The organism is Coprococcus sp. AF99-45, from assembly GCF_027663865.1.
GTDB lineage: Bacteria > Bacillota > Clostridia > Lachnospirales > Lachnospiraceae > Allocoprococcus > Allocoprococcus comes.
On sequence record NZ_JAQDGZ010000014.1, the window covers coordinates 1 to 57,671 of the forward strand.

A 57,671-nucleotide genomic window follows, 5' to 3' on the forward strand; every position below is an offset into this window, starting at 1 on the left:
TATTCTTTTTTCACAGCCCCTTTTTTGTGTAAAAGTACTGAAAAGTCAAAAAGTTATTGCCAAACTTAGAAAAATATGTATAATGAAAGTATACATAAAACGTTTCATGAGACAATAAAACAAAGAAAAGGAGAAATGAAAATGATTGATTTTAATGACAAAAAACAGGTGGCAAAGGCAATTCAGTATACAAATGTTAACCCGAACTTAACAAGAGAAGGATTATTAAAACATCTTGATGTATGTATGAAATATGACTTCCAGGCAGCAATGATTGCACCGTGCTATATCAGCCTGGCAAAGGATGTTTTAAAAGGAACCGGAATCCAGGTTGCATCAACATTGAATTTCCCACAGGCAAATGATACTCTGGATATGAAACTGGCAGCATTAAAAGAAATGATTAAAACAGGTGTTGATCAGTTTGATTTCCCTCCGAACCCAGGTCTTCTGATTGGTGGAGAAGAAAAAGCTTACTTTGAAGAAATGAAACAGATTGTTGAGGTTGCTCATGCAAGCGGTGTAATTGTAAAATCTATGCTTGAATTTGGTTTCCTGAATGAAGAACAGAAAAAGAAAGCGGCACAGCTTGCTTGCGAAGCTGGAATTGACTGGGTAAAACAGTCAAGTGGATGGGGCGTAGGCGGATGTGCAGCAACAGTAGAAGATGTTAAGATTCTGAAAGAGAATATTTCACTTCCATGCCGTGTTAAAGTTTCTGGTAAAGTTAATTCTTTGGAAAAGATGAAGATGATGTTTGAAGCAGGAGCAGAACTGGTTGGAACAAGTTCTGGACCGGAAATTATTGAAGGACTTATTGGAGATCCGAACGCATATTAAGATCGGATCTGCTAGAATGGAGGGTATGGAATGAAGGTATGTATTATAGGAAGTTACGCAAAAGCACTGGTTATGACAGCTGACAGAATTCCAGTTGCGGGTGAGACGTTGATGGGACGTGACTATCGAGGCGAATTTGGAGGAAAAGGTTCCGATATGGCAGTTCAGTCAAGCCGTCTGGGAGCAGAAGTTTCTTATATTGGTGTTATCGGGGACGATACATTTGGAAAAGAATTTGTTGATCTGATGAAAGATGAAAAGATTGATATCAGCGGTTTACGTATTACAAAAGAAAAATCGACGGGAACGGGATTTATTATTAAAGATATTGAAGCGCGGAATGTCATCGTGGTAGATTCAGGAGCAAATGATCTTTTTTCAAAAGAAGATATTGACAATGCGGAGAAGCTTATTGAAGAGGCAGATGTAGTGTTAGCGCAGCTCGAAATTCCACTTGATACAGCGCTTTATGCAATGAAAGTTGCCAAGAAGTATGGAAAGACTACGATTTTGAATCCGGCACCGGCTGTTAATCTGAAGGAATGCGACCTTTCAGATGTAGATATCCTGACTCCAAATGAGACAGAAGCAAGAGTAGCAGTAGGTGTTCCAACTGATTCAGAATTAACAAATTCAGAAATTGCCGAGATGTTATTTAAGACTGGATGCAAGAAGATAATTATGACGCTTGGAGATAAAGGATCCGGAATCTTTGAGCCAGGTGTGGCAAGACAGGTACAGCCATATAAGATCGAAGTAGTGGATTCTAATGGAGCAGGTGATTGCTTTAATGCATCATTAGCAACAGCGCTTGCAGCAGGAAAAGAAATTGACGAGAGTGTATTATATGCAAATGCAGTTTCTGCTCTTTGCTGTACGAAGTGGGAGACCGTACCATCTTATCATACCGCAGCAGAAGTTAAAGAATTTATGAAAAAACATGGAAAGAAGGAGATTGTATAATGAGACCAGGAAGAATATTACATCCAGAACTTGCAAAAGCACTTGCAACATGTGGACATACAGATATTATACTTGTGACAGATGCCGGATTCCCGATTCCGAAAGATGCAAATAGAATTGATTTGGGATACTATGCAGGTCAGGCAGATTTACTTGATATCTTAAGAATGCTCCGTAAAGAGATTTTTGTAGAGGAAGTTGCGTTTGCACCAGAAGTTAAGACGCATCATCCGGCTTTATATAAAGATCTCCAGGAAATTTATACTGGATCAGGTGCAGTATTTAAGGGGATTCCGCATGAAGAACTCGTTGCTGAGATTGCACCGAAGGCGAAAGTAATTATCCGTTCAGGATCATTAAATGCATGGGGTAATATCGCACTTACATGCAGTACAGATCCGTTTGCGTGGTTTACTGAAGACGATGTTACGATCTTAGATGGATATGTGGAAAGAAGAAAGAGAATTGAAGAGAATGAGGTGCCTGAATTGTAAAAGCAAATGAGAGGAGGCCATTTATGAAGAAGATTATTGGTATGGCATTGTGTTTAAGCATGACTGCGATGTTATTTACAGGATGTAGTTCGTCAGGATCGGGCGGTGCAGATAAAAAAGACAGCTCGGGGAATAACAAAGTAGGAGTTGCTCTTCCAACGAAAGAATTACAGAGATGGAATCAGGATGGAGCTAACATTAAAAAAGAACTGGAAGCTGCAGGATATGAAGTTGATCTTCAGTATGCAGGAAACGACAATGCACAGATGGTATCTATTGTTGAGAATATGATTAGTGGAGGCTGCAAAGTCCTTGTTATTACGCCAATCGATGGTGATGCATTGGGAAGTGTATTAAAGACGGCGAAAGAGGACGGTGTAGAAGTCATCAATTATGACCGTATGATCACAAATACAGATGCGGTCAGCTATCTTGCAACGTTTGACAATACAGTGGTTGGTGAAAAACAGGGCGAATATATTGTAGACAAGCTTGATCTTGAAAATACGGATCAGACATTTAATCTGGAGATAGTAAGTGGGGATCCAGGGGACAATAATGCAACATATTTCTATAATGGCGCGATGAGTATTCTGCAACCGTACATTGATTCTGGAAAACTGGTAGTAAAATCCGGACAGGTATCAAAAGACGATACGGCTACAGCAAACTGGGATACAGAGAAAGCACAGTCCAGAATGGATGCAATCATAGCATCTTACTATGCGGACGGAACAAATCTGGATGCAGTGCTTTGCTCAAATGATTCGACAGCTCTCGGAACCGCGAATGCACTGGAATCATCTTATACTGGAAGTTGGCCGATTATAACCGGTCAGGACTGTGATATTGCGAATGTAAAGAATATCGTAAAAGGAAAACAGACGATGTCTGTCTTCAAAGACACTCGTAAGCTTGCGAAAGTAACAGTAAAAATGGTAAATTCTATTATGAAGGGTGAAGAAGTAGAAGTAAATGACACTATAACTTATGATAACGGAGCTAAGGTTATACCAACGTATGTAGTAGATCCAATTGCTGTTGATCAGGATAATTATAAAGAGATTCTGATAGAAGGCGGATATTATACAGAAGCTGAGCTTCAGTAATGAAGGTTCAAATAACAGGCGGAGAATGACTCCGCCTGTTTTCAAAAGAAGGGAGGATTGTCATTGGCTAAGATATTGTTGGAGATGAAACAGATTACCAAGACGTTCCCGGGGGTAAAAGCACTGGATAATGTAAATCTTAAGGTAGAGGAAGGAGAAATCCATGCACTTGTTGGAGAAAATGGTGCGGGAAAATCTACACTTATGAATGTATTGAGCGGTATTTATCCATATGGGACATATGAGGGCGATATTATCTACGATGGAGAAGTGTGTAAATTCTCGAAAATTAAAGACAGTGAGGAAAAAGGAATCGTTATTATTCATCAGGAACTGGCGCTGGTACCGGAGATGACAATTGGTGAAAATATGTATCTTGGAAATGAGCGCGGAAGCAAATACGCTATTGACTGGGACAAAACGTATGGTGAAGCTGAAAAATATCTGAAACAAGTCGGACTTAAAGAGTCATCCCATGTTCTGATCAAAGATATAGGCGTAGGAAAGCAGCAACTGGTAGAAATTGCCAAAGCACTTGCAAAGAAAGCAAAACTTCTGATTTTGGATGAACCAACGGCATCATTAAATGAAGAAGATTCAAAAGCGTTACTTGATTTGATGCTTGCATTCAAAAAACAGGGAATGACGATGATCATTATTACTCATAAATTGAATGAAGTTTCCTATGTGGCAGATAAAATTACGATTATAAGAGATGGTTCAACAATAGAAACCCTGGATAAAAAGACGGACAATATTACAGAAGAAAGAATCATCAAAGGTATGGTTGGACGTGAACTTACCAGTCGTTTTCCTAAGAGGGAACCGCATATCGGGGATGTGGAACTTGAGGTCAAAGATTGGACTGTTTATCATAATGTCTATGCGGAACGTAAAGTTGTTGATAATGTATCAATACATGTATGTAAGGGAGAAGTGGTTGGAATTTCCGGACTTATGGGAGCAGGGCGTACAGAACTGGCTATGAGTATTTTCGGAAAGAGTTATGGAAAGAACATATCAGGAAAATTGTTTATTGAAGGAAAAGAAGTAAAAAATGATTCTGTACAGGAAGCAATAGAGCATAAGATTGCTTATGTAACCGAGGACAGAAAAGGAAATGGTTTGATTTTGAGTAATCCGATCAGAGTAAATACGACGCTGGCAAATTTACAGGGAGTCAGTAGACATGGCGTGATTGATAAAGATAAAGAGATTGCTGTGTCAGAAGAGTATCGTAAGAAGTTAAAAACAAAATGTCCGTCGGTAGAGCAGAATGTAGGAAATTTAAGCGGTGGAAATCAGCAGAAGGTTCTTCTGGCAAAATGGATGTATGCAGGACCGGATGTTTTAATATTGGATGAACCGACGAGAGGAATCGATGTAGGAGCAAAATACGAAATTTATTGTATCATCAATGATCTTGTGGAGGCCGGAAAATCAGTAATTATGATTTCATCAGAGCTTCCAGAGGTTTTAGGAATGTCTGATCGTATCTATGTAATGAATGCCGGAAAAATAGTCGGGGAATTAGATGCAAAAGAAGCGACACAGGAGAAAATCATGTCGCACATTCTAAAATCAGGAGAAGGAGAATAAGTTATGGGAAGAGAGAAGACTTTAGTATTTTTGAGAAAATATACGATGGTTATTGTGCTGATTCTGGTAACTTTGTTTTTTACATGGAAAACAGGGGGAAGAATGTTACTTCCACAGAATGTTAATAACTTAATTGCACAGAATGCATATGTATTTATTCTTGCAACAGGTATGTTATTGTGTATCCTTACAGGTGGTAATATTGACCTGAGTGTAGGTTCAATTGTTTGTTTTGTAGGAGCAATCGGAGCTACCTTTATGGTAAATAAGGGATTTAATGTATATGTAAGTATCATTATCATGCTTTTAGCCGGATTACTTATCGGAGCATGGCAGGGATTCTGGATTGCGTATAGAAGAATTCCTCCATTTATAGTAACGCTTGCGGGAATGTTGATGTTCCGTGGATTATCAAATATTGTACTCGATGGATTTACGATTGCACCGCTTCCGGATAAATATCTTGAACTTTTTAACAGCTATATTATTGATTTTTTCCATGGCGATGGATTCAATATCACAAGCCTGGTAGTTGGAATTATTGTAGCCTGCATTTTTGTTGTTGTGACTTTTAAAGGCCGGATATCCAAGATACAGAAGGGATATTCTGTGGCAAGTATGGGAAGTGATGTTGGGAAATGCATTGTTGTCAGTCTGGTTGTAGTTGTATTTATGTGGAGACTGGGACAGTATAAAGGAATTCCAAATATTCTGATCTGGATTGCAGTGATTGTACTGATTTACTGGTATATTACTTCTAAAACTGTGATTGGAAGACATTTATATGCAATCGGTGGAAATGAAAAGGCGGCACAGCTTTCCGGTATTAATACAAATAAGGTTTATTTTTTCGCATATGCTAATATGGGGTTACTTGCAGCTTTTGCAGCAATGGTGACGATTGCAAGATTAAATTCAGCAAACCCAACGGCTGGAGATGGATATGAAATGGATGCAATTGGTTCTTGCTTTATTGGTGGAGCATCTGCTTATGGTGGAAGCGGAACGATTCCTGGGGTTATCATAGGTGCTACTCTGATGGGAGTTATCAACCTAGGTATGTCAATCATGGGAGTAGATGCAAACTGGCAGAAAGTGGTAAAAGGTGCAGTACTTCTGGCAGCAGTTATTTTCGATGTTGAAACGAAAAAGAATAAAAGCTAAATATTTATTAGTGAAAAAGGTCTTGGTTGCAAGACCTTTTTTGCGTATGAGAATTCTTAAAATTTTCTAACCTTTGTAGTAGAGCTTTGAATTGGATTTTTGTATATGATATGATAAAGGAAAAAGCAGAAAATTTTACAGATAAGGGGAAAGATGATGAAAGAATTTGTTGAAATGCGGGATGTCCGTAAGATTTACCGTATGGGTGAAGTTGAGATTGCCGCAGCAGATGGAATTGATTTTCAGATAAAAAAAGGTGAATTTGCAGTTGTGGTAGGCCCAAGTGGTGCAGGAAAAACGACAGTGCTCAATATTCTGGGGGGAATGGATACGGCAACAAGTGGAGAGGTCTGGATCGATGGAAAGAATATTGTAAAGTATTCGCCGAGGCAGCTTACTTCCTATAGAAGGGATGATATTGGATTTGTATTCCAGTTTTACAACCTGATTCCGAATCTGACAGCACTTGAGAATGTAGAACTGGCACTGCAGATCTGCAAGGATCCACTGGATGCAGAGATGGTTTTAAAAGAAGTCGGGCTTGCAGACCGTATGAAGAATTTTCCGGCACAGCTTTCCGGTGGGGAGCAGCAGAGGGTATCGATTGCGCGTGCACTGGCAAAGAACCCGAAGCTTCTTTTGTGTGATGAGCCGACAGGGGCGCTGGATTATAATACCGGTAAGGCAATATTGAAGCTTTTACAGGATATGTGTCGTGAACGAGGGATGACAGTGATCCTGATCACACACAATTCAGCGATCACACCGATGGCAGATCGTGTAATTAAAATGAAGAATGGAAAAGTCGGAAGCATGAAGCTGAATGAAAGACCGGTTCCGGTAGAGACGATTGAATGGTAGGTGGACGTAAAGACCGATGAAGAAAAATGTTTTACGCAAAGATTTTATAATAGAAATAAAAAAGACGATGGGACGGTTTGTATCAATCTTTTTTATCGTAGCATTGGGTGTCGCATTTTATTCGGGAATCCGTGCATCAGAGCCAAGTATGCGGTTTACTGCAGATCAGTATTTCGATGATTCAAAGCTGATGGATCTGAAGGTAATGGGAACCATGGGACTTACCAAAGCGGATATCAAAGCAATTGGAAAGGTATCGGGAATTGAAGCTGTAGAAGGCGGATACAGCAAAGACGTGCTTTGCCCGGTTGGAGACAATGAAAAGGTTGTCCATATGCTGAGCATGCAGAAGAATTTTGATCAGGTTTCGCTTGTGGAAGGCAGGCTGCCGGAAAAAGCCGGAGAATGTCTGGTGGATGAAGATTTTCTGAGCTATACAGACCTGAAGGTTGGCGACACGGTAACTTTCCATTCCGGAGATGGAGAGGCATTGACGGATTCGCTGGTTACAGATACATACAAGATTGTCGGGATCGGGAACAGTCCGCTGTATATTTCATTTGGAAGAGGAAGCAGTACGATCGGAACCGGAGAGATCAGTGGATTTGTTGTAGTGGATAAAGCTTCTTTTGACATGGATGTTTATACGGAAGCTTATGTGAAGGTGAGCGGTGCAGAAGAGAAAACTGCATTTACGGATGAATACAATAATCTGTCGGATGCAGCAAAGGAAGCCGTGAGTGCAATCGAAGAGGAACGCTGTGCAGTCCGCAAACAGGAAATCGTAGATGAGGCAAATGAAAAGCTTGCTGATTCGGAGAAGATAGTAAATGAAAAATCGCAGGAACTGGAGAATGCGAAAAAAGAGCTGGAGAGTGGGAAAAGCAAGGCAGCCGAAGAACTGGAAAAAGCAAAGCAGCAGCTTACGGATGGAGAAGCAGAGCTTGCGGATGCAAAGCAGCAGATCGCAGACGGCGAGACGCAGCTTGCAGATGCAAAAGCGCAACTGAATGATAAGCAGGCACAGCTTGATTCGGCGGAGGCACAGTATGAGTCAGGAAAAGCACAGCTGGATCAGAAAGAACAGGAGCTTGCAGATGCGGAACAGGTTTATCTGAGCAATTACTCGAAATATATGCCGATCATTACGGCGGGGAAGGAACAGATTGCAGCAGGAAAGTCACAGATCGCGGATGGAAAGAAACAGCTGGACGAGGGACTTGCACCGCTTAATCAGCTGAAAGACGGACTGGCTGAGATTGAAGATGGAATCAGCCAGTGTGATTCAGAAATTGCAGGATTGAATACGCAGCTGAGCGGAATGGACAGCAATGAATATCAGAAATATGTAAATATTCCTAAAGAGAATAGAAATGAAGAACAACAAGCTTATGTGGAAAAGTGGGAGAATTTAAATACACAGCTTGCCGGTATACAGGAGCGGAAGACACAGCTTGAAAATACAAAGCAGGAGAAGCTGAAACAGGCAGGTTTTGCCACAGAAGCAGACCTGGAGGCACAGATTACCAGCCTGACTAAGCAAAAAGCAGATCTGGATGCAAAAGAGAAAGCACTTCTTCAGCAGGAGCAGACACTTGCCGCACAGGAAGAAGAGCTGTTAAGTGCAGGCAGACAGATTACAGACGGCAAGAGTCAGATTGCAGCAGCCAGATCCCAGCTTGACAGTACAAAATCACAGATCACGGACGGAAAAGCACAGATTCAGTCTGCATGGGCACTTCTGAATGAAAAAGAGGGCACTTTAAATGCAAGTAAAGCACAACTTGCATCCGGTGAACAGGAGCTTGCGGATGGTCGGAGTGAATATGAGCAGGCAGCAAAAGAAGCTGAAGACCGGATCACGGACGGGCAGGTGAAGATCACAGACGGAGAAAAGCAGCTTGCGGATGCAAAGCAGAAGATCGCAGACGCAAAGGCTGAGATTAAAAAGATTGAGAATCCGAAATGGTACGTGCAGACGAGAGAGGATGCGCTGACAGAATATCAGGGCTATGGGGATAATGCAGACCGGATGCGTTCCATTGGAAAAGTATTTCCGGTACTCTTCTTCCTGGTGGCAGCACTGATCAGTCTGACGACGATGACACGAATGGTAGAGGAGCAGAGAGTCCAGATCGGAACGATGAAGGCACTCGGTTACGGAAAAGCTGCAATTGCAGGGAAATACATTGGTTATGCTCTGATTGCAACGCTTGGCGGAAGTATTTTCGGAGTACTGGTCGGGGAAAAGATCCTGCCGTTTATCATTATTTATGCTTATATGATCTTGTATAAGCATCTGCCGGCGATCCTGGTACCGTACCATATGAGCTATGCACTCCAGGCTTCGGGAATCGCAGTTGCCTGCACACTGATCGCTACGATCGCATCCTGCTACAAAGAGCTGGCAGCAGAACCGGCAGAGCTGATGCGTCCGGCAGCACCGAAGCAGGGGAAGCGGATTCTTCTGGAGCGGATCGGAATTATCTGGAAGCATCTGAATTTTACATGGAAATCGACCGTGCGGAATCTGATCCGGTATAAGAAGCGATTCTTTATGACCATTTTCGGAATCGGCGGCTGTATGGCACTGATGGTAGTCGGATTCGGACTGAAGGACTGTATCTATGAGATCGTCAGCCTGCAGTATGAGAAGGTGCAGTTCTATGATGCGGCAACCTACATGAGTGACGACATATCCGAAGAGAACAGACAACAGCTCCATGATTATCTGGATCAGAATGCAGATATAAAAGAGACGATCGAAGCGCGGATGCAGAAGACCGATGTAAAATCTGCATCCGGTAAAAAGACACTTTATCTGATGGTGCCATCGGATAATGAAAAGATTGAGGACTTTTTAAGCTTCCACAGCAGGACCAATAAGGACGAGGTTTATTCACTGAAAAAAGACGAAGTGATTCTGACTGAGAAAATGGCATCCCTTCTGAATGTAAAGGTGGGAGATGAGCTTACAATCGAGGACGAGGACAGGGGAGACCAGACGGTGACGGTTGGCGCCATCTGCGAGAACTATATGAGCCATTACCTGTATCTGTCACCGGAAAAATACGAGGAATTATATGGTGTACCGGCAGAATATAACACGATCATCTACAGTGTAAAGGACGGAAAGGATGATCAGATCGAGAAGATCGGAACAAAGCTTCTGTCGATGGATGGAGTACTGAATGTAAGTTATACCAGCAGTATTGAAGGAAGGCTGGATGACATGCTGCGAAGCCTGAATCTGGTCATCGTGGTACTGATCGTATCTGCCGGAATGCTGGCATTTGTGGTACTGTACAATCTGAACAATATCAACATCACCGAGCGTCAGAGAGAGCTTGCAACCTTGAAGGTTCTGGGATTCTACGACGGAGAGGTTGCCTCTTATGTATACAGAGAGAATATCCTGCTGACGATCATTGGATCGGTTGTGGGTATGGTGCTTGGTAATCTGCTTCACCGGTATATCATCCTGACGGTTGAGGTGGAAGAAGCGATGTTCGGACGGCAGATCCACTGGCAGAGTTACTTGTACAGCTTTTTATTTACCGTTGCATTTTCTTTATTTGTAAACTGGGTAATGTTCTACAAGCTGAAGAAGATCGATATGGTGGAATCTTTGAAGAGCGTGGAGTAAAAGCTTTTGCAAGTGTATGTCAAAGATTTCTTATAGACGGTACACAAAGAATCGGAAAATATATTTCACAGAAAGTTTATATTCTTCACAGAATTATTAGCACTCTTGTCAAAAGAGTGCTAATTTTCTATTGACATTTAGAAATCAGGGTATTAAGATATTTCATAGACAGAAAAATACGGTATTTGAAACCGTAAAAAGATAGAATATGAAATTTAGGAGTGATAAAAATGGCAGCAAAAAAAGGTAGTCTTTCAATCAGCAGCGAAAATATTTTCCCGATTATCAAGAAATGGGTATATTCTGATCATGATATTTTCGCAAGAGAGCTTGTTTCCAATGGATGCGACGCGATCACAAAATTAAAGAAGCTGGACATGATGGGAGAATATACACTTCCGGATGATTATAAAGGAAAGATCCAGGTTATTGTAAACCCGGAAGAGAAGACTTTGAAATTCATCGATAATGGTCTTGGTATGACTGCTGATGAAGTAGAAGAATATATCACACAGATCGCATTTTCAGGAGCAACCGAATTCCTGAACAAATACAAAGATAAGACAACAGAGGACGATATGATCGGACACTTTGGTCTTGGATTCTACTCTGCCTTCATGGTAGCTGATGAAGTTCATATTGATACCCTTTCTTATAAAGAAGGTGCAAAACCGGTACACTGGGTAAGTGAAGGCGGTACAGAGTATGAGATGGAAGAAGGGGATAAAGAGGAAGTTGGTTCTGAAATCACCTTATTCCTGAACGAAGATTGTGTAGAATTTTCAAATGAATACAGAATCCGCGAAGTCCTTGAAAAATACTGTTCATTCATGCCAGTAGAGATTTTTGTATCCAAAGCAAATGCAGAACCGGAATATGAGACGATCCCGGAGGATGAAGTCCTGGATACCGATACGGTTGTTGAACATATCCATGAAGACGCCAAGATGGAAGAAAAAGAAAATGAGAATGGTGAAAAAGAAATGGTTGAAGTTTCACCGGCATCCGACAAAGCAAAGATCGTGAAACGCCCGGTATCGATCAGTGATCCGGCACCGCTGTGGACAAAGCATCCAAACGAATGCAGCAAAGAAGATTATATTGATTTCTACCGGAAAGTATTTATGGATTACAAAGAACCTCTGTTCTGGATTCATCTGAACATGGATTATCCATTCAACTTAAAGGGTATCCTGTACTTCCCTAAGATCAATACCGAATACGATTCCATTGAAGGAACCATCAAATTGTACAACAATCAGGTATTTATCGCAGACAATATCAAAGAAGTTATTCCGGAATTCCTGATGGTATTAAAAGGAGTCATTGATTGTCCGGATCTGCCGCTTAACGTATCACGAAGCGCACTGCAGAATGATGGATTCGTACAGAAGATCTCCGAATACATTTCCAAGAAAGTTGCTGACAAGCTTTCAGGAATGTGCAAGACAGATAAAGAAAACTATGAGAAATACTGGGATGACATCAGCCCATTTATCAAATTCGGCTGCCTGAAAGATGAAAAATTCTGCGAGAAGATGAGCGATTATGTTCTGTTCAAGAACCTGGATCACAAGTATATGACACTCAAAGAATGCATCGAAAAAAATGGCGGAAAAGCAGAACCGGAGGAAAAGACTGAGGGTGAAAATGCAGAGCAGTCAGCAGAAAAGAAAGAAACAGAGAAGACAACAATCTACTATGTAACAGATGAACAGCAGCAGAGCCAGTATATCAATATGTTCAAAAAAGAGGGACTGGACGCAGTGATCTTGTCACATAATATTGATTCTCCATTTATTACTCAGATGGAGCAGAAGAACGAACATATCAAGTTCCAGAGAATCGATGCAGATCTGACTGATCACTTCAAAGAAGATGTATCTGAAGAAGAAAAAGAAGCATTCAAAGAAAAAACTGACAGTCTGGTTGAAATCTTCCGCAAAGCACTTGGCAATGACAAACTGGAAGTAAAAGTGGAAAAGATGAAAGATGAAAATGTGGCATCTATGATTACACTTTCCGAAGAATCACGCCGTATGCAGGAAATGATGAAGATGTATGGAATGTCAGGCATGGATCCGTCTATGTTCGGAACCAATGCAACCCTGATCCTGAATGCAAATCATCCGCTGGTAGAATATGTTGTAGCACATAAAGATGGCGAAAATACAGAAATGTTCTGCCATCAGTTATATGACCTGGCAATGCTGGCACACAAGCCACTCAGCCCGGAAGAGATGACAGAATTTGTGAAACGCAGTAATGAAATTATGATGAAACTGGCAAAATAATCTTGCTGTAGATACCCGGAAAAGCCTGAGCCATTCAGATTTCCATTTTCGCTTATGCGAAAAGGTCTGAATGGTCAGGCTTTTTTGCTGTATTTGGAAATACTTTCCACAAAGTGTTGGTGAACTTCCTGGTCTTTTATAGTATAATATAACTAAAGAGAGGCGGTGGATACGATGAAGAATTATTCAAAGGATATAAGCAGACAATACCATATTCAGGTAGCCAACGGGGAAGTCGGCCGTTATGTCATTCTCCCGGGAGATCCAAAGCGCTGCAAAAAAATAGCACAGTATTTTGAAGATCCGGTGATGATTGCGGATAACCGGGAATTTATCACTTATACAGGAACTTTAGATGGCGTAAAGGTAAGTGTCACATCTACCGGAATTGGGGGACCATCAGCAGCAATTGCGATGGAAGAATTAGTCAGATGTGGAGCAGATACGTTTGTACGGATTGGAACCTGCGGTGGGATACAGCCGGAAGTAAAAAGTGGGGATATTGTAGTTGCTACGGGTGCCGTCAGAATGGAAGGGACTAGCAAAGAATATGCGCCGATCGAATATCCGGCAGTGGCAGACCTTATGGTGGTGAACGCACTGGTCAGTGCTGCGAAGGAAAAGGACTGTGAATTTTATACCGGAGTGGTACAGTCAAAAGATGCATTTTACGGACAGCATGAACCGGAGATGATGCCGGCAGGTTATGAACTGATCAATAAATGGGAAGCCTGGAAGAAACTGGGATGTCTGGCATCAGAGATGGAGACGGCAGCACTTTACATTGTGGCAGCAAAGCTTCATGTACGCGTGGGTGCGTGTTTCCTTGTAATGGCAAATCAGGAAAGAGAAAAACTGGGACTTGAAAATCCGGTAGTACATGATACAGATATGGCAGTACAGGTGGCAGTGGAAGCCATCAGAAAGTTGATCAAAGAGGAGCGGTAAATGAAAGAAACAATATATAAACGAATCTTTGTGATCGTTCTGGATTCGCTCGGAATTGGCGCAATGCCTGATTCTGAGAAATTCGGTGACAGGGATGTAGATACATTTGGTCATATTTTAGACAGAATGGGAACACTGGAGATTCCAAATCTTCAGAAGCTTGGTATGCTGAATCTGCATACCGGAGGAAAGATGTATGGAATCGAGAATCCGGTTGGAAAAATTACCAGGCTGAAAGAGGCGAGTAACGGAAAAGATACGATGACCGGACACTGGGAAATGATGGGAATTTATACAGAAAAACCATTTAAAACCTTTACCGAACATGGATTTCCACCGGAACTGATCGCAGAACTGGAAAAACGTTGTGGGAAAAAAGTGATTGGAAACCGTAGTGAGAGCGGAACAAAGATTATTGAAGAACTTGGGGAAGAAGAAATTGAAACAGGTGCAATGATTGTCTATACCTCTGCGGATTCTGTATTGCAGATTTGTGGAAATGAAGAGACATTTGATCTGGCAAATCTGTACCGGTGTTGTGAGATCGCAAGAGAGATCACGATGAAGGATGAATGGCGCGTGGGACGAGTCATTGCAAGACCGTATGTAGGAAAGAAAAAAGGTGAATTTAAAAGAACCAGCAACCGCAGGGATTATGCACTTGAGCCGACCGGAAAGACTGCACTTGACGCATTGAAAGATGCGGGAAAGGATGTGATCGCAGTCGGAAAGATCCATGATATCTTTTGCGGGGAAGGAATCACAGAATCGTATCATTCCAACAGCTCCGTGCATGGAATGGAGCAGACCATTGAGATTTGCAAAAAAGATTTTGACGGACTGTGCTTTGTAAATCTGGTTGATTTTGATGCACAGTGGGGACACCGGCGCGATCCGGTTGGCTATGGACATGAGATTGAGAGATTTGATAAAAATCTTGGAATTTTGCTGGATGATCTGCGGGAGGATGATCTTCTTATTATTACCGCCGATCATGGAAACGATCCGACCTACACAGGAACCGATCATACACGGGAATATGTACCGTTTTTGGCGTATTCCAAAAAGATGGATGAGGGTGGCGTGATTATGGAGGAAAATACCTTTGCAGTGATCGGGGCAACGATCACAGATAATTTTGGTGTAAAAATGCCGGAAGGAACGATCGGGCATTCAATTCTGAATGAACTTATTTAGCAAGAAAAAGCAGGAAAAAAGAGAATGAAAAAAGAACAAATTAAAAAAATGATAGAAATCGCGCTTTCTCAGCTTGCATATTCTTATACCCCTTATTCTGACTTTAAAGTGGGAGCTGCGCTGCTTGGAAAGAATGGACGGATATATACGGGATGCAATATTGAAAATGCGGCTTATACACCGACAAACTGTGCGGAGCGTACCGCATTTTTCAAGGCAGTCAGCGAAGGAGTAAAAGAATTTGATGCAATCTGTATTGTAGGAGGAAAGGGCGGTGTTGTGACAGAGTATGCACCGCCGTGCGGAGTATGCAGGCAGGTCATGATGGAATTCTGCGATCCGGAGACATTTCAGATCATTCTTGCAGTAGATGCAAAGCATTATGATATCTATACCTTGAAAGAAATGTTGCCAAAAGGTTTCGGACCATCCAATCTTACAGAATGAGAAAGGACTCAGACTCCAAAAGAAGATTTTTGAAGAAAAGGAAAAAGAGAAGGAATGAAAAATGACACAGGAAACCTTGAAAGAATTACCAAAGATTGAGCTTCACTGTCATCTGGACGGTTCTCTTAGCAGACCATTTATTGAAAAAAGGCTTGGAAGAACTGTAAGACCTGAAGAACTCAGTGTTTCAGAAAACTGTACAAGTCTGAATGAATATCTGGAAAAATTTGACCTTCCCGGCAGATGTATTATGGATGAAGAGGGACTTTCAGGAGCTGCGTATGATCTGCTCTCCCAGATGAACGAAGAAAATGTCTGTTATGCGGAGATCCGTTTTGCTCCACTTCTGTCAGAGACAAAAAAGATGGACAACCGGAAGGTGATCGAAGCAGTAATCAGCGGAATGGAGCAGGGGAAAAAAGATTTTGGAATCGAGTATGGTGTGATCGTCTGTGCAATGCGGCATCACAGCACTGAGGATAATATGCGGATGATCAAGACGGCAAGAGAATATCTGGGATCCGGAGTTTGTGCAGCAGATCTTGCAGGAGCAGAAGCATTGTATCCGATGTCTGAATTTATGGATATTTTTACAGAGACAAAGAAGATGGGAATGCCATTTACACTCCATGCCGGAGAATGTGGAAATCCACAGAATGTCATAGATTCGATAAACGTGGGAGCTGGAAGGATCGGGCATGGGATCGCGATGCGTGGCAACCAGGAGATCCGGAAAATGGCAAAAAAAGCAGGTATTGGTATCGAGATGTGTCCGATCAGCAATTTACAGACCAAATCTGTAAACAGCATGGCGGAATATCCGATGCGGGAATTTCTGGATGCAGGGTTAAAAGTATCGGTCAACACAGATAACCGAACGGTAAGTAACACCAGCCTTACGAAAGAACTGGAATTTATTCAGAAAAATTATGGAATCCGGGACGAAGAAATCCTTCTGATGATGAAAAATGCAATTGATACTGCATTTGCCGATGATTCTATAAAAGATAAAATTTGCAAAATGCTGAAATAAAGAAACTACAAACAGAGAGGATTGACTCTGAAGAATAATAGAAAAGAGGAATTCTGTATGAGCAATGAAATTTATGAAAAGCTGGAAATATGCCGGAAAAGCATTCTCCAAAAAACGAATTTTAAACCGGAAGTGGCAGTGATTCTGGGCTCCGGTCTTGGCGAATACGCATCAAAAATCAAGATAGAACAGATCATTCCATATACAGAAATTGAAGGTTTTCCGGTGTCGACAGTGGTGGGACATAAAGGACAATTTGTATTTGGTTATGTAAAAGAAGTTCCGGTTGTGATCATGCAGGGACGTGTGCATTATTATGAAGGGTATCCGGTAACAGATGTGGTGCTTCCGGTGCGGCTGATGGGAATGTTAGGCGCAAAGAAGCTGATTCTTACCAATGCATCAGGCGGAATCAATACCGGATTCCATCCGGGCGATCTCATGCTCATCACAGACCAGATTATGAGTGGAATCCCTAATCCACTGATCGGTGCCAATGTCGAAGAACTTGGAACCCGTTTTCCGGATATGAGTGAAGCCTATAGTGAACGGATGCAGCAGATCATAAAGAAAGAAGCCCAAAAACTCGGCATTCCTCTGAAAGAAGGTGTATACCTTCAGCTTACCGGTCCATCTTATGAAACTCCGGCAGAAATCCGTATGTACCGCACCTGTGGGGCTGATGCCGTAGGCATGAGCACCGCCTGCGAGACGATCGCTGCCCGCCACATGGGAATCGAAGTCTGTGGCATCTCCTGTATCACCAACCTCGCCGCCGGCATGACATCACAACATTTGAACCACCAGGAAGTTCAACAAACCGCCGACCGGGTGGCTGAGCAATTCCAGGAATTACTGACAGCAATCATTACCCACGTATAAGAAACGGAACATATAACTGAATTTACCCAGAACCAGGTCCAAGGTTCCGGATTTTCCGGAACCCGCCGACCGTCCTCTTGCAATTCCGAGTTGAGGCATTGTGTAAGAATTTTGCCAACGAGGTAGAAAGAAAAAGAGCATAAAATACCGCATACAGATTCATTTGAGGCAATGGAGATGAAAACCAGAAATCGTGGAAGCCTTTGCTGACACGATTTCCGCTTTAAGGGGTTCATCGGAATGGTTTGCCGATTGAATCTGTATGCGGTATTTTATGCTCTTTGTCTCATCACTATTTTCAAAATTTTACTCAACCTCAAACGGAATCTCGTACTTTGCAAAAATCCGCTGCGCCATCTTGTCCCATGCCTGCTCCAGTGATTTGTCCAGCGTGAACAGGTTCATAGATGTTCCTGTCGTACAGCTAAGTTTTGTCCCATCATATTTAAAATTCAGGTACAGTCCCTGCACATCTGCCGGAGCAAATGAAAGATGTTCCTGTTCGAGAAGCCGTGCAATATTCGGTGCTGACATAGAAAGAACAAAATGAAATCCCAGCGGAGTACGCTTTCCTTTGATCAGAGAAAGACAAAACTCGCGAAGTTCCTTCCAGAGAGCATATTCCCGGTCATCCAGAGCTTCTTTTTCTTCAGCACTGAAGAAATCTTTTTTTAGTCGTCCGTTAAATTGAAAGGTATTAAAAGTTGTGATATCTCCTTCAATAAATAAAAAGGAATCAAATGCAGGATGCAGTAAAAGTGCGTTCATGCATTTTTTTGTATCCAGAGAAAAAATAAGCATAGACTTCCTCCCGTCATCAGTGTAATAGTATCAGTATAGCATAAATCTTGAGATATGCATAAGAATTTGATACAATACGGGAAAGAAAAAGGATGGATAACAAGATGAAAATAGAATTAAACCGGGATCAGATCAAATACATTGCAGTGTTTGCTATGCTGCTCAATCACGTTGCAAATATATTTCTGCAACCAGGAACCTTTGCCTGCGAAACGCTAAAGGATATCGGTTATTTTACAGCACCGGTCATGTGCTGGTTTCTGGTTGAAGGATACCGTTATACAAGGTCAGTAAAAAAATATGCCGGAAGACTGCTGATCTTTGCTGTCATTTCACAGCTTCCGTATTATCTGGCATTTGCGCGGAATCATCTGGCACCGTGGTATACTTTAAATATGATATTTACACTTTTTCTGTGTCTGTGTCTGATGATCGCAGAGGAAAAAATATCAGATCCGGGAAAGAAAAGTCTGGTTGTACTGGGAATTATAGCAGTAAGCAGTATCTGTGACTGGGCAATTCTGGCTCCATTGTATACGCTTTGGTTTTACCGGGCAGGAGAGGATCCAAAGCGCCGGAAAAAGGCTTTTTTTATTGCAGCACTTGTTCTGGGGATTACGGTGACAGCAGCACTTCCGGGAGCTGCAGGAATCGCAGCGGGAGCAGGAGCAATGATTGCAGTACTGGCAGCGGGAGGCTGTGTTTTGGTATTTTATAACGGAAAAAAATCACAGAAACATTTTCTTGTGAAAAAGTATTTTTTTTACGTGTTTTACCCTGCACATTTGGTGATTTTGGCATTATTAAAGATTTGACTTTTATAATAGAAGAAAGTAAAATGAATAAGTTAGAGTATTTATCACATGATTCAATGAAAATGAAACTCATATTTTAATAAAAGATAGGATGCATAGCATGAAGAAAAGAACGATGGAGAAAGAACATCAGGCAGAAGAAAGAAGAAAAAAAGTTCTGATGGAAATTGCAGGAGCGGTTGTTGTACTGACTGTAATTGTAAGTATTGGTCTTTCGCATCTTGGAACAGATAAGGTGAATACATCAGCAGGAGTAAAAGCAATCAAGAAGCTTGAAAAAGCAGATGTATCTGCGGTGGAGACCAAAATTTCAAATATTGAGAAAGAAGAAAAACAGGCGACAGAGGACTGGCAGAACCGTCCGTTGTCCGAAAAATTTGCACATGCGGTGATTCTCGGAGATTCGATCACAACCGGTTTTACCGTATATGATGTGCTTGATACTTCTAAGGTTGTAGCGGAAAAAGGAATGCACCTTGATCAGACCGGTGATCTGATCAGGACAGCAGCAGAGTTAAAGCCGGAAGTCCTCTTTCTGGCACTTGGACTGAATGACATTTCCGGAACAGATGGAGATACAGATGCATTTATTGAAAAATACAAAGCGGTACTTGCAAATGTGCGTGAGCAGATGCCCGATGCAGTGCTCTATATCAACTGTGTTCTTCCAGTTTCCACTCAAAAAGAAGAAGAAGAGCCGGTTTATGCCAAGATTCCGGATTATAATACCGCACTTAAAGCAATGTGTGATGAAGAAGGAATTACATTTATCGATAATACAGAGATCGTAAAAGATGAGTATTATGAGCAGGATGGCGAGCATATGAAGGCGGAGTATTATCCAATCTGGGCAGAACATATGGCGGAGGTGGCCGGAATATGACAAAGAAAAAAGGGGAATTTACAGTTCTGCGTAATATCAGAGCTGGGATGGTAATTATTTTGCTTATCTATATCGGTCTGATCTTTCAGTCTAAGGGAGACAGCGATACACCGTTTGCAGATGTACAGAAAGCGGTTGTGGATGCGGCAGATGACAAGAACATGACACTTGCCGGAACCCAGGAGATCAAGAGATTCTATGGGATCAATCCAAAGGATTATGAAGATATAACACTGTATTATACGAATGAAACAATGGGAGTCAACGAGCTCCTTCTGGTGAAAACAAAGGACGAGAATGAGGCAGAGGCAGTTGAGAAAGCCGCAGAACAGCGAAAAAAGACACAGCTCGATAATTTTGAAGGATATGGGGCCGAGCAGGTAAAGCTTCTGGATGCTTCGATCATTAAGACGAAAGGTACATACGTGCTTTTTGTTATTTCACCAAAAGCTGAAACTGTAGAAAAGGCGTTTACAAAGAGCCTGAAGTAGATAAAAGGAAACGAAAAAGTTATGTTATTTAGTAGTCTGGTATTTTTGTTTACATTTTTGCCAATTACACTGTTGGTATATTATTTGGTGCCGCGTAAGGTAAAAAATGTGGTACTTTTGATCGCTTCCCTCATATTTTATGCGTGGGGAGAGCCGGTCTATATCTTCCTGATGCTGATTTCCATTCTGTTCAATTATTTTTGCGGGATGGACATTGCATTAAAAGCAGGAAGAAAATCGCAGGTGCGCAGTCTGATCTTTACGATCGTTGTAAACCTGTTTATTCTTGGATTTTTCAAATATTACGGATTTATCGTAACAAATTTAAATGCGATCCTTCCGTTCTATATTCCATATAGAAAACTGGAGCTCCCAATCGGAATTTCTTTCTATACTTTCCAGACATTGTCTTACATCATTGATGTATATAGGGGAAATGTAGACGTACAGGTAAATCTGATTGATTTCGGAACCTATGTTACAATGTTCCCACAGCTGATCGCAGGTCCGATCGTACAGTATGCAGATGTGGAGAGACAACTGCGTGAAAGAAAGGAATCACTGACGAAGTTTGGATACGGTGCCTGGTTCTTTGTGATGGGACTGGCAAAGAAGGTGCTTTTGGCGAATACGATTGGTTCGATTTATGAAAATATCGCGGCGATGGATGGAATGTCAGTAGTGACTGCATGGCTTGGATGTCTTGCCTACACTTTCCAGATTTATTTCGATTTCAGCGGTTATTCGGACATGGCAGTCGGACTTGGAAAGATGTTCGGATTTGAGTTTATGCAGAACTTCAATTATCCGTATATTTCCAAAAGTGTTACCGAGTTCTGGAGAAGATGGCATATTTCGCTGGGATCATGGTTCCGCGAGTATGTGTATATTCCGCTTGGAGGAAACAGGGTAACGGTTCCGCGGCATTTACTGAATCTTCTGATCGTATGGTTCCTGACCGGTCTCTGGCACGGGGCAAGCTGGAACTTTGTAGTATGGGGGCTCTTCTACGGAGTGATCCTCATTACTGAAAAATATTTTACAGGAAAAATACTTGCAAAGCTGCCGGAGGCAGTCCAGACACTTTACACAATGATTCTGGTCATGCTCGGCTGGGTACTGTTCTTCAGCCCGACACTCGGAAGCGCACTTACCTGGATCGGCAATATGTTCGGACAGGGTGCAACCGGATTTATGGACAGCCAGGCATTGTACCTGATCATGCGAAACTGGCTCTTCTGGGTGGCAGGGATCATAGGAAGTACACCGTTTATGCATCTGCTCGGAAAGCGGCTGGTATTTGATGAGGAAAGACCGCATACGGTTCTGGCAGGCTGCCTGATGGCAGGACTGTTTGTGCTGTGTGTGGCATATCTGGTGACAGAAAGTTACAATCCATTTTTATATTTTAGATTTTAAGGAAAGACAATGGTAGAAAGAAAGAATAATAAACAAAAAAACAGAACAAAGTATTTTCTGCCAGGAGGGAAAAAACAGATCCAGGCAGTATGTGCGTTTTTATTTCTGGGAGTCCTTATTCTCAGCTGCGGAGTAAACCTTATGCATAAAGACAGGCAGATGTCAGAAAAAGAAATGCGTATGCTGGCGCAGAAACCGGAAATTTCTCTTTCCGGAATTGCTTCCGGAAGGTTTATGGAGCAGTACGAGGAGTATGTATCGGATCAGTTTGCAGGAAGAGATACCTGGGTAAGAATCAAGACATTTGCGGACAGTGTGGCGGGGAGGACAGAAGAAGGTGGTGTTTTCAAAGGAAAGGATCATTATCTGATGGAAGATGTTGCTGTGGCAGATGAAAGTGATCTGAAAGAGAATCTGGATGCAATGAAGAATTTTAAAGAGCGTTATCCGGATATCCAGATGCATATGATGCTGGTCCCAAATGCGGCAAATGTTATGGAGGACAAGCTTCCGGCATTTGCGGTGACTGCCAGTCAGAGCAGACAGATCAGCCGTGTAAAGGCAGAACTTGGAGATTCTTATGACTGGATCGATGCAGAAAAAGTACTGGATGCTCACAAGGATGAAGCAATTTATTATCACACGGATCATCACTGGACTTCTCTTGGTGCATGGTATGCATTCCAGGGAGCAAAGACGCAGCTTGGACTGGATAAGAGTGAAGAAATTAAGATGAAAGCCTATGCGGTATCGGATTCTTTTAACGGAACGTTATCCGCAAAGAGTGGATATGAGACAGATTATAAGGAACCAATCTATATTTATCTGCCAAAGAGTGCGGATGCACCACAGGTTGCAGTCAATTATGTGGAAGAACAGAAAAAGAGTGCTTCTATGTATGATTCATCCAAACTGGATGAGAGAGATCAATATTCCGTATTCTTCGGTGGAAATCATGCAATGATCGATATCCAGTCAACACAGACAGAAAAACGCAGACTTCTGGTGTTCAAAGATTCATATGCAAACTGTTTTCTTCCGCTTCTGGCTCCGTATTACCGGGAAATCGTTGTGATCGACCCTCGTTATTATACCGGTAAATTAAGTTCTGTGATGTCAGATAAACAGTTTGATGATGTGCTGTTCCTGTATAATGCCAATACATTCTTTGAAGACCGGATGCTGGCGGGGGTACTGGATGAGAATTAACAGGAGAAAAACATGGCAAATAAAATAGAAAAGCAATTTCTGGACACGGAAAATAAAGGACCGGTCCGGCTGAACAAATATTTAAGTGAAGCTGGTGTATGTTCCAGAAGGGAAGCGGACAAACTGATAGCAGCCGGACAGGTGACGGTTGACGGTGTGCGTGCAGAGACCGGAATGAAGGTAGAGCCGTGGCAGGTTGTCCGGATTGGGAAAAAGCAGGTATCCAGACAGGAAGAGATGATCGTGCTTGCGGTCAATAAGCCGCGTGGAATTGTCTGTACTGAGGAAAGACGGGAGAGAGACAGTATTGTACGTTTTCTTAACTATCCGGTACGGATTACTTATGTAGGACGTCTGGATAAGGATTCGGAAGGGCTGCTTCTGATGACGAACAACGGCGACATTATCAACCGGATGATGCGTGCGGCAAATAAACATGAAAAAGAATATAAAGTTACAGTTGATAAGCCTGTGACAGATGAATTTCTCAAGGAGATGGCAGGCGGTGTCCCGATCCTGGATACTGTCACAAGACCATGCCAGGTAGAAAAGCTTGGAAAATATAAATTTAAGATCATTCTGACACAGGGACTCAACCGGCAGATCCGCCGGATGTGTGAGGCACTTGGCTACGAGGTAAAGGAGCTGCGGAGAGTGCGGATCATGAATATCGAACTTGGTAATTTAAAGCCGGGAGAATACCGGAAGGTTACGGATCAGGAACTGAATGAACTCTATGAGCTGATCAGGGATTCAAAGTCAGAGCCGACACCGTGGAAGAATAATTAAAAGTGTGGATTTGGATATGGATAAGATGAAAAGGATGCAGGAGCTGGTAGAGCTTCTGAATAAAGCCGGAAAAGCTTATTATCAGGATGCGCAGGAAATTATGAGCAATTATGAGTATGATGCGCTGTATGATGAACTGAAAGATCTGGAAGAAGAGCTGGGAACCGTTATGGCTTCCAGTCCGACGGTGAATGTAGGATATGAAGTATTAAGTGAGCTTCCGAAAGAACGTCATGAGTCACCGATGCTTTCTCTTGACAAGACAAAAGAAGTGGCAAGGCTGAAGGAATTTGTCGGAGACCAGATGGCTGTGATCTCATGGAAGATGGATGGTCTGACGATCGTTCTGACCTATCGTGACGGCGAACTTTTTAAGGCAGTTACAAGAGGAAATGGGGAAGTCGGTGAGGTCATTACCAACAATGCGAAAGTATTTAAAAACGTGCCGCTTCATATTCCGTATAAAGGGGAACTGATCCTGCGAGGGGAAGCGGTGATCGGTTACAAAGATTTTGAGCGGATCAATGAAGAAATTGATGACGTGGATGCAAAATATAAAAATCCACGGAATCTGTGCAGTGGTTCTGTCCGCCAGCTGAACAACAAGATCACGGCACAGAGAAACGTAAAATTCTATGCATTTACCCTGGTACGTGCAGAAAATGTGGATTTCCACAATTCCAGAAAAGAACAGCTTGACTGGCTGGAAGATCAGGGATTTGATGTGGTGGAGCATTATCTGGTGACAAGGGAAGAACTGGATGAGAAGGTTGCATTTTTTGCAGAAAAGATCGTAGAAAATGATTTTCCGTCAGATGGTCTGGTTCTTGTATATGATGACATTGCGTATGGGCAGTCGCTTGGGAGAACGGCAAAATTTCCACGTGATTCTTTTGCTTTCAAATGGGCAGATGAGATCCGCGAGACGCACCTTCTGGAGATTGAATGGAGTCCATCAAGAACAGGGCTTATTAATCCGGTAGCGATCTTTGAACCGGTAGAGCTGGAAGGAACAACGGTAAGCCGTGCAAGTGTACACAATTTAAGTATTATGGAGGAGCTGCATCTGGGAATCGGGGATACGATCGAAGTCTATAAGGCGAATATGATCATTCCACAGATTGCAAAGAATCTGACCGGCAGTGATAATATTGAGATCCCGAAAGTCTGTCCGGTTTGTGGTGGAGCTACGGAGATCCGTCAGATGAATGATGCAAAGTCGTTGTATTGCACAAATCCGATGTGTCAGGCAAAAAGAATCAAATCCTTTGCATTGTTTGTCAGCAGGGATGCACTCAATATTGATGGGCTTTCTGAGGCGACACTGGAGAAATTTATTGCGAGAGGATTCATTCACAAATACAGAGATATCTTCCATCTGGATTCCTATCAGGAAGAAATTCAGACGATGGAAGGCTTTGGAGAAAAATCCTATGCGAACCTGATCGCAAGCGTGGATAAGGCGAGAAGCACAACACTTGCTAAAGTGGTATATGGACTTGGGATTGCAGGAATCGGTCTCGCAAATGCAAAACTGATCTGCCGCCATTTTAAAAATGATGTGGAAAAAATGACAGGAGCATCTGAAGAAGAACTGAGTGATATCCAGGGGGTAGGTCCGGTGCTTGCGGCGGCATTTGTAAAATATTTTATATCAGAGGAAAGAAAAAAGGAATTTAAGCTCCTTCTCGGAGAACTGGAGATCCAGCCGGAAGAGATGGCAGAGGAACAGAAATTTGCAGGTATGAGTTTCGTTATCACTGGCAGCGTGAATCATTTTGCAAACCGGAATGAGGTAAAAGAACTGGTTGAGAAGATGGGTGGAAAAGTGACCGGATCTGTAACGAAGAAGACAAATTATCTGATCAACAATGATGTAGAGTCTGCTTCTTCCAAGAACAGAAAGGCGAAAGAACTTGGAGTGCCGATCATTTCAGAGGAAGAGTTTATAGAACTTGCAGGGGTGGAAATCGAATAAGAAGGACAGAGGAATCTGTCTGAATACGACCGAAAAAAGGAGGACCAGCCAATGGCAGAAAATGACCAGAAGGACAAGACAGTTGAAAAAGTAACCGGTGAGGTAGAAAATACAGACAAAAAAGAAAATAACGAAGATCGCTATGAAAAGGTCTGCTTCATCTGTCACAGACCGGAGAGTGTGACCGGAAAGATGATCGATCTTCCGAACAATATCTGCGTGTGCCCGGACTGTATGCAAAAAAGCTTTGATGCAATGAACAATATGAATTTTGGCGGGATGGATTACAGCCAGTTTATGAACATGGGACCGATGATGGGATTTGGAGACATGGATGCACAGATCCCGAAGAGCCAGCGTGTGAAAAAGAAAAAGCCGGAAGAAGAAAAAGAACCGATCCTGAATATCAAGGATATTCCTGCTCCGCATAAGATCAAAGCGAAACTGGATGAATATGTAGTAGGACAGGAATACGCCAAGAAGGTAATGTCGGTTGCCGTATACAATCATTATAAAAGAGTGGCAACGGATACAATGGATGAGATTGAAATCGAGAAATCCAATATGCTGATGATCGGACCTACCGGCTCTGGAAAGACGTATCTGGTAAAGACACTGGCAAAACTTTTGGATGTGCCGCTTGCAATTACAGATGCGACCTCTCTTACCGAGGCCGGCTACATAGGGGATGATATTGAAAGTGTAGTATCAAAGCTCCTTGCAGCTGCGGACAACGACGTAGATAAGGCGGAACAGGGAATTATCTTTATCGATGAGATCGACAAGATTGCGAAGAAGAAGAATACCAGCCAGAGAGATGTCAGCGGAGAATCCGTACAGCAGGGAATGTTAAAGCTGTTAGAAGGCAGCGAAGTGGAAGTGCCGGTAGGAGCCAACAGTAAGAATGCGATGGTTCCGCTCACTACAGTCAATACAAAGAATATCCTTTTTATCTGTGGCGGTGCGTTCCCGGATCTTGAGCAGATCATCAAGGAAAGACTGATGAAGAATTCTTCTATCGGGTTTGGAGCGGATCTGAAAGACAAATATGATCATGATAAGAAAATACTGGAGAAGGTGACGACAGAAGATCTGCGTAACTTCGGAATGATTCCGGAATTTCTGGGACGTCTCCCGATCGTATTTACGCTTCAGGGACTGGATGAAGAGATGATGGTTCAGATATTAAAAGAGCCGAAAAATGCGATCCTCAAGCAGTATCAGAAGCTTCTGGCACTGGATGAGGTCAATCTGAAATTCGATGATGGTGCACTTCATGCGATCGCAAGAAAGGCAATGAAGAAGGATACCGGAGCCCGTGCACTGCGTGCGATCATTGAAGAATTCATGCTGGATATTATGTATGAGATTCCGAAGGATGACAGCATCGGGGAAGTGACGATCACGGAGGCATATATCGAAGGAACCGGAGGACCGCTGATCGAGCTGAGAAGCCAGTCTGTACCAAGGCTTGAGCATCACTAAGTATAACAATAACCTTCATATATCAAAAAAACATGGCGATCATACAAAAATAGAATGGGAAATATCCGTAAATTTAAGATTTACGGGTATTTTTTTGTTGAAAAATTGTATTAAAAGGTGTACATTAAAAAATGTGTCTAAAAAAACAAGATATAAACAGGAGAGAGAGAGAATGGAGACTTATAAGTATTTACTGGATCTTGCAATTATTTTACTTTGTACTAAAGCACTTGGTCTTGCGACCAGAAAGGTACAGATGCCACAGGTTGTAGGGGCACTTCTTGCAGGAGTTCTTCTTGGACCGGCGATGCTTGGGATTTTGACAGAGACAAGCTTTATACATAACGTTGCAGAGATCGGTGTTATCGTGCTGATGTTTTGTGCAGGTCTGGAAACTGATATACAGGAATTGAAGGCAAGTGGAAAAGCATCCTTCGTTATTGCACTGATAGGTGTTATCGTTCCACTGATCGGCGGTTATGCGACTGCAATGTTCTTTAACCGTCCGGATGTGATCGCATCCGATGCATCCTGCAGCGTATTTTTGCAGAATATCTTTATCGGTGTTATCCTGACAGCAACTTCCGTAAGTATTACGGTAGAGACATTAAAAGAACTTGGTAAATTAAAAACCAAATCCGGAAATGCGATTCTTGGAGCTGCGATCATTGATGACGTGCTTGGTATCATTGCACTGACACTGGTAACAAGTATGGCAGATGAATCAGTAAAGATTTCAGTTGTATTACTGAAGATCGTTGCATTCTTCGCATTTGCAGGTGTGATCGGACTGATCTTTTACAAGATATTTAAAAAGTGGACAGATCAGGCGGAAAAGGGACTCAGACGTCATGCGATTATGGCATTTGTATTCTGTCTGTTGATGGCTTATGTGGCAGAGAAATTCTTCGGTGTTGCAGATATCACAGGTGCATTTATTGCCGGACTGATCATTTCCAATACAAGTAAATCTGATTTCGTGCTGAAGAAATTTGATACCATGTCTTATATGTTGCTTTCACCGGTATTTTTCGCAAGTATCGGACTGAAGGTAGAACTTCCGAAGATGAGTACTGCAATTGTAGGCTTTGCAGTGGTTCTTACCATTGTTGCGATCCTGACAAAGATCGTTGGCTGCGCCCTTGGTGCGAAGATGTGTGGATATAAGAATTATCAGTGTGCACGAATCGGTGTCGGAATGATCTCCCGTGGTGAGGTTGCGCTGATCGTTGCCAGCAAGGGAGAAGCACTCGGTATGATGGGCGGTAATTTCCTCGGACCGGTTATCATCGTGGTAGTGATCACAACGATCATCACACCAATTCTTCTGAAAATCGTATTCAAGAGCGGTCCGAATGTAAGTACCCTGGAAAAAGGAAAAGAAGTGACTTCCTTCTACGAGGATATTGAAAAGAAACGTACCGAATAAAGAATGGATATGGAGTGCAAAATGCGTAACCGTCCAGTATCATAGTAATAAGAAAGAAAAATCCCTCATATATTTTCCAAAAGAAAGTATATGAGGGATTTTTATGCTACAGGAAGAATGTAAAGAAAAGATCCTGTCAGAAGAATACAGGGATTTTATGATGAGGGATACCGGTGCTCTTGGGAAAAACTTTCCTTTGGAAAACGGATGCCGGATACCGTTGAAATACGGTTTTGAGCTTTTTTATATTGACCAGAGTGAAGACAGAAAAAAGTCACTTGCCGATTATCCTTATACAATGGTTCCGAAGTGTTATACAACACTGGATATGGCAGCAATCCAGCAGGCGGGAATTGCTGCGGTTCAGAATATACCTGGTCTGGAACTGAGTGGTGAAGGAGTTCTGGTTGGGATCATTGATACTGGGATCAACTATCTGGATCCCATTTTCCGGAATCTGGATGGTTCGACCAGGATCCAGCGAATCTGGGATCAGGAAGAACAAAGTGGAACAGCGCCACGGGAAATCGGATATGGAAGTGAATATACGAAGGAACAAATCAATCAGGCAATCCTAAGTGAGAATCCCAAGGAAACCGTTCCGTCATTTGATACGGACGGACATGGCACTTTTGTTGCAAGTGTGGCATGCGGAGGGGCAAATCCGGAGAATCTGTTTATCGGGGCAGCGCCGGAGGCAGAGATGGTGATCGTGAAGCTGAAAGAGGCAAAAGAATATTTACGGGAGTACTATTTTATAGACCGGGATGCCGGATGCTATCAGGAAAATGATTTGGTAGCGGCGGTTTTTTATCTGCAGAAGGTACAAGAAGAGCTGAAAAGACCATTGGTGATCTGTCTGGCAGTTGGAACAAGCTTTGGAGGACATGGAGGATATTCAATCCTGTCAGAGTATCTGCAAAATGTAGCGGCGAGCGAAGGAATCGGGATTGTGACCGGAAGTGGCAACGAGGCAGATAAAAGGCATCATTATCTGGGAATTCTGGAACAGGAAAATAATCTGCCGGTCGAGATTAATGTAGGGAATAATACCAGAGGTTTTGTGATGGAACTATGGACAGAACTTCCGAATCTTCTGGCTCTTTCTATCGCATCTCCAACAGGACAGACAGTAGGACCGATCTCGCTCAAACGGGGAATAGGAGAGTATGTGTTTGTATTCGAGCAGACCAGGGTAATATTTAATTACCGGGTTCTGGTAGAGACGACCGGGGCACAGCTGGCATTTTTTCAGTTTGAAAGACCGGGAAGCGGAATCTGGAAGATTATACCGGAAACACTGGAGCTGGGGAATGGAATCTTTCATATCTGGCTTCCAATGGAAGAGTTTCTGACGGGAAATGTCTATTTTATCCGTGCAAATCCGGAATATACGGTGATGGAACCAGGGGATACCGGGGCGGTGGTCTGTGCAGCGTACTATAATGGAAAGGAAAATAGCATTGCAGTCAGTTCGGGAAGAGGTTATACTAGAGATAACAGAATCAAACCGGATTTTGCTGCGCCGGGGATCAATGTGACAGGGATCAATTTAAGGGGGCAGTTTGTTGCAAGATCTGGTTCCAGTATAGCAGTTGGAATCACTTCCGGAGCACTGGCACTTTTTATGGAGTGGCTGGATAGGCATGGAGTGAATCTGGATGCATCACAGATGAAGAATCTGCTGATATTGGGAGCTTCACGGAAGACAGACATGAATTATCCGAACCAGGAATGGGGATATGGAGCATTGAACCTTTACCGTACTTTTGAGCAGATCAGGCGGTTCTGAAAAATACGCAGATGCGAAAGGGGAAAAAGTAAATGAGTGATTTTTTTGATACAATAGGAAAGCGGATTTCAGATACCGTGGATGATCTTGGAAAGAAGGCAGGAGATACGATCGATATTCAGAAAAAGAAAAATGAGATCTATGGTCTGAAGCGAGACAGCGAGCGGGATATGACAGAGATCGGACGATTGGTATATGAGCGTTTCAAACAGGGGGAAGTGGTAGATACCGATTTTATCGCACTCTGCGAAGCAATCGAAAAGCGTGAAGAACAGACAAAGGTATGCGAGCAGGAAATCGCGCGAATCAAAGGAGAATAATTATGGAAATCCTGAGCATTTTAACCGGAGCTTTTGTTGCCGGGGGCGATCTTGGAATTAAAAAATATACTGAAGAAAATGTAAGAGACGGGGAAGAACGCCGGATTTGGAAAGGAAAAGGAATCTACCGCAAAGTCCACAACAAAGGTCTGATGATGAATCATCTGGATTCCAGACCAAAGCTGGTAAAAGGCATGTCGGCGGCAGCACTTGGAATCCTGTTTTTCTGGGAGCACCTTCTTTGGAAAGAACCGGGACGCAAACTGGCAAAGCTTGGAACATCGCTGATGCTGGGCGGAGCAGTTGGTAATACTTATGACCGTTTCAAAAGAGGTTATGTGGTCGATTATCTGTCTCTGAAAACAAAGAACAGGAAACTCTCGGATATCACTTTTAATCTCTCGGATCTGGCTCTTTTTGCAGGAGCGATCCTGACGGTATGGAGTTCTTTATTTGGAAAAAAGAGATAAAAATGATTCAATGTATCTGAAAAAATACTTGACTGTTTTTAAAGAGTTGAGGTATTATAAACCTTGCTGATATGGCGTTGTCTGGCATATACCATATAGAAAAAAGAATAGAATCTCGGTTATATTGGAAACGATACATTCCTCCGGAATGATGAACGAACAACACATTTTCTGTTACGCTTATTATGAAGGAGGATATTTTTATGCCAAAAAACAAATTTCAAGACGTTATTTTCACAATTATCATGGTGTTCGTGATGGTTTATACCATGATCTGTTACAACATTGCTCTCAACGTAGGAGGAATGAACAACCAGGTATTTTTAAATGCATTCCACGAGCTGGTCATTATGGGACCAATTGCATTCATCCTTGATTTTTTCCTGATCGGACCATTTGCAAAGAAAAAAGCATTTTCCATTGTTAATCTGGAAAGAGATAATAACTTTCACCTGGTGATCGCCATTTCCGTAGTATCCATCATCGGAATGTGTCCACTTATGAGCCTTGCAGCAACCCTGCTCTTCAAGAATGCGGGAACCCAGTTCATATCCGTCTGGTTCCAGACCACAGCAATCAACTTCCCGATGGCATTCTTCTGGCAGCTCTGCTTCGCCGGTCCACTGGTAAGAAAGATTTTCACATTATTATTCCCAGAAAAAGAAACATCCAAAATCGCTGATGGTCAGGAAGCCTAATTGAGGTAAAGTGTAAATCCATTTGAAAATATAAAACAATGATTTACGGCTCCAGTTCAACACCCAGTCAAAGAAGTAAAACTCAGTCAACAACGTAAATAAAAAATAATCCCTGGTAGATGCGTCTTTGCACGATGGAAACGAGACTTAATCAATTGTGGAAGCCATTGCTGACACAATTGATGCTTTGAAAGGCTCGTTGGAATGGTTCGTGCAACTTAGCAGCTACCAGGGATTATTTTTTATGCTCTCTTGCGACTACCCCTCAAGTTCTTTCAACACTTTCCTAAACTGAAACGTAAACAAAACCGTCGTGAAGGATACAGCCAGGAAGTCTGCAATCGGTTCAGCCATATACACTGCATTGGTCTTGTTCCCGGTCAGAATATGCGGCAGCAGATAGATCAGTGGCAGCAACAGGATAAATTTACGTGTAACAGCGACAGCAATCGAAGCCTTTGCTTTTCCGAATGATGTAAATGCCATCTGGCATGCGATCTGGATTCCGAAAAGCAGCAGGCAGGCACAGTAAATCCGGAGTGCTGATTTAGTAAAACCAAGCAGTGCAGAATCGGAAGTAAACATTTCTGCAAACACCTGAGGGAAGAGCATAATAAATGCCCACAGAATTGTGGAATAACAGAGGCTTGCTGTTAAAAGAAGCCTGAAAGCTTTTTTTACACGATCTCTGTTTTTTGCACCGTAATTATAGCTCAGGACTGGTTGTGCACCCTGTCCAAGACCCTGCAGTGGCAGCATTGCGAACTGCATGACACTGGTAAGGATCGTCATGGCACCAACTGCGATATCTCCTCCGTATTTCAGCAGAGAAGAGTTGAAACATACAGAGATGATACTCTCACTAGCCTGCATGATAAATGTGGCAAGCCCGAGAGCGACACAAGGAAGAATAATCTCCGGTTTCAGGATGAGATTCTTTTTCCGGATGTGCAGGATCGTCTTTTTTCCGCAAAGGAAAGAAAGAACCCAGATGCAGGAGACTGCCTGTGACAGAATTGTGGCAAGCGCAGCACCTCTGACACCCAGATGGAATGCAAAGATAAACAGCGGATCCAGAACAATGTTCATCACTGCTCCGATCAGAACAGAGAGCATACCTGTTTTGGCAAAGCCCTGTGTGGTGATAAACATATTCATGCCAAGGGTAAGCTGGACGAAAATAGTGCCGACAGCGTAAATGTTCATATAATTTACAGCGTATTCAATCGTATTTTCACTGGCACCGAAGGCAAGAAGAAAAGTACGGTTACCAAACAGCAGGATGACTGTCAGGATTATAGAAATCAGAATCTGCAGGAAAAAGCAGTTACCCAGAATATGTTCTGCAGTATTAAGATCATTTTTTCCCATTGCAATCGAAGCATGCGGTGCACCACCGCCTCCAACCAGTGCGGCAAAAGCGGAAATGATCATAATCAGTGGCATACATACACCGACTCCGGTAAGGGCAAGTGCCCCATTACCAGGAATGTGTCCGATGTAAATACGGTCAATAATGTTGTACAGCATATTGATGAGCTGTGCGGTGATCGTCGGAAGCGCCAGCCGGAACATCAGCTTTCCGACGGGTTCAGTACCCAGAAAATCTTTGTCTTTGTTCATGTCTAATAATCTCCTTTGTGATAAATAGTTGCTACGTTGGATGCCAGACGTTCATTCAGCGAGGCGAACATCTGGAATTCTTCTAATGAAAATCCGTCAAACAGATTGTGGTAAAAAGCAGACTGGAACGTGTCGATTGCTCCGGTAACATTTTCGCATGATGGCAGCAGGGAAAGATGCGTTTTCCTGCGATCCGTCTGGTCTGCTGTTTTTGAAAGAAGCCCCTTCTGACATAAAAGATCAACTGCCTGGGATACATTCCCTTTTGAGAGCATCCGTAGCTCGACGATATCACCTGCAGTATCTTTTGTGGGGTTATTATGTAAGAAAGCAATGATCTTAGCCTCGATCAGCGAGAGATCATACTGGCGGCATAATTCTTTCAACTTCTGTTTATGCATTTTACCAATTCGCTGCATTAATACAAGCAGATATGTAATGTTCATCCATACACCTCCGTTTTTTAATAAAAAAGAATGTGCCTTGACACATTCTCGTGCCGAGCACAGTCATTTGAAAAATGGTTCTAAAAAGAACCATTTAAACAATATCTTATATCAATTGAGATAAAATGTCAATAGAACGAAAATATGCAAGTTATTTGTTAAAATATAAACGGTATAATTGTATACGAAAATACATTTTTTTACTTTAACATATTGACGTGGAGAAAATTTGCTGTTACAATAATAAACAATTTATAGACCATAGTTCAAGGAGGACATAAGTACATGCTTACAGGATTTAAAAACGCAGTAGAAGTTGATTTCACATTGGAAGAAAATAAAAAGAAAATAGAAGAAGCATTCAAACAGGCTCATGCAGAAGCAGGTGCTGTTTACCCACTGATCATCGGTGGAAAAAAAGTTGAGACAGAAAAGAAGATCGCTTCTGTATCACCGGCTACAAAGGAAGTACTCGGATATGCATGCTCATGCAGCAAAGAACAGGCTGATGAGGCAATCAAGGCATCTTACGAAGCATTCAAAAAATGGAGCCTGACATCTGTAGAAGAAAGAGTACGTGTATTAAGAAGACTTGCAGCACTTCTGATCGAGAACCGTTTCATCATGGATGCATGGAACGTCCTTGAAAGTGGAAAGAACTGGGGAGAAGCTGACGGAGAACTTTGCGAACAGCTTGACTTTATCAATTCTTATGTAATGCATATCCAGAATCTGGAAAAAGGAAAAGAGCTGGTTCCTACAGATGAACTTACAAAATGCGTTTACATCCCGCTCGGTGTAGGTGTGGCTGTTTCTCCATGGAACTTCCCGCTCTCACTGTTTGGTGGAATGATTGTATCTGCAGTTGTTACCGGTAACACGATCTGCTGCAAACCATCTTCAGACGCTCCGATCGTTGCATACAAATTCGTAGAACTCTGCCAGAAAGCCGGTATTCCGGCTGACGTAGTAAGTTACATTCCTGGATCAGGATCAGAGATTGGTGACTTCATCGTAGAACATCCGCTTACAAGATTTGTAAACTTCACAGGATCAAAAGCAGTTGGATGCAGAATCAATGAACATGCAGCCAAGATCGCTGACGGACAGAGATGGATCAAACGTGTTGTGGCTGAGATGGGTGGAAAGAATGCAATTATCGTAGATTCAACAGCAGACATCAAGAAAGCAGCAAATGGAGTTGCAAGCTCTGCATTTACATTCCAGGGACAGAAATGCTCTGCATGCTCAAGAGCAATTGTTCTGGCAGATGTATATGATGAGTTTGTAGATGAAGTTGTAAAATGCGCAGCAGAACTGAAGGCGAACCAGGGATCGGGCGAAAGCAATGCAGCGATGGGACCGGTTATCAACCAGGGCGCTTATAACAGCATTACCAATTACATCGAGATCGGACGTAAAGAAGGAAATGTTGTATTCGGTGGTACATACAGTGACGCAGAAGGATATTATATTGATCCTACTGTAATCCGCGATATCAAGAGAGATGCAAGAATTGCCAATGAAGAAATCTTTGGACCAGTCCTTGCTGTTATCAAAGTAGATTCTTTTGATGAAGCACTTGATGTAGCAAACCAGACAGAATATGGTCTGACAGGATCTGTATACAGTGAGACACGTGAAAATATCCAGAGAGCAAAAGTAGAATTCCAGGTAGGTAACTTATACTTTAACAGAAAATCTACAGCAGCAGTTGTACTTCAGCATCCATTTGGTGGATTTAACATGTCCGGAACAGATGCGAAGACTGGTACAGCAGATTATCTGACAAACTTCATGAACCTTAAATCAATCACAGAAGATCTGAATTCATAGGAAGAGCCGGACTTAAAAAAGGACAGGGAATCAGAGTGTGTATAAAAGCGAAGTATTGGCTTGGCAGATTATAGAAAAACCGGAGGCTTGTGTAAAAAGACACATGAGCCTCCGGTTTTTATTATTAGGAATTCTATTTTTGATGCAAAGTGTCCAACAAGTGATACGGATGATTTGCTTAGCTGTCTGAAAAAGCTGACCGCAATTTACTCATCTTTAAATCCTTCACCCACTACATCATTCGATTCCATGATTACAAGGAAGGATTTTGGATCAATCGTTTTGATCAGCTTGCGGATTCCGTACATCTGCTTATTGTTGCAGGCGCACATTATGATGTGCTTATCATCTTTGGAATAACTTCCCATACCATTTAAAATTGTAGAGCCGCGTCCGAGAACCTCATCGATTTTGAAGCAGATTTCAGTGCTGTGTTCGGGATCGGTTACAATCAGGGCAAGCTTTCCTTCATCAATTCCGTACATAACTTTATCCATAACAAGAGAGAGCAGATAGCTGACGATCAGACCGTAGATCAGACTGTCCACGTCACGGGATACAATTACGGTTCCGAGGATCACAATTACTGCATCCAGTGCAAATGCAATATTTCCAAGGGAAAGGTGAGGGTTCAGTGCTTTGATCGACATCATGATAAAGTCAGAGCCGCCGGTTGAAGAATCACGCATATAGATCATTGCATAACCAAGTCCGGAAAGGACACCGCAGCAGATGGCAGAAAGAAGTCTGTCACCCTGATAAACCGGGAATAGCGGTGCGATCACGTCCATGATTATGGAAGTAATAATGATCGTCCGGACTGAATTCAGGAAAAATCTGCGGCCCAGAAGCCGAAAACAACAGATGGCGATCGGGATGTTAAGAATCAGGGCAACAGTACCGATCGGCAGTCCAAACAACTGGTAAAAGATCAGGGCGATTCCGTTTACCCCTACCATCGGAAATTTTGCAGCAGCAGCAAAATTATAGACACCGACAGCAATCAGGATTCCTCCGATAATGTCAGTTGCGATATCTTTTGTAAGTTCCAAAGCTTTGTTCTGATTCATGATAATAACCTCCTTGATGTTGATGGAATGTGATTTATAAAAAGCAAAGGCTTGCCAGAAAGACCAAAAAAAACACCTGCTAATTATATCTGGATATAATCGCAAATGCTCTTCATTTCTTTAGTATACGCGCCATAGGATAAGGATGTCAACGGTTGTTTAGGTTGTATTCGTAAAATAAATTTGTTATGATAATGAACAGAAAAAGTTGCAAATTACAGTGATAAAGTGAGGAACAGATTATGAAAATAGTTTTTTTGGATGTAAAAACAATTGGAGAAGATATTGATCTTTCTGGATTTGACAGGTTAGGTGAAGTCGTAAAATACGATTTTTCTACATCAGAAGAAGTACCGGAAAGAGTTCAGGATGCAGATGTGATTATTTTAAATAAAGTACAGGTCAATGAGCAGACGATTGGAAAAGCAGAGAATTTAAAGCTGGTATGTGTGACGGCAACGGGGATCAACAATCTGGATAAAGAATATCTGGAAAAAAGAGGAGTTGCATGGAGAAATGTAGCTGGCTATTCGACAGAAACGGTGGCACAGCACACTTTTGCAATGCTTCTCTATCTGCTGGAAAAGATACGTTATTACGATGATTATGTAAAAGAAGAGCGTTACATCAATGATACAATATTTACGCATTTTGCAGAGCATTTTACGGAGATCAGTGGCAAAACGTGGGGGATCATAGGTCTGGGAACAATTGGACGGAGAGTTGCGGATATCGCAAAAGCATTTGGAGCACAGATTATTTATTACTCTGCATCAGGGCGTTCGGCGCAGGAAGGTTACGAACAGGTAGATTTGGATACGTTGCTTGCAAAATCTGACATTATATCCATTCATGCACCGTTAAATGAACATACAGAGGGCTTAATGGATAAAGCAGCATTTGCAAAAATGAAAAAAACCTGTATTTTCCTGAATCTTGGACGTGGTCCGATCGTAGTCGAGCAGGATCTGTATGAGGCACTGGAAAATGACGAGATAGCTGCAGCCGGACTTGACGTGCTTTGTCAGGAGCCGATGAGTGAGACGAATCCGCTACGAAAAATAAAAGACAGCAAAAAACTGCTGATTACACCACATGTAGCATGGGCGAGCGTGGAAGCAAGGACAAAGTTGATGGGAATTATACTGGGACAGATAAAAGAATATTTTCAAATTTAAGAAACCGGAGTTGTCGCATAGATTTTAGTGATATGCGGCAACTCCGGTTTTGCTTAAAATATTTGTTTACTTGTTAAATCGGATTAAAGACGAAATACAACCCTTTACATCTCCGCGTATAATTTCACAAGCTCAACTGCGATATCCACAGCCTTGTCCATTCCTTCTGCCGTGATGTGTTCATATGGTCCATGGAATGCATGTCCCCCTGTTCCAAGGTTCGGGCAAGGAAGTCCCATAAAGCTGAGCTGGCATCCGTCTGTGCCGCCACGGATCGGAAGCACAAGCGGTGCAACACCCGCATTTTCACAGGCTTTCTTTGCATTCTCAATCAGATGCATGCATCCGGCAATAATCTCAGCCATATTCTGGTACTGGTCAGTAATCATAAGCTTCACAGTGCCTTCTCCCCATTTTTCATTGAGGTTCTTCTCAATATGGCGAAGAGTTTCTTTTCTGGCTTCAAACAGATTCTTGTCATGATCTCTTACAATATAATGAAGCTCTGCTTTTGCCACATCTCCACTCATACCGGTCAGATGGTAGAATCCTTCATAATCCTCCGTTTCACGCGGGATTTCAAGTCCTGGAAGCATGTTATTGATTTCAGCGGCAACCAGGCACGCATTGATCATCGTATCCTTGCTGGAACCCGGATGCACAGCAAAGCCGGTAATTTCAAAATCTGCCTTGCATGCATTGAAGTTTTCATACTGAATTTCGCCTTCGGTATCGCCATCCAGAGTGTAGGCAAACTGTGCAGCAAATTTTTCTACGTTAAAATGATCAGTTCCACCACCGACTTCTTCATCTGGTGTAAAAGCAATTGAGATCGGTCCATGAGGAATATTTTCTTTGATCAGTGCTTCAGCCATGGTCATGATCTCGGCAACTCCGGCTTTATCATCGGCACCAAGAACAGTTGTACCGTCTGTTGTGATCAGGGTGCGTCCGGCAAGAAATGGAAGATGCGGGAAATCTTTTACGGTAAGGGTACGTCCGCTTGTGCCAAGCGGCAGATCACCGCCATCGTAGTTCTTGTGTACGACCGGGATGATGTCATGGTCACAGTAATCGGAAACGGTATCCATGTGTGCGATAAATCCGATAGATGGTTTATTCTCATATCCCGGTGTGGCAGGAATCTTTCCATATACATAGCAGAATTCATCCAGACTTACGTCAGAAATCCCGAGGGCAGTCATCTCATCTGCCAGAATACGTGCCAGGTCGAACTGACACTGGGAAGAAGGAGAAGTCGTACTGTGTTCATCACTTGGAGTACGGACTACTACATAATTTAAAAGTCGTTCATATGCTCTCATAATCAAACCTCTTTTCATTAACATTTCTCATCCGAGTATAGCATTTTGCAGGTGAATATGCAATTGTGGCAGCAGGTTCTTTTTTTGCTGTGGCATTGCATAAAGGAACTTCTTTTCCGGTTGGAAAGGTAGATTTTATGGATCTTTATCCATTGACATTTCAGGAATTTTTGTGCGCATTAGGAGAGGAACGCTTCGTAAATATTCTTCAGGGAACGGATACCGATATGGTGACAACATTCAAATCTAAATATATAGACCGATTACGCGAATATTATTATGTAGGTGGCATGCCGGAAGTAGTACAGACGTATGTAGAAACGAAGGATTTTAATCAGGTCAGAGAGATACAGAAGAATCTGTTGAATTATTATCAACAGGATTTTTCAAAACACGCCGAGACTTCATTGGTTCCAAGACTGAATCTTGTATGGAATTCGATTCCGATGCAGCTGGCGAAGAAAAATAAAAAATATATCTATGGACAGGTGAGAAAAGGATCAAGGGCAAAAGATTTTGAGCTGGCAATACAATGGCTTTTAGACTGTGGACTGATTCATAAGGTGCAAAGAGCAGGGAAGAACTTCGATTATTCCGTTGGAAGTGAAAGCGGAGGAAAATTTGCGGGCAAAAAGCCTGAAAGCGTTCTGGGAAAAACATAAGCCTAAATATGCCGTAAGAACGTCAATGTCAGATTACCGGGAACAGGAATGGATGACAAATATTCCTTTGTATAATATCGACAGGATCAAAGAATATCTGGAACAATAAAAAGCTGAAAATATGAAAAATTATGGAAATCTATAAGGGCTGAAAATAAAAATTGCACAAAACAAAGAAAAAAGTTTGAAAAACAGCAAAAATATTGATCAAAAAAGATGTGATTTTGGTTAATCTTGATAATCCATGAGTGCTATAATACAGCTGTAACAAGGAAATAGGTACTTTACCAGAAGTCAGTGATTGGAGGAAAAGATAAATGAATACTTTAAAAGCTGAAAAAAGAAACATGCAGACAAAAGCCAAAAAACTCAGAAGAGAAGGTTATGTAACCGGCAATGTATTCGGACGTGAGATTGAAGGCTCCATTCCGGTACAGATGACACAGAAAGAAGCGGAAAAGTTCCTGAAAGCTAATGGCAAAGGAAGCCAGATCATGTTGGATTTGGACGGAGAGCAGATGGATGTGCTGGTAAAAGAAGTCGATTATGATTCTATGGGTTCAAAAGTACTTGAAATAGATTTTCAGGCACTGGTAAGTGGAGAAATGGTACATTCTGTAGCAGAAGTTGTGATCCACAATCAGTCAAAGGTTGTCACAGGTGTTGTGGAGGAACTGCTTGATGAAATTGAATACAAAGCACTTCCATCTGCACTTGTTGAAAAAGTAATTGTTGATGTTGGAGATTTGAAGGTTGGAGAAACCATTAAAGTCAAAGACCTTGACATCGCAAAGGATAAAGATGTCAAACTGATCACAGATCCGGAAGCAGATGTAGCAGGTGTGGCTGCCGTTCATAATGATGTTCCGGAAACAGATGAGGAAGAAGCAGCAGTTGAATAAAAAGATTTTGTAAAAAAGGCGGACGCTTTGCAGAAAGAACTGCAAAGTGCCCGTTTTTTGCTTCATAGAAAATCCCGAAGGAACTTCCTATGAAACAAAAGGCACTGCGTGCCGGAGATGCACATTCTTTCTATTTAATGAAATTCCTAATCCCATTTTTCAGCAGGAAATCATAACGGAATATTTACATAAAATCAGGAATCTTTATACAATCTTTATACTAAAAATACTATCATTGATTTACAAAACAGGAGAGGAAAAACAGTGAGAGGAAGGAAAGGTTATGTTCGAGATTGAGAGTATTATTTTATTTACAGGGATCCTGAGCTTTCTGCTGATCGCCGGATTGCATCTGATGCGTGAACTCGACATTTTTCTGAAGAAGGATAAAAAAGAGAGAGAGGAAGAAAGATATAGAGGAGAAAGGAAACGAAACAAATGACAGTAATATATAAAAAGATGACACAGACACAGATGATTGTTGTCGGGTATTTGTTGTTGATCCTTTTGGGAAGTATTCTCTTAATGCTTCCGGTTTCATCAAGGGATGGAAATATGACATCTTTTGCAGATGCATTATTTACCTCGACATCCGCATCCTGTGTGACTGGGCTGGTTGTACAGGATACATATCTGCACTGGTCTTTTTTTGGACAGCTTATCATTTTGATCCTGATCCAGATCGGCGGTATGGGATTTATGACAATTGGTGTCTGTGTGGCGATTCTGTTAAGAAGAAAGATAGGGCTTAAAGTCCGTGGAATTTTGCAGGAGAGTATCAATAGTATTCAAATTGGTGGAATTGTAAAGCTTACGAAGAAGATTATAAAAGGAACACTTTTTTTTGAAAGCATTGGAGCTGTATTGCTGATGATCCGGTTTATTCCGGAATTCGGAATAGGAAGAGGAATCTGGTACGGGATCTTTCATTCTATATCAGCCTTTTGCAACGCCGGGTTTGACCTTATGGGAGAAAATGGTGCCTATCAGTCACTGATCAGATATTCGGATGACTGGCTGGTAAATACAGTGATCATGCTGCTGATTATAATCGGTGGAATCGGTTTTTTAGTGTGGGATGATCTGTCTGTGAAAAAATTTCAATGGAAAAAATATCATCTGCATACAAAGATTGTATTATCAACAACAGGTTTTCTGATTATAGGAGGAGCAGTTTTATTCCTGATACTGGAAAAAAATAATGTACTGGCAGGGATGCCTGTGAAAGAACAGATACTCTGTTCTTTATTTCACTCGGTGACAGCCAGAACGGCAGGATTTAATACAACCGATACAGGAGCGTTGACGGAAGGCAGTAAACTTGTTACTATGATTCTGATGTTCATAGGAGGAAGCCCGGGATCTACAGCAGGTGGAATTAAGACGACAACCGTAGTGGTTCTTATTGTATTTGTGCGTGCAAATCTGATGGAAGCAGCCGGTTGTAATGTATTTAACAGAAGACTGGATGAAACTGCGATCAGAAAGGCCAGTGTTGTAATGTGTACGAATTTGTTCCTTATACTAACAGGAACGATCTTCATGGAAATTATGCAGCCGTTTTCTTTGGCGGATGTGATGTTTGAAGTCTTTTCTGCAATGGGAACAGTGGGAATGTCTGCGGGAATCACAAGAGATGTATGCATGGCATCAAGAATGATGCTGGTATTTCTGATGTTTTGCGGAAGAATAGGAAGTCTGACATTTGCGCTTTCATTGAAAGGGCACAGACATGAAGCACCGATCCGGAAACCGGTAGAAGAAATTACGATAGGATAGAATAAGGAGTAGAAAAATGAAATCAGTATTGATTATTGGACTTGGAAGATTTGGCCATCATCTGTGTATGGATATGGCAAATCGGGGAAATGAGGTAATGGTCATCGATAAAGATGAAAAAAAGACACCGGATTTGTTGGAATACGCAACAGCAGTACGGGTAGGGGACTGTACAAATGAAGAAGTATTAAGAAGTCTTGGAGTAGGAAATTTCGATCTTTGCTTTGTGTGCATCGGATCAAATTTCCAGAGCAGTCTGGAGATAACAAGCCTGGTAAAAGAGCTTGGAGCCAAACATGTTGTCAGTAAGGCAAACAGGGATATCCATGCAAAATTCTTATTGAGAAATGGAGCGGATGAAGTTTTTTATCCGGATCGGGATATTGCAGAGCGACTGGCTGTAAAATACAGTGCAAATCATGTTTTTGACTATTTTGAACTCAGTAAGGATTATTCGATTTTTGAAATCCAGCCGAAGGCTGCATGGATCGGGCGGACGATAGAAGAAGCGGATATAAGGGCAAACTATCATATAACTGTATTTGGAATAAAGAAAAATACAGAGCTGGTGGTCCTTCCGAGAGCGGATTATGTGATGCATGAGAAGGATCATCTGCTTGTAGTAGGTCTTACAAAGGATATTGACCGTCTGCTTGCAAGTATAAAATGATGAATGATGGGGGAAAGAAAATGACAAAAAAGAGAGTAAAATATATGGTGCAGTCGATTGCGATCATGGCGGTTGCAACATTTTTGTCTTTTTTTCTCCAGAGTTATGGAATTCGAAAAGAAAATATTCTGATGATCTATATTGTGGGTGTACTGGTCATAACAGTTACAACTACCGGTTATCTGTATGGAATGATGGCTTCTGTATGCAGTGTGTTGCTGTTTAATTATTTTTTTACAGTGCCGGTGCATACATTTGCGATGACGGATCAGAATGATGTGGTACGTCTGGTATTTTTCCTTATCACAGGATTCATTTCTGCAAGTATTATGGTACGATTTCATAATCAGGTGCGTATTGCAGAGGAAACAAGGGCACAGATGGAAAGAGAAAAGCTGAAAAGCAATATGCTGAGAAGTATATCCCATGATTTCAGGACACCTTTGACCGGAATTATGGGAGCTGCAGGACTCTTAAAAGAGGCGGATGAGTTGGATGCCAGAGTCAGAAAGGAACTGGCAGGAGAGATACAGGAGCAGTCTGTATGGCTGATGCGCCTGATGGAAAATATTTTGAATATGACAAAGCTGGAAAGTGAAGAATTTGAGATCCGGAAAAACCAGGAAGTAGTGGATGATCTGATCTATGAAGCCGTATCACATATCATAGGACTCCGGGAAAAGAGGAGGTTTGAAATTAAACTTCCGTCGGAGCTGATTGTTGTAAATGTAGATGGAAAACTGATGGTCCAGGTGCTGGTCAATCTTCTGGATAATGCGATGAAGCATACAGGGGAAAATGGATGGATCTGTATAGAAGCCAGATATGATGCAGGGAAAGTGTGGATCAGTGTAGAAGATGACGGAGACGGGATTCAGGAAGATCTGAAAGAAAATATTTTTGACGAATTTGTTACAAGGTCAGACGAAAAAGGGGACAGACAAAGAGGAATCGGACTGGGATTGGCTATATGTAAAGCGGTAGTAAATGCACATGGTGGAAATATTTGTGCAGAGAACAGAAAAGAAGGCGGAGCAAGGTTCATGTTCTGGTTGGAGGCAAGGCAGGTAAGTACAGATGGCAGATAAGCATAAAATTTTAATTGTGGAAGACGATAAATATATTATTAACTTTATCTCGATGAGTCTTAAGAAAGAAGACTATGATTATGTGATTGCGAAGACATGTGGAGAAGCAAATGCACTGTTCTATGCAAACAGACCAGATATGATCATTCTGGATCTTGGACTTCCGGATGGTGACGGGATTGAGATTATAAAAAATGTAAGAGAAATCTCGAAGATACCGATCATTGTGGTCAGTGCAAGACAGGAAGAGGAAGAAAAAATACAGGCACTGGATCTGGGGGCAGATGATTATGTGACAAAACCGTTTTATATGGGCGAACTGCTTGCCAGAATCCGTGTGGCGCTCAGAAAGAGTAACCAGCTCCCGGAAGAAAAGAAAGAAAAAATCTTTCAGTGTGATTATCTGAAGGTGGACTGGGAAAAACATCAGGTATCGATAGATGGGAAAGAAGTTCATCTGACTCCGATGGAATATAAAATTTTGAAACTATTGATCGACAACAGGGGAAAGGTACTGACACATAATTATATTCTCAGCCAGATCTGGGGCAGTGCACAGGGAGTAGAAGCAGCCAACCTGAGGGTATTTATGGCAGCACTGCGAAGGAAGATAGAAAAGGATCCCGGAAATTGCAGATTTATTCTGACAGAAATCGGAGTAGGGTACCGGTTTAGAGAGGCTACGGAATAAAACAATTTGCAGACGATGAAATTAGTTAGAAAAAACGAATGTTATTCTTGAATGACTACCTACAGGACTGATATGATAATGATATAAATTATCAATAAATGGTTTTGCCAAAGGAGACAGATAGAGGAATGACATTAAAAGAATTACAAGTCGGAAAGACAGCTACGATTCTTTCCGTAGGAGGAAATGGTGCACTCAGGCAGCATTTTCTGGATATGGGATTGATCCAGGGAACAGAAGTAACGATTGTAAAGTATGCGCCGATGGGGGATCCGGTTGAGATCAGAATCCATGGTTATGAACTTACGATCCGTCTGGAGGATGCCGGACAGATTGAAATTACGCCGGCCCATGAGCCGCATTATAAGAAGAAGGAAGGCAGACAACCGTTAGGAGATGCACAGCATCCGGGGTATGGAGAAGCAGGCATTTTTCATGAGAAGAAAACAGAGCATCCGTTACCGGAGAATACGACACTTACGTTTGCATTGGTTGGAAATCAGAATTGTGGAAAAACAACGCTGTTCAACCAGCTGACCGGATCGAATCAGCATGTGGGAAATTTCCCAGGTGTTACGGTTGACAGAAAAGACGGTGTGATCAAGGAACATCCCAATACCCGTATTACCGATCTTCCGGGAATTTATTCTATGTCTCCGTATAGCAGTGAGGAAATTGTTACAAGAGAATTTCTGCTTCAGGATAAACCGAAAGGAATCATCAATATTGTAGATGCAACCAATATTGAACGGAATATGTATCTGACGATGCAGCTTATGGAACTTGAGATCCCAATGGTTGTTGCGCTGAATATGATGGATGAGATGCGTGTGAACGGTGGCTCTGTGCGTGTGAATGAGCTGGAAGCATTTCTCGGAGTACCGGTTGTACCAATCTCGGCAGCAAAGGGAGAAGGAATTGCGGAACTGGTAGAACATGCACTGCATGTCGCAAAATATCAGGAAGCACCGGAGGAAGTGGATTTTTGCTCTGCTGAAGGTCAGGAAAGTGCGGTTCACAGATGCATTCATGCGATCATGCATCTGATTGAAGATCATGCAAAGGAAGCAGGGATCCCGGTCAGATTTGCAGCAAGCAAACTGGCAGAGAATGATGAGCTTGTCCTGGAAAAATTAAAGCTGAGCCAGAATGAAAAGGAACTTCTGGAACATATCAATCTGCAGATGGAAGAAGAATGCAAGGTAGACCGTTCATCGGCAGTAGCGGGAATGCGTTTTAACTATATCCAGCGTGCCTGTGAAGATACGGTCTTAAAGCCACATGAGAGCAGGGAGCGGGTGCGAAGCAGGAAGATTGATCAGGTTCTGACAGGAAAATATACCGGGATTCCGGCATTTATTGCAATTATGGGACTGGTATTCTGGCTTACATTTAATGTGATCGGAGCATTTTTGCAGGATCTTCTGCAACAGGGAATTGACCAGGTGATTGTAGCCTGCAGTCAGGCGCTGGATGCGGCAGGAGTCAATGGCGTATTAAAGTCACTGATTGTAGATGGAATCTTTCAGGGGGTTGGAAGCGTGCTGAGTTTCCTGCCGATTATTGTTACACTGTTCTTTTTCCTTTCGATGCTGGAGGACAGTGGATATATGGCAAGGGTTGCGTTTATTATGGATAAACTTTTGCGAAAGATTGGTCTTTCCGGAAGAAGTATTGTACCGATGCTGATCGGATTTGGATGTACAGTACCGGGAGTTATGGCGAGCCGGACACTTTCTTCAGAGCGTGATCGTAAAATGACGATTATGCTGACTCCGTTTATGAGTTGTTCAGCAAAACTTCCGATCTATGCATTCTTTACAGCGGCGTTTTTCCCGGGGAAGGGTGCAATTGTAATGATTGGTCTCTATTTCTTTGGAATCCTGATGGGAATCCTTACTGCACTTGCAATGAAAGGGACGATGTTCAAAGGAGAACCTGTTCCGTTTGTTATGGAGCTTCCGAATTATCGTATGCCGGGAGCAAAAAATGTTGGTCAGCTTCTCTGGGAAAAAGCAAAGGACTTCCTGCAGAGAGCATTTACCGTTATTTTTGGTGCAACGATCGTGATCTGGTTCCTGCAGAGCTTTGATCTGCATCTGAATATGGTGACAGATTCACAGGCAAGTATCCTTGCAACGGTAGCAGGTATGATCGCACCTGTATTCATTCCACTTGGATTCGGTGATTGGAGAATATCAACGGCACTGATTTCCGGATTTATGGCAAAAGAGAGTGTTGTCTCCACTCTTTCGATTTTGTTTGGGTCAACAGCAGCACTGACAGCGGTGATAAATACAGCCGGTGCAGCAGCACTTTTAATTTTCTGTCTTTTGTATACACCGTGTGTGGCAGCGATTGCTTCTATTAAAAGAGAACTTGGTGGTAAATGGGCGATCGGTGTTGTGATCTTTCAGTGTGTGATTGCATGGGTTGCTGCATTTATTGTGCATGGAATTGTATGTTTGTTTTAAAACAAAAACTTCTGGAAACAGGAAAACTGCTTCCAGAAGTTTTTTATTGCAGATATTTTTTCAAGGCATCCAGATAAGTTGTCCCTAATCTGCTTAACATCCTTTTTTTATGTGTAATATACCCAATCCGCATATCACTTTCGTCAGCAAGAGGAACGGCAATGATATCTTTTCCATTCAACTTTTTGTCAATTACACCACTGCATACTGTGTAGCCATTTAGCCCGATCAGAAGATTAAATAAGGTGGCACGATCCCGTACACGGATATTTTTTTTGCGTTCAGATACAGAAAAGATTTCTTCTGAAAAATAAAAGGAATTGTGTTCACCCTGTTCAAAGGAAAGATATGGATAATCGTCCAGTTCTTCATTGGTGATTATTTTGTGATCGGCGAGAGGGTGACGTCTGCTGATAAATACATGTGGTTTTGCAACAAACAGCTGATGAAAAATAAGCCCGTTGGATTTTAAAATTTTTTCCAGAACCGTTTCATTAAAATTATTTAAGAAAAGAATTCCAATCTCGCTGCGCATTTTTGCTACATCTTCGATGATTTCGTATGTCTGGGTTTCGCGGAGACTGAAATCATATTCATCCTGTCCGTAGGTTTTGATCAGATCGACAAAGGCATTGACAGCGAAAGAATAGTGTTGCGTGGATACACAGAATTTCTTTTTCCCGCCGGAAGTTCCTTTGTATTTATCTTCGAGAATAGCGGCCTGTTCCAGCACCTGTCTGGCGTATCCTAAGAAATCTTCGCCTTCTTTTGAAAGGATGATCCCTTTATTAGTCCGGAGAAAAATGGTAATCTTCATTTCTTTTTCCAGTTCACGGATTGCGTTTGTCAGGCTTGGCTGGGAAATATAAAGACGATTTGCGGCTTCGGTAATTGTTCCTGTTTCAGCAACAGTTACGACGTATTTTAATTGTTGAAGAGTCATATTTTTCACTTTCTATAAAGAATATTGTTTTTGGGTTTGGAATATCAGAAAAGTATCTGGAAAATGTATCTTAGCGGAAAATACTTCTGGCCAGATATCCTGGTAATATTGTAGCATGGAAGCAGGGAGCGTGAAACATTTTTTTGATATTGTTATAGTTTTAAACTATGGCAAACTGCATTTTTTTTGTATTTTTCAGATGCAGAATACTCTGCTATACTTTCAAACATAAAAGACAGACAGTACGAAAGAGAAAAGGAGAGCTATATTATGAGTAAAAATACACCATTTCGTTATGATTATGTAGGAAGTTTTTTAAGACCGGAAACACTGAAAAGAGCAAGAAGAGATTTTGAAGAAGGAAAGATTTCAAAAGAAGAACTGAAAAAAGTAGAGGATGCTGTAATTTTAGACCTGGTAGAGAAGCAGAAAAAAGCCGGATATCATGTGATCACAGACGGCGAGTTCAGAAGAGCAACCTGGCATCTGGATTTTATGTGGGGATTTAATGGAGTGGGACATGAGCCGACCAAGACCGGGTTACCATTTCACGGAGAAGCTGCAATGCTCGATGATACGTATCTTACCGGAAAGATTTCCGTAGATCAGCATCCGTTTGTAGAGCATTTCAAATTTGTAAAGGCACTGGAAGATGAAAATACAGTAGCAAAGCAGACAATCCCGGCACCGGCACAGTTCCTGGAACAGTTTATTATGCCAATGTCCCTTCCAAATACCAATCAGTATTATCCGGATGTGGAAGAACTGGCAGAGGATATCGCAAATGGATATAAGAAAGTTATTCGTGACCTGTATGATGCGGGCTGTAGAAACATTCAGTTGGATGACTGTTCATGGGGAATGTGTGTAGATCCACATGCTGCAGCAATTTTCGGAACCGATGAAGCCGGACTTCAGAAAATCATGGAACAGCTTCTTGCTATCAATAACCGTGCAATTGAGGGAGCGCCGGAGGATCTGGTGATCAACACTCATGTATGCCGTGGAAATTTCCATTCTACTTATGCAAGCAGTGGTGCATATGACCGTGTGGCAGAAGTTTTATTCGCCCGTGAAAATGTAAGTGCATATTATCTGGAATTTGATGATGCACGTTCTGGTGGATTTGAGCCGTTGAAGAGTGTAAGTGGTGATAAAAAAGTGGTTCTCGGTCTGATCACAACCAAGTCACCAAAGCTGGAAGATAAAGAAGACGTAATTAAGAGAATCCATGAAGCAGCGAAATATGTCCCGCTCGACAGACTGTATTTGAGTCCACAGTGTGGATTTGCTTCCTGTGAAATCGGAAATAAACTGACAGAAGAAGAACAGTGGAAGAAGCTTGCACTGGTAAAAGAAATCGCGGAAGAAGTATGGGGCGAAGAAAAATAAGCCAGATATAAAAATTTAATAAATAAGATACATACAGCTCCTTTCAAATCGTGCTACAATAGAAGCAGATTTGAAAGGAGCTGAAAATTTATGAATGAAGTAATCAAAAATATGGAAGAACGCAGAAGTGTCCGTGGATACAAACCGGATATGATCAGAAAAGAGGATCTGGATACGATCATTGAGGCCGGAACTTATGCGGCAACGGGAATGGGAATGCAGTCACCGATCATCGTGGCAGTGACGGATAAAGCAACAAGAGATCAGCTTTCAGCAATGAATGCAAAAATTATGGGAACCGATACAGATCCGTTTTATGGTGCACCGGTAGTTCTTATTGTACTTGCAGATAAGGCAAGACCGACATATCTTTATGATGGAAGTCTTGTGATGGGAAATCTGATGAATGCAGCGCATTCGCTTGGAATCGGAAGCTGCTGGATCCACCGGGCAAAAGAAGAATTTGAATCCGAGGAAGGAAAGGCTCTTCTGAAAAAATGGGGAATCGAAGGAGACTATGAAGGAATCGGTCATTGCGTACTTGGATATGCGGCAGCAGAACTTCCTGCAGCAAAACCAAGAAAAGAAAATTATGTCTATTATGTAGAAGCATAGGAGTGTGACATATGGATTACGAAGGACAGATTTGCCGGGCCCCGATGGAAAGAAGCTCTTTCATGCTTCCGGTTATGGTTGGATGCTCATATAATCAGTGTAAATTCTGTAATTTATTCCGGCATCTGAAGTATCGGGAACTTCCGATGGAACAGATTGAAGCGGAACTAAAGAGAGTGCGGGAACTGCATGGGAAGCCGAAGAAGATCTTTCTGGGGGATGGTAATGCATTTGGTCTGAAGACAGAAAAATTGTATGAGATTCTGGATCTGATCGCATATTACTTCCCGGAATGTGAAGGGATTAATATGGATGCGACTGTTACGAGTATTTTACATAAAAGCCAGGAAGAGCTGGAAATGCTTGCTAGAAAAAAGGTAAAGCATCTGTATCTTGGAATCGAGAGCGGACTGGATGATGTGCTGAAATTTATGAAAAAAGATCATGATCTGGCACAGGCATATCAGGCAATCGACAGGCTTCATGAAGCAGGACTGATTTATGATGCACATATTATGACCGGAGTCGCAGGAAAAGGAAGAGGAATGGAAAATGCAGAAGCACTGGCGCAGTTCCTGAATAGGACCAATCCGGCGCATGTAGTGAATTTTTCCATGTTTCTGCATAAAGAAGTTCCGTTGTATCAAGATATACGGCAAGGTACTTTTGTTCCGGCAGATGAGCTGGAAACAATTCGGGAAGAATATCATCTGATCGAGAGGATCGCACCGGAAAAAGCAGGAGCAAATATTTTATATGATGGTTTTCATGACTTTATCCATGTGAGAGTCAGAGGACATCTTCCGGGGGATAAAGAAAAAATGCTTGCCAAATTAAATGGTATCATTCAGGAATATGAAGGTAAAGAACCGGTTTATTCCTTTGTACAGGGGGAATGCCCGGATCTGGAATACTGTGATGATGGTAAGGCAGTATGGGATATGGACCGGAAGACTTCATAGAATCCGCTGTACTATGAATCAGCAGAAATTGAGCGCGTCAGCAGGCGCGCTCTTGAACTTTGGAACAGAAAATATGTCATAAAAAATCCACTGTATCTGATCTTTCAGCTACAGTGGATTTTAATTTGATCCATCCATTGGATTATCCTCCTTATTCACTTCTTATCTATCTGAAACTATTATCTCAAATAGTTTTTTCTATGTAAATTTCAATAATTATTATGCCATTGGTCTGCACCTCTTGATTTCATTGATTTGATATTGTATAAATTATCTTGCCATTGGTCTGTACCTCTTGCTTTCATCAGATTTATTCTGGTTTTAAATTATGTTCCTTTTGGTCCGTACCTCTTACTTTCATTAGATTTGTCCGAGTTTTAAATTAAGTGTCCTTTGGTCCATACCTCTTACTTTCTTAGACTTTGGAGTTAAGATTAAGTTTCTGGTGGTCCGTCCTCCTTTTGTTTTGTTGATATTATAATATCGCATAAAATGCAAAATGTCAATAAAAATTCTGAAAAAAATAAAATTATCTTAAATATATGCAATAAATATGAGATATAGATAAAAAATAGAGAAATGTATAGATTAAACGAATAAATAGACAAACAATAATGCTCTTGGGAGAGCATTTAAGCTTGAAATGCGTGTGAGCAGATGATAAAGTGAATGTATTATAACTGAAAAGACGAAAGAAAGGATTGGTAGAACAAATGGAAATAAAAAACTGGATATATGAAGAATTCCCTGAATATACAGAAAAAGTAGAAGGTGCAGTCCGGATTTCGGCTACAGGAAATGAAATGGGCGTTTATTACAGACCGGATATTGAGTATGCAAAGATAGATGGAGTACCATTACATCTGCAGGTTCTGGAACCGTTTAGCAGAAATGAGCCAGAAAAATTCTATCCTTGCCTGGTGTTTGTACAGGGATCTGCATGGATGAAGCAGGATGTATATAAAAGCTGCCCGATGTATGCACGCCTGGCAGCAAAAGGATATGTGGTTGCAGTCTGTGAATACCGTCATTCAGGGATTGCTGCATTTCCGGCGCAGATCCAGGATGCGAGGAATGCAATCCGGTTTATGAAGAGGAATGGGCAGAGCTGGCATGCAGATGTGAAGAATATTTTCATCGGTGGATGTTCGTCGGGAGGTCATACTGCAGTATTTGCCGGAATGTTAAAAGAGAATGATCCGATGAATGCAAGTATTTATCCGGACACAGATGCTTCTGTGAAAGGAATCCTTGATTATTATGGTTCTGTAAATCTATTAGAAGATGATTATTATCCAAGTACAATAAATCACCATCTGCCGGACAGTCCGGAAGGAAGGGTGATGGGTGGTGCTGATATGCGGAAAGATGTTAAGCTCAGAGAGAAGGGAACGGCAGAGTGCTATATTACGCCGGATACTGATCTGCCACCGGTGATGATTGTGCATGGAACAAAGGACCGGACGGTAAGTACCGTGCAGAGCGTAAGCCTTTATCATAAATTGAAAGCATGCGGAAAAGATGCAGAGCTTTATCTGATTGAGGGCGCAGATCACGGTGGAGCGGAGTTCTGGACGGATGAGATGTGTGAAATTGCAGATTGTTTTATGAAAACATGCATGAATAAAGAAACGTAGTTTAAAAAGTTTAGATTATATAAACAGAGATTTTACCTTCCCCTGTTATGATATAAGATAACAGGAGGGAGGTTTTGTTATGTCACTGATCGTCTTTGGTGTTGCTTTTGGGTGTATTGAGACCGGCAGCGGCAGAATTTACATTTTATCTGGCAATTCTGTTTGGGATCATTGGTGTTATATAAGTTGTTTATGGATAAAATCCCAATTGTAAGTTCATGGTCTGCATGATAAGATGATACCATGAACTTACAAAGGAGAAGACTATGAATCACTATACTGGATATGAATTACTATGGCTCTTTTTCATTTATTCTTTTGGTGGCTGGGTATTGGAAACCATATCGGCAACTTTGAAACAGAAGAAGTTTGCCAATCGTGGTCTGGTTAACGGACCGTTTTGTGTGTTGTATGGTCTGACGGCAATTGCGATGACGATCGGCTTGCAGGAACTTCGTGGAGTCTGGCTGTTCATTTTTGCAGCTGTTTATGCGACTGTGGCAGAATGGGTCAGCGGTCATCTGATTGAAAAAGCGTTTAAGGCGAGATGGTGGGATTATTCAAACATCAAATGGAACTTGGATGGATATATCTGTCTTCCGGTTTCGCTGTTCTGGGGTGTTCTGGGTTATCTGACTGTGAGATGGTGTAATAGGATCACACTGGTTTTATTACATATTCTGCCGAAGCTTTTGATGCATATTGTGCTGCTGACACTGATTGTGGTACTTTTTATTGACATCTTTGGTTCTTTTATGCTCCTTACCGGAAAGAGTAAGAATCCGGAGCGGTGGATTGCAACCGATGCCGGGATGGATAAGCTAAGTGCGAGGATTGCGGGAAAGATTGTAGGAAGTCTGGAAAAGCGTCTGACGAAAGCGTATCCAAAGGCGAAGAAGATTGAAGAAGTAATTCGGGAGACGGATGAAGAAGAGGTATTCGCAAAGGGCTGCGGTTTTTATAAGATCGTGATGCTCTTTATGATTGGCGCTTTTCTGGGAGATATTACGGAGACGATTTTCTGCCGTGTGACGGCTGGTGTATGGATGAGCAGGAGCAGTGTGGTCTGGGGACCATTCAGCATCGTCTGGGGGCTTGCAATCGCACTGGTTACAGCACTTTTATACAGGTATAAGGACAAGGGAGACCGGTTTTTGTTTCTTACAGGGACATTGCTTGGTGGTGCTTACGAGTATCTTTGTAGTGTATTTACGGAACTTGTATTCGGAAAAGTGTTCTGGGATTACAGTAAGATTCCGTTTAATCTGGGAGGGCGTATCAATCTGTTGTACTGCTTTTTCTGGGGAATCGCTGCGGTTGTGTGGTTTAAAATTTTATTTCCACCAGTGGAAAAATGGATTGAAAAAATACCGGCAGTTACAGGAAAGATTCTGACCTGGTGCTTGCTGGTATTTATGGTCTGCAATATTCTGGTGTCCTGTGTGGCGCTGGTGCGATACGATGAAAGAGAAAATGGCGTGCAGGCGACGAATGTAGTTCAGAAGTGGGCAGATGTGCATTATGATGATGCGAAGATGAAGAGGATCTATCCGAATGCGAAGGTAACGAAATAGAAAAATAAATCAAAAACATATTGACAAATTTCTATATAAAGAGTAAGATGCAGTTAAAAGCCGGTGTGATAAATGGATTGCACCGGTTAAAAAATGAAAAACACATAGAAATATTTCTATATTTCTATGGGAAGGAAGAGAAAATGGAAATAATAAAAACCGGATGGGAATTTTTTCAGAATCAGATCCTTGGAATGCAATGGCTAAAAGATCTGATTGGAAAACTTCTTGTCAAAGCCGGATTGGGAGAGGGGAGATTTCCGGGCGAATTTCTTCACTTTTTCCTGTATGATATCATCAAAATTTTTGTGCTGCTTGCGGTGCTGATCTTTGTGATATCCTATATTCAAAGCTATTTTCCGCCAGAGAGAAGCAGAAAGATCATGGGGAGATTTCACGGGATCTGGGCAAATCTGATCGGGGCACTTCTTGGAACAGTGACACCGTTCTGTTCCTGTTCATCGATTCCGATCTTTATGGGCTTTACCAGCGCGGGACTGCCGCTCGGAGTTACTTTTTCGTTCCTGATCTCATCTCCGATGGTGGATCTGGGATCGCTGGTTCTTCTGATGAGTGTCTTTGGAGGGAAGATTGCATTTGCCTATGTGATCGTTGGACTTGTCATAGCGGTTATTGGGGGGACGATCATTGAGAAGCTGCATATGGAAGACCAGGTGGCGGATTTTATCCGGCAGGCACCGAATGTGGAAGTAGATTCGCCATCACTTACGGTGGCAGATCGTATGGATTATGCGAAAAATCAGGTTGTGGCTACCGTCAAAAAGGTAGCTCCGTATATCGTTGTCGGAGTGATCATTGGGGCAGCCATCCATAATCTGATTCCGGAGCATATTGTTCGCAGCATTCTCGGAAAGCAGACCTGGTACGCTGTGCCACTGGCAACAGCAGTAGGTGTTCCGATGTACGCAGATATCTTCGGAACCATCCCGGTTGCAGAAAGTCTGCTTGCCAAAGGAGCAGGACTTGGAACGATTCTTTCATTTATGATGGCGGTGACGACACTTTCCCTTCCATCTATGGTAATGCTGTCAAAAGCGATCAAGAAAAAACTGCTCGGAACATTCATTGGGATTGTCTGTATCGGAATAATCATTGTAGGGTATGGGTTTAATGTGATAATATAGGATAGCAAACTCATATGCCGTTCGTGCTTGCACGAAAAGGTATATGAATTTGCTACCCGCCGGACATGAGGAAGGAGCGATTTACGAAGTAAATCAGCGGATTCCGAATGGACGGAGGATTGCGAGAGCAGCTACGCTGCGGGGCAATCCGTAATATTATCAAAAGTAGTGGAGCAAAGTAGTACATTACCCGAGGTGACAAAAAATGCAGATAGATTATGAAAAATATGCCCGTATATTTAAAGTGATGTCGGATCCGAAACGTCTGAAGATCATCGACATGCTATCCGAAGGAGAATTATGCGCATGTAAGATTCTGGAAGAATTTCATATCACACAGCCGACTTTATCACATGATATGAAGCTGATGTGTGATCTGGGAATTGTAAAGGCGCGCAAAGAAGGAAAATGGATGCAGTATTCTCTGGACATAGACGTAATGAATGAGGTTTATAAGACAGTGGGGCATCTGATGATTCCGGGAGATTATGCAGGACTTTTAAATTGCAATTGTAGTACGGAAAAAGGAGAAAATGAATCATGAGTAAAATTAAATTATATTTTCTGACAGGGTTCTTAGGAGCTGGGAAAACGACAATCTTGAGAAATCTGCTGGAAAACATGGAAGGAACAAAGGTTGGGGTAATACAGAATGAACTGGGAAAGATCAGCATTGACGGAACGGTGCTTCAGAATAATGATATCCAGATGATAGAATTGAACAGAGGCTCTATTTTTTGCAGTTGCCTTCGTTTATCCTTTGTGGATGCACTGACGCAGATGGCACAGAAAGGTCTGGAATATGTGTTTGTGGAAAGTTCTGGATTCGGGGACCCGTCTAATGCAGAAGAAATTCTTGCAGCCACAGAAGTAATGGCGCCTGGGGCATATGATTTCAGAGGATGCATTTGCCTGGTGGACTGTTATAATTTTCTGGATCAGATCGGGGATTCAGAGACAATTGATCGTCAGCTTAAACACTGCAATCTTGCGGTTCTGACAAAGGTTGATCTGGTGGACAGTGAGCAGATTGAACAGGTGAAAGACAAAGTGCGTGAAATTAATCCGGTATGCCCAATTACAGAGAGTGCGAATGGAAATATTGACCGTTCGTTTTATGATATGGATCTGATGCTGTATAAATGGGCAGAATGTGAGGATACTACGAATTCATCGAAAAATAAACCAAAAACATTTTCCATGGATTTTACGGGAGAGATCCAGAAGGAAAAGCTGGAAGCCTTTCTTGCAAGGATTGAACCGGATGTATTCCGTGTGAAGGGTTTCTTTAAAGTGGAAAAAGAAGGATGGGAAAAAGTTGATGTAGTCGGAAAGAAACGGGATTATGCGCCTTACGAACCACAGCCGAAGTCTCAGCTTGTCTTTATTTCCAAAATCGGAATCGCACTGATCCGAGAAATCGCGGCGGCGTGGGAGGAATGTGTGGGACTTCCTATGAAACTGAACAATTAAATCTGGAGGCGGGATATGAATATAAAAGTAATTGGAAGCGGCTGCGAGAACTGTGATAAGACGAATGCGGTTGTGAAAGAATGTCTGGAGGAACTTGGAATTGATACGGAGATTGAGAGAGTGACAGATC

Annotated in this window: 52 protein-coding genes (1 of these 52 running past the window's edge); 46 read left to right on the forward strand and 6 right to left on the reverse strand. The window is 42.0% G+C overall.

Annotated elements, in window-relative coordinates; translation table 11 throughout:
• Positions 1-141: 141 nt before the first annotated feature.
• From deoC to PGR14_RS10645, 14 genes are all read left to right on the forward strand, one after another.
• The gene (deoC, locus tag PGR14_RS10580; protein ID WP_055249093.1) at positions 142-840 is read left to right on the forward strand and encodes a deoxyribose-phosphate aldolase; all 699 of its coding nucleotides are present in this window, start codon (positions 142-144) and stop codon (positions 838-840) included.
• Positions 841-870: 30 nt separating this feature from the next.
• Positions 871-1,803: a ribokinase gene (locus PGR14_RS10585; protein WP_055249094.1), complete on the forward strand. Its 933-nt coding sequence runs from the start codon at positions 871-873 to the stop codon at positions 1,801-1,803.
• The gene (rbsD, locus tag PGR14_RS10590; RefSeq protein ID WP_055249097.1) at positions 1,803-2,297 is read left to right on the forward strand and encodes a D-ribose pyranase; all 495 of its coding nucleotides are present in this window, start codon (positions 1,803-1,805) and stop codon (positions 2,295-2,297) included. The genes PGR14_RS10585 and rbsD overlap by 1 nt, the downstream gene beginning before the upstream one ends.
• Before the next feature lie 23 nt (positions 2,298-2,320).
• Positions 2,321-3,406 carry a substrate-binding domain-containing protein gene (locus PGR14_RS10595; RefSeq protein ID WP_055249099.1) on the forward strand — a complete coding sequence of 362 codons (1,086 nt, stop codon included), beginning with the start codon at positions 2,321-2,323 and terminating at the stop codon, positions 3,404-3,406.
• Between the two features lie 63 nt (positions 3,407-3,469).
• Entirely contained in the window at positions 3,470-5,005 is a 1,536-nt protein-coding gene (gene mmsA, locus PGR14_RS10600; protein WP_055249102.1) for a multiple monosaccharide ABC transporter ATP-binding protein, read from the forward strand.
• 3 nt (positions 5,006-5,008) lie between these two features.
• A complete protein-coding gene (mmsB, locus tag PGR14_RS10605; RefSeq protein WP_055249104.1) occupies positions 5,009-6,169 on the forward strand; it encodes a multiple monosaccharide ABC transporter permease in 1,161 nt (386 codons plus the stop codon).
• A 156-nt stretch (positions 6,170-6,325) separates the two neighbouring features.
• Positions 6,326-7,030: an ABC transporter ATP-binding protein gene (locus PGR14_RS10610; RefSeq protein WP_055249106.1), complete on the forward strand. Its 705-nt coding sequence runs from the start codon at positions 6,326-6,328 to the stop codon at positions 7,028-7,030.
• 16 nt (positions 7,031-7,046) lie between these two features.
• Positions 7,047-10,676 carry an FtsX-like permease family protein gene (locus PGR14_RS10615; RefSeq protein ID WP_055249108.1) on the forward strand — a complete coding sequence of 1,210 codons (3,630 nt, stop codon included), beginning with the start codon at positions 7,047-7,049 and terminating at the stop codon, positions 10,674-10,676.
• A 230-nt stretch (positions 10,677-10,906) separates the two neighbouring features.
• Positions 10,907-12,970: a molecular chaperone HtpG gene (htpG, locus tag PGR14_RS10620; RefSeq protein WP_022220840.1), complete on the forward strand. Its 2,064-nt coding sequence runs from the start codon at positions 10,907-10,909 to the stop codon at positions 12,968-12,970.
• A gap of 174 nt (positions 12,971-13,144) precedes the next feature.
• Complete coding sequence (gene udp / locus PGR14_RS10625; RefSeq protein WP_055249110.1) at positions 13,145-13,918, forward strand: uridine phosphorylase; 774 nt, start codon at positions 13,145-13,147, stop codon at positions 13,916-13,918.
• Positions 13,919-15,115, forward strand: a complete 1,197-nt coding sequence (locus PGR14_RS10630; RefSeq protein WP_055249112.1) for a phosphopentomutase — start codon at positions 13,919-13,921, stop codon at positions 15,113-15,115.
• A 24-nt stretch (positions 15,116-15,139) separates the two neighbouring features.
• The gene (locus PGR14_RS10635) at positions 15,140-15,562 is read left to right on the forward strand and encodes a cytidine deaminase (RefSeq protein ID WP_055249114.1); all 423 of its coding nucleotides are present in this window, start codon (positions 15,140-15,142) and stop codon (positions 15,560-15,562) included.
• Between the two features lie 61 nt (positions 15,563-15,623).
• A complete protein-coding gene (gene add / locus PGR14_RS10640; protein ID WP_055249116.1) occupies positions 15,624-16,595 on the forward strand; it encodes an adenosine deaminase in 972 nt (323 codons plus the stop codon).
• 57 nt (positions 16,596-16,652) lie between these two features.
• Positions 16,653-17,477: a purine-nucleoside phosphorylase gene (locus PGR14_RS10645; RefSeq protein ID WP_055249118.1), complete on the forward strand. Its 825-nt coding sequence runs from the start codon at positions 16,653-16,655 to the stop codon at positions 17,475-17,477.
• A 306-nt stretch (positions 17,478-17,783) separates the two neighbouring features.
• Here the strand turns inward: PGR14_RS10645 and PGR14_RS10650 are convergent, their stop codons facing one another.
• Positions 17,784-18,278, reverse strand: coding sequence for a DUF5721 family protein (locus tag PGR14_RS10650; RefSeq protein WP_022220846.1), 495 nt, complete (start codon positions 18,276-18,278; stop codon positions 17,784-17,786).
• Between the two features lie 104 nt (positions 18,279-18,382).
• Here PGR14_RS10650 and PGR14_RS10655 point away from each other — a divergent pair, with 104 nt between their 5' ends.
• The 13 genes from PGR14_RS10655 (at position 18,383) to PGR14_RS10715 (ending at position 32,056) form a co-directional block, all read left to right on the forward strand.
• Positions 18,383-19,093, forward strand: a complete 711-nt coding sequence (locus PGR14_RS10655; RefSeq protein WP_270223362.1) for a TraX family protein — start codon at positions 18,383-18,385, stop codon at positions 19,091-19,093.
• Between the two features lie 100 nt (positions 19,094-19,193).
• Positions 19,194-19,976 carry a GDSL-type esterase/lipase family protein gene (locus PGR14_RS10660; RefSeq protein ID WP_270223363.1) on the forward strand — a complete coding sequence of 261 codons (783 nt, stop codon included), beginning with the start codon at positions 19,194-19,196 and terminating at the stop codon, positions 19,974-19,976.
• Positions 19,973-20,467, forward strand: a complete 495-nt coding sequence (locus PGR14_RS10665) for a DUF4358 domain-containing protein (protein WP_022220849.1) — start codon at positions 19,973-19,975, stop codon at positions 20,465-20,467. Before PGR14_RS10660 ends, PGR14_RS10665 begins: the two co-directional genes overlap by 4 nt.
• Before the next feature lie 21 nt (positions 20,468-20,488).
• Entirely contained in the window at positions 20,489-21,886 is a 1,398-nt protein-coding gene (locus tag PGR14_RS10670) for an MBOAT family O-acyltransferase (RefSeq protein WP_270223364.1), read from the forward strand.
• 141 nt (positions 21,887-22,027) lie between these two features.
• On the forward strand, positions 22,028-23,095 hold the full coding sequence (locus tag PGR14_RS10675; protein ID WP_055249146.1) for a DHHW family protein: 1,068 nt from the start codon (positions 22,028-22,030) through the stop codon (positions 23,093-23,095).
• 12 nt (positions 23,096-23,107) lie between these two features.
• Entirely contained in the window at positions 23,108-23,884 is a 777-nt protein-coding gene (locus PGR14_RS10680) for a pseudouridine synthase (protein ID WP_270223365.1), read from the forward strand.
• A 16-nt stretch (positions 23,885-23,900) separates the two neighbouring features.
• Positions 23,901-25,862 carry an NAD-dependent DNA ligase LigA gene (ligA, locus tag PGR14_RS10685; protein WP_270223366.1) on the forward strand — a complete coding sequence of 654 codons (1,962 nt, stop codon included), beginning with the start codon at positions 23,901-23,903 and terminating at the stop codon, positions 25,860-25,862.
• Positions 25,863-25,913: 51 nt separating this feature from the next.
• A complete protein-coding gene (gene clpX / locus PGR14_RS10690; protein WP_055158510.1) occupies positions 25,914-27,347 on the forward strand; it encodes an ATP-dependent Clp protease ATP-binding subunit ClpX in 1,434 nt (477 codons plus the stop codon).
• 172 nt (positions 27,348-27,519) lie between these two features.
• Positions 27,520-28,776 (forward strand): cation:proton antiporter, encoded by a 1,257-nt coding sequence (locus PGR14_RS10695; protein WP_270223367.1) that lies wholly within the window; start codon positions 27,520-27,522, stop codon positions 28,774-28,776.
• Positions 28,777-28,879: 103 nt separating this feature from the next.
• Positions 28,880-30,568 (forward strand): S8 family peptidase, encoded by a 1,689-nt coding sequence (locus PGR14_RS10700; RefSeq protein WP_270223368.1) that lies wholly within the window; start codon positions 28,880-28,882, stop codon positions 30,566-30,568.
• Between the two features lie 32 nt (positions 30,569-30,600).
• Positions 30,601-30,888 carry a hypothetical protein gene (locus PGR14_RS10705; protein WP_270223369.1) on the forward strand — a complete coding sequence of 96 codons (288 nt, stop codon included), beginning with the start codon at positions 30,601-30,603 and terminating at the stop codon, positions 30,886-30,888.
• A gap of 2 nt (positions 30,889-30,890) precedes the next feature.
• Positions 30,891-31,358, forward strand: a complete 468-nt coding sequence (locus PGR14_RS10710) for a signal peptidase II (protein WP_270223370.1) — start codon at positions 30,891-30,893, stop codon at positions 31,356-31,358.
• Between the two features lie 203 nt (positions 31,359-31,561).
• On the forward strand, positions 31,562-32,056 hold the full coding sequence (locus PGR14_RS10715) for a DUF2798 domain-containing protein (RefSeq protein ID WP_117824172.1): 495 nt from the start codon (positions 31,562-31,564) through the stop codon (positions 32,054-32,056).
• 258 nt (positions 32,057-32,314) lie between these two features.
• Here PGR14_RS10715 and PGR14_RS10720 read toward each other — a convergent pair whose 3' ends face one another.
• Complete coding sequence (locus tag PGR14_RS10720) at positions 32,315-33,679, reverse strand: MATE family efflux transporter (protein ID WP_022220860.1); 1,365 nt, start codon at positions 33,677-33,679, stop codon at positions 32,315-32,317.
• Between the two features lie 2 nt (positions 33,680-33,681).
• Positions 33,682-34,125 carry a MarR family winged helix-turn-helix transcriptional regulator gene (locus PGR14_RS10725; RefSeq protein ID WP_270223371.1) on the reverse strand — a complete coding sequence of 148 codons (444 nt, stop codon included), beginning with the start codon at positions 34,123-34,125 and terminating at the stop codon, positions 33,682-33,684.
• A gap of 285 nt (positions 34,126-34,410) precedes the next feature.
• Here PGR14_RS10725 and PGR14_RS10730 point away from each other — a divergent pair, with 285 nt between their 5' ends.
• Entirely contained in the window at positions 34,411-35,961 is a 1,551-nt protein-coding gene (locus PGR14_RS10730; RefSeq protein ID WP_008374262.1) for an L-glutamate gamma-semialdehyde dehydrogenase, read from the forward strand.
• Positions 35,962-36,167: 206 nt separating this feature from the next.
• Here the strand turns inward: PGR14_RS10730 and PGR14_RS10735 are convergent, their stop codons facing one another.
• Complete coding sequence (locus PGR14_RS10735) at positions 36,168-37,031, reverse strand: YitT family protein (protein ID WP_022220861.1); 864 nt, start codon at positions 37,029-37,031, stop codon at positions 36,168-36,170.
• Between the two features lie 242 nt (positions 37,032-37,273).
• On the opposite strand from PGR14_RS10735, the gene PGR14_RS10740 reads away from it, so the two are divergent.
• Positions 37,274-38,209, forward strand: coding sequence for a D-2-hydroxyacid dehydrogenase (locus tag PGR14_RS10740; RefSeq protein ID WP_270223372.1), 936 nt, complete (start codon positions 37,274-37,276; stop codon positions 38,207-38,209).
• 104 nt (positions 38,210-38,313) lie between these two features.
• On the opposite strand, the gene pepT is transcribed toward PGR14_RS10740, so the two are convergent.
• Positions 38,314-39,534 carry a peptidase T gene (gene pepT / locus PGR14_RS10745; RefSeq protein WP_055249132.1) on the reverse strand — a complete coding sequence of 407 codons (1,221 nt, stop codon included), beginning with the start codon at positions 39,532-39,534 and terminating at the stop codon, positions 38,314-38,316.
• Between the two features lie 89 nt (positions 39,535-39,623).
• Here pepT and PGR14_RS10750 point away from each other — a divergent pair, with 89 nt between their 5' ends.
• From PGR14_RS10750 to feoB, 8 genes are all read left to right on the forward strand, one after another.
• Positions 39,624-40,196: a hypothetical protein gene (locus tag PGR14_RS10750; RefSeq protein ID WP_270223373.1), complete on the forward strand. Its 573-nt coding sequence runs from the start codon at positions 39,624-39,626 to the stop codon at positions 40,194-40,196.
• Between the two features lie 317 nt (positions 40,197-40,513).
• On the forward strand, positions 40,514-41,098 hold the full coding sequence (locus tag PGR14_RS10755) for a 50S ribosomal protein L25 (protein ID WP_008374273.1): 585 nt from the start codon (positions 40,514-40,516) through the stop codon (positions 41,096-41,098).
• Positions 41,099-41,381: 283 nt separating this feature from the next.
• On the forward strand, positions 41,382-41,540 hold the full coding sequence (locus PGR14_RS10760; RefSeq protein ID WP_008374277.1) for a hypothetical protein: 159 nt from the start codon (positions 41,382-41,384) through the stop codon (positions 41,538-41,540).
• Entirely contained in the window at positions 41,537-42,877 is a 1,341-nt protein-coding gene (locus PGR14_RS10765) for a TrkH family potassium uptake protein (RefSeq protein ID WP_055158398.1), read from the forward strand. Before PGR14_RS10760 ends, PGR14_RS10765 begins: the two co-directional genes overlap by 4 nt.
• A gap of 16 nt (positions 42,878-42,893) precedes the next feature.
• A complete protein-coding gene (locus PGR14_RS10770) occupies positions 42,894-43,547 on the forward strand; it encodes a potassium channel family protein (RefSeq protein ID WP_055158396.1) in 654 nt (217 codons plus the stop codon).
• 20 nt (positions 43,548-43,567) lie between these two features.
• Entirely contained in the window at positions 43,568-44,635 is a 1,068-nt protein-coding gene (locus tag PGR14_RS10775; RefSeq protein ID WP_242856267.1) for a sensor histidine kinase, read from the forward strand.
• On the forward strand, positions 44,625-45,326 hold the full coding sequence (locus PGR14_RS10780; RefSeq protein WP_055249139.1) for a response regulator: 702 nt from the start codon (positions 44,625-44,627) through the stop codon (positions 45,324-45,326). Before PGR14_RS10775 ends, PGR14_RS10780 begins: the two co-directional genes overlap by 11 nt.
• Before the next feature lie 128 nt (positions 45,327-45,454).
• Positions 45,455-47,800: a ferrous iron transport protein B gene (feoB, locus tag PGR14_RS10785; protein ID WP_055249142.1), complete on the forward strand. Its 2,346-nt coding sequence runs from the start codon at positions 45,455-45,457 to the stop codon at positions 47,798-47,800.
• Positions 47,801-47,843: 43 nt separating this feature from the next.
• Here feoB and PGR14_RS10790 read toward each other — a convergent pair whose 3' ends face one another.
• The gene (locus PGR14_RS10790) at positions 47,844-48,743 is read right to left on the reverse strand and encodes a LysR family transcriptional regulator (RefSeq protein ID WP_008374293.1); all 900 of its coding nucleotides are present in this window, start codon (positions 48,741-48,743) and stop codon (positions 47,844-47,846) included.
• A gap of 270 nt (positions 48,744-49,013) precedes the next feature.
• Between PGR14_RS10790 and PGR14_RS10795 the strand changes: the two genes are divergently transcribed.
• The 9 genes from PGR14_RS10795 to PGR14_RS10835 form a co-directional block, all read left to right on the forward strand.
• Positions 49,014-50,135: a 5-methyltetrahydropteroyltriglutamate--homocysteine S-methyltransferase gene (locus tag PGR14_RS10795; protein ID WP_055261396.1), complete on the forward strand. Its 1,122-nt coding sequence runs from the start codon at positions 49,014-49,016 to the stop codon at positions 50,133-50,135.
• 90 nt (positions 50,136-50,225) lie between these two features.
• Positions 50,226-50,750, forward strand: coding sequence for a nitroreductase (locus PGR14_RS10800; RefSeq protein WP_022220868.1), 525 nt, complete (start codon positions 50,226-50,228; stop codon positions 50,748-50,750).
• An 11-nt stretch (positions 50,751-50,761) separates the two neighbouring features.
• On the forward strand, positions 50,762-51,712 hold the full coding sequence (locus PGR14_RS10805; protein ID WP_055297537.1) for a radical SAM protein: 951 nt from the start codon (positions 50,762-50,764) through the stop codon (positions 51,710-51,712).
• A gap of 713 nt (positions 51,713-52,425) precedes the next feature.
• Positions 52,426-53,349 carry an alpha/beta hydrolase gene (locus tag PGR14_RS10810; RefSeq protein ID WP_055261392.1) on the forward strand — a complete coding sequence of 308 codons (924 nt, stop codon included), beginning with the start codon at positions 52,426-52,428 and terminating at the stop codon, positions 53,347-53,349.
• A 266-nt stretch (positions 53,350-53,615) separates the two neighbouring features.
• A complete protein-coding gene (locus PGR14_RS10815) occupies positions 53,616-54,923 on the forward strand; it encodes a putative ABC transporter permease (protein WP_055249209.1) in 1,308 nt (435 codons plus the stop codon).
• A gap of 143 nt (positions 54,924-55,066) precedes the next feature.
• Positions 55,067-56,068: a permease gene (locus PGR14_RS10820; RefSeq protein WP_055249211.1), complete on the forward strand. Its 1,002-nt coding sequence runs from the start codon at positions 55,067-55,069 to the stop codon at positions 56,066-56,068.
• 205 nt (positions 56,069-56,273) lie between these two features.
• A complete protein-coding gene (locus PGR14_RS10825) occupies positions 56,274-56,612 on the forward strand; it encodes an ArsR/SmtB family transcription factor (RefSeq protein ID WP_055249212.1) in 339 nt (112 codons plus the stop codon).
• Positions 56,609-57,541 (forward strand): CobW family GTP-binding protein, encoded by a 933-nt coding sequence (locus PGR14_RS10830; protein WP_055249214.1) that lies wholly within the window; start codon positions 56,609-56,611, stop codon positions 57,539-57,541. Before PGR14_RS10825 ends, PGR14_RS10830 begins: the two co-directional genes overlap by 4 nt.
• Before the next feature lie 15 nt (positions 57,542-57,556).
• Positions 57,557-57,671 carry the 5' end (the start) of a thioredoxin family protein gene (locus PGR14_RS10835; protein WP_055249217.1) on the forward strand. 119 nt of this gene lie beyond the right edge of the window, so only the first 115 of its 234 coding nucleotides appear in the window; the start codon lies at positions 57,557-57,559; the stop codon falls past the right edge of the window.

Bases quoted from the DNA above. Each gene is read 5' to 3' on its own strand.
- PGR14_RS10740 (WP_270223372.1), top strand. From the start codon at position 37,274: ATGAAAATAGTTTTTTTGGATGTAAAAACAATTGGAGAAGATATTGAT.
- PGR14_RS10635 (WP_055249114.1), top strand. From the start codon at position 15,140: ATGAAAAAAGAACAAATTAAAAAAATGATAGAAATCGCGCTTTCTCAG.
- PGR14_RS10630 (WP_055249112.1), top strand. From the start codon at position 13,919: ATGAAAGAAACAATATATAAACGAATCTTTGTGATCGTTCTGGATTCG.
- PGR14_RS10660 (WP_270223363.1), top strand. From the start codon at position 19,194: ATGAAGAAAAGAACGATGGAGAAAGAACATCAGGCAGAAGAAAGAAGA.
- PGR14_RS10665 (WP_022220849.1), top strand. From the start codon at position 19,973: ATGACAAAGAAAAAAGGGGAATTTACAGTTCTGCGTAATATCAGAGCT.
- PGR14_RS10730 (WP_008374262.1), top strand. From the start codon at position 34,411: ATGCTTACAGGATTTAAAAACGCAGTAGAAGTTGATTTCACATTGGAA.
- PGR14_RS10720 (WP_022220860.1), bottom strand. From the start codon at position 33,679: ATGAACAAAGACAAAGATTTTCTGGGTACTGAACCCGTCGGAAAGCTG.
- PGR14_RS10815 (WP_055249209.1), top strand. From the start codon at position 53,616: ATGAATCACTATACTGGATATGAATTACTATGGCTCTTTTTCATTTAT.
- PGR14_RS10755 (WP_008374273.1), top strand. From the start codon at position 40,514: ATGAATACTTTAAAAGCTGAAAAAAGAAACATGCAGACAAAAGCCAAA.
- PGR14_RS10820 (WP_055249211.1), top strand. From the start codon at position 55,067: ATGGAAATAATAAAAACCGGATGGGAATTTTTTCAGAATCAGATCCTT.
- feoB (WP_055249142.1), top strand. From the start codon at position 45,455: ATGACATTAAAAGAATTACAAGTCGGAAAGACAGCTACGATTCTTTCC.
- PGR14_RS10655 (WP_270223362.1), top strand. From the start codon at position 18,383: ATGAAAATAGAATTAAACCGGGATCAGATCAAATACATTGCAGTGTTT.
- PGR14_RS10670 (WP_270223364.1), top strand. From the start codon at position 20,489: ATGTTATTTAGTAGTCTGGTATTTTTGTTTACATTTTTGCCAATTACA.
- PGR14_RS10695 (WP_270223367.1), top strand. From the start codon at position 27,520: ATGGAGACTTATAAGTATTTACTGGATCTTGCAATTATTTTACTTTGT.
- PGR14_RS10775 (WP_242856267.1), top strand. From the start codon at position 43,568: ATGACAAAAAAGAGAGTAAAATATATGGTGCAGTCGATTGCGATCATG.
- PGR14_RS10790 (WP_008374293.1), bottom strand. From the start codon at position 48,743: ATGACTCTTCAACAATTAAAATACGTCGTAACTGTTGCTGAAACAGGA.
- mmsB (WP_055249104.1), top strand. From the start codon at position 5,009: ATGGGAAGAGAGAAGACTTTAGTATTTTTGAGAAAATATACGATGGTT.
- PGR14_RS10725 (WP_270223371.1), bottom strand. From the start codon at position 34,125: ATGAACATTACATATCTGCTTGTATTAATGCAGCGAATTGGTAAAATG.
- PGR14_RS10680 (WP_270223365.1), top strand. From the start codon at position 23,108: ATGGCAAATAAAATAGAAAAGCAATTTCTGGACACGGAAAATAAAGGA.
- PGR14_RS10765 (WP_055158398.1), top strand. From the start codon at position 41,537: ATGACAGTAATATATAAAAAGATGACACAGACACAGATGATTGTTGTC.
- PGR14_RS10615 (WP_055249108.1), top strand. From the start codon at position 7,047: ATGAAGAAAAATGTTTTACGCAAAGATTTTATAATAGAAATAAAAAAG.
- udp (WP_055249110.1), top strand. From the start codon at position 13,145: ATGAAGAATTATTCAAAGGATATAAGCAGACAATACCATATTCAGGTA.
- PGR14_RS10760 (WP_008374277.1), top strand. From the start codon at position 41,382: ATGTTCGAGATTGAGAGTATTATTTTATTTACAGGGATCCTGAGCTTT.
- PGR14_RS10795 (WP_055261396.1), top strand. From the start codon at position 49,014: ATGAGTAAAAATACACCATTTCGTTATGATTATGTAGGAAGTTTTTTA.
- PGR14_RS10735 (WP_022220861.1), bottom strand. From the start codon at position 37,031: ATGAATCAGAACAAAGCTTTGGAACTTACAAAAGATATCGCAACTGAC.
- PGR14_RS10805 (WP_055297537.1), top strand. From the start codon at position 50,762: ATGGATTACGAAGGACAGATTTGCCGGGCCCCGATGGAAAGAAGCTCT.
- PGR14_RS10585 (WP_055249094.1), top strand. From the start codon at position 871: ATGAAGGTATGTATTATAGGAAGTTACGCAAAAGCACTGGTTATGACA.
- PGR14_RS10700 (WP_270223368.1), top strand. From the start codon at position 28,880: ATGCTACAGGAAGAATGTAAAGAAAAGATCCTGTCAGAAGAATACAGG.
- PGR14_RS10800 (WP_022220868.1), top strand. From the start codon at position 50,226: ATGAATGAAGTAATCAAAAATATGGAAGAACGCAGAAGTGTCCGTGGA.
- PGR14_RS10770 (WP_055158396.1), top strand. From the start codon at position 42,894: ATGAAATCAGTATTGATTATTGGACTTGGAAGATTTGGCCATCATCTG.
- PGR14_RS10715 (WP_117824172.1), top strand. From the start codon at position 31,562: ATGCCAAAAAACAAATTTCAAGACGTTATTTTCACAATTATCATGGTG.
- deoC (WP_055249093.1), top strand. From the start codon at position 142: ATGATTGATTTTAATGACAAAAAACAGGTGGCAAAGGCAATTCAGTAT.
- PGR14_RS10710 (WP_270223370.1), top strand. From the start codon at position 30,891: ATGGAAATCCTGAGCATTTTAACCGGAGCTTTTGTTGCCGGGGGCGAT.
- PGR14_RS10705 (WP_270223369.1), top strand. From the start codon at position 30,601: ATGAGTGATTTTTTTGATACAATAGGAAAGCGGATTTCAGATACCGTG.
- PGR14_RS10610 (WP_055249106.1), top strand. From the start codon at position 6,326: ATGAAAGAATTTGTTGAAATGCGGGATGTCCGTAAGATTTACCGTATG.
- PGR14_RS10675 (WP_055249146.1), top strand. From the start codon at position 22,028: ATGCATAAAGACAGGCAGATGTCAGAAAAAGAAATGCGTATGCTGGCG.
- PGR14_RS10810 (WP_055261392.1), top strand. From the start codon at position 52,426: ATGGAAATAAAAAACTGGATATATGAAGAATTCCCTGAATATACAGAA.
- rbsD (WP_055249097.1), top strand. From the start codon at position 1,803: ATGAGACCAGGAAGAATATTACATCCAGAACTTGCAAAAGCACTTGCA.
- PGR14_RS10825 (WP_055249212.1), top strand. From the start codon at position 56,274: ATGCAGATAGATTATGAAAAATATGCCCGTATATTTAAAGTGATGTCG.
- PGR14_RS10830 (WP_055249214.1), top strand. From the start codon at position 56,609: ATGAGTAAAATTAAATTATATTTTCTGACAGGGTTCTTAGGAGCTGGG.
- ligA (WP_270223366.1), top strand. From the start codon at position 23,901: ATGGATAAGATGAAAAGGATGCAGGAGCTGGTAGAGCTTCTGAATAAA.
- PGR14_RS10780 (WP_055249139.1), top strand. From the start codon at position 44,625: ATGGCAGATAAGCATAAAATTTTAATTGTGGAAGACGATAAATATATT.
- PGR14_RS10595 (WP_055249099.1), top strand. From the start codon at position 2,321: ATGAAGAAGATTATTGGTATGGCATTGTGTTTAAGCATGACTGCGATG.
- pepT (WP_055249132.1), bottom strand. From the start codon at position 39,534: ATGAGAGCATATGAACGACTTTTAAATTATGTAGTAGTCCGTACTCCA.
- PGR14_RS10650 (WP_022220846.1), bottom strand. From the start codon at position 18,278: ATGCTTATTTTTTCTCTGGATACAAAAAAATGCATGAACGCACTTTTA.
- add (WP_055249116.1), top strand. From the start codon at position 15,624: ATGACACAGGAAACCTTGAAAGAATTACCAAAGATTGAGCTTCACTGT.
- PGR14_RS10645 (WP_055249118.1), top strand. From the start codon at position 16,653: ATGAGCAATGAAATTTATGAAAAGCTGGAAATATGCCGGAAAAGCATT.
- clpX (WP_055158510.1), top strand. From the start codon at position 25,914: ATGGCAGAAAATGACCAGAAGGACAAGACAGTTGAAAAAGTAACCGGT.
- htpG (WP_022220840.1), top strand. From the start codon at position 10,907: ATGGCAGCAAAAAAAGGTAGTCTTTCAATCAGCAGCGAAAATATTTTC.